The 44,216-nt window shown below is 70.6% G+C and carries 37 protein-coding genes and 1 tRNA gene (1 of these 38 running past the window's edge); 7 read left to right on the forward strand and 31 right to left on the reverse strand.

Annotated features, from left to right (window positions below; all coding sequences use genetic code 11):
• The 9 genes from rpsC to gdhA form a co-directional block, all read right to left on the reverse strand.
• Positions 1-577: the 5' portion of a 30S ribosomal protein S3 gene (gene rpsC / locus AB0L74_RS15575; RefSeq protein WP_164391222.1), read on the reverse strand. Its footprint begins 248 nt before the window's first position; only the first 577 of its 825 coding nucleotides appear in the window; it begins with the start codon at positions 575-577; its stop codon lies beyond the left edge, outside the window.
• Positions 577-924 carry a 50S ribosomal protein L22 gene (gene rplV / locus AB0L74_RS15580; protein ID WP_029380974.1) on the reverse strand — a complete coding sequence of 116 codons (348 nt, stop codon included), beginning with the start codon at positions 922-924 and terminating at the stop codon, positions 577-579. Before rplV ends, rpsC begins: the two co-directional genes overlap by 1 nt.
• Before the next feature lie 45 nt (positions 925-969).
• A complete protein-coding gene (gene rpsS, locus AB0L74_RS15585; RefSeq protein ID WP_006130777.1) occupies positions 970-1,251 on the reverse strand; it encodes a 30S ribosomal protein S19 in 282 nt (93 codons plus the stop codon).
• 12 nt (positions 1,252-1,263) lie between these two features.
• Complete coding sequence (rplB, locus tag AB0L74_RS15590; RefSeq protein WP_029380973.1) at positions 1,264-2,100, reverse strand: 50S ribosomal protein L2; 837 nt, start codon at positions 2,098-2,100, stop codon at positions 1,264-1,266.
• 51 nt (positions 2,101-2,151) lie between these two features.
• Positions 2,152-2,571, reverse strand: a complete 420-nt coding sequence (gene rplW, locus AB0L74_RS15595; protein WP_358782559.1) for a 50S ribosomal protein L23 — start codon at positions 2,569-2,571, stop codon at positions 2,152-2,154.
• Positions 2,571-3,230, reverse strand: a complete 660-nt coding sequence (rplD, locus tag AB0L74_RS15600; RefSeq protein ID WP_365651099.1) for a 50S ribosomal protein L4 — start codon at positions 3,228-3,230, stop codon at positions 2,571-2,573. Before rplD ends, rplW begins: the two co-directional genes overlap by 1 nt.
• Before the next feature lie 8 nt (positions 3,231-3,238).
• The gene (gene rplC / locus AB0L74_RS15605; protein ID WP_029380970.1) at positions 3,239-3,883 is read right to left on the reverse strand and encodes a 50S ribosomal protein L3; all 645 of its coding nucleotides are present in this window, start codon (positions 3,881-3,883) and stop codon (positions 3,239-3,241) included.
• An 18-nt stretch (positions 3,884-3,901) separates the two neighbouring features.
• Positions 3,902-4,210 carry a 30S ribosomal protein S10 gene (gene rpsJ / locus AB0L74_RS15610; RefSeq protein WP_003948644.1) on the reverse strand — a complete coding sequence of 103 codons (309 nt, stop codon included), beginning with the start codon at positions 4,208-4,210 and terminating at the stop codon, positions 3,902-3,904.
• Positions 4,211-4,701: 491 nt separating this feature from the next.
• Complete coding sequence (gene gdhA, locus AB0L74_RS15615; protein ID WP_365651103.1) at positions 4,702-6,060, reverse strand: NADP-specific glutamate dehydrogenase; 1,359 nt, start codon at positions 6,058-6,060, stop codon at positions 4,702-4,704.
• Between the two features lie 927 nt (positions 6,061-6,987).
• Here gdhA and AB0L74_RS15620 point away from each other — a divergent pair.
• From AB0L74_RS15620 to AB0L74_RS15635, 4 genes are all read left to right on the forward strand, one after another.
• The gene (locus AB0L74_RS15620) at positions 6,988-7,533 is read left to right on the forward strand and encodes a hypothetical protein (RefSeq protein WP_365651106.1); all 546 of its coding nucleotides are present in this window, start codon (positions 6,988-6,990) and stop codon (positions 7,531-7,533) included.
• 132 nt (positions 7,534-7,665) lie between these two features.
• Positions 7,666-8,490, forward strand: coding sequence for an SAM-dependent methyltransferase (locus tag AB0L74_RS15625; RefSeq protein ID WP_365651109.1), 825 nt, complete (start codon positions 7,666-7,668; stop codon positions 8,488-8,490).
• Between the two features lie 101 nt (positions 8,491-8,591).
• Positions 8,592-9,572, forward strand: a complete 981-nt coding sequence (locus tag AB0L74_RS15630; protein WP_365651112.1) for a LysR family transcriptional regulator — start codon at positions 8,592-8,594, stop codon at positions 9,570-9,572.
• Positions 9,573-9,660: 88 nt separating this feature from the next.
• A complete protein-coding gene (locus tag AB0L74_RS15635; RefSeq protein ID WP_365651115.1) occupies positions 9,661-11,055 on the forward strand; it encodes a carbohydrate-binding protein in 1,395 nt (464 codons plus the stop codon).
• 68 nt (positions 11,056-11,123) lie between these two features.
• Here the strand turns inward: AB0L74_RS15635 and AB0L74_RS15640 are convergent, their stop codons facing one another.
• The 12 genes from AB0L74_RS15640 to AB0L74_RS15695 all read right to left on the reverse strand — a co-directional run bounded on the left by AB0L74_RS15640 (position 11,124) and on the right by AB0L74_RS15695 (position 26,095).
• Positions 11,124-14,249 (reverse strand): glycosyl hydrolase 115 family protein, encoded by a 3,126-nt coding sequence (locus AB0L74_RS15640; RefSeq protein WP_365651118.1) that lies wholly within the window; start codon positions 14,247-14,249, stop codon positions 11,124-11,126.
• Positions 14,250-14,439: 190 nt separating this feature from the next.
• On the reverse strand, positions 14,440-16,302 hold the full coding sequence (locus AB0L74_RS15645; protein ID WP_365651121.1) for an ABC transporter ATP-binding protein: 1,863 nt from the start codon (positions 16,300-16,302) through the stop codon (positions 14,440-14,442).
• Positions 16,299-16,733: a lasso peptide biosynthesis B2 protein gene (locus AB0L74_RS15650; protein WP_365651124.1), complete on the reverse strand. Its 435-nt coding sequence runs from the start codon at positions 16,731-16,733 to the stop codon at positions 16,299-16,301. Before AB0L74_RS15650 ends, AB0L74_RS15645 begins: the two co-directional genes overlap by 4 nt.
• Positions 16,730-16,984 carry a lasso peptide biosynthesis PqqD family chaperone gene (locus AB0L74_RS15655; RefSeq protein WP_365651127.1) on the reverse strand — a complete coding sequence of 85 codons (255 nt, stop codon included), beginning with the start codon at positions 16,982-16,984 and terminating at the stop codon, positions 16,730-16,732. Before AB0L74_RS15655 ends, AB0L74_RS15650 begins: the two co-directional genes overlap by 4 nt.
• 27 nt (positions 16,985-17,011) lie before the next feature.
• Complete coding sequence (locus AB0L74_RS15660; protein ID WP_365651130.1) at positions 17,012-18,868, reverse strand: lasso peptide isopeptide bond-forming cyclase; 1,857 nt, start codon at positions 18,866-18,868, stop codon at positions 17,012-17,014.
• Positions 18,869-18,894: 26 nt separating this feature from the next.
• Entirely contained in the window at positions 18,895-19,005 is a 111-nt protein-coding gene (locus tag AB0L74_RS15665) for a keywimysin-related RiPP (protein WP_365651133.1), read from the reverse strand.
• Between the two features lie 660 nt (positions 19,006-19,665).
• Complete coding sequence (tuf, locus tag AB0L74_RS15670) at positions 19,666-20,859, reverse strand: elongation factor Tu (protein WP_030778468.1); 1,194 nt, start codon at positions 20,857-20,859, stop codon at positions 19,666-19,668.
• Positions 20,860-21,015: 156 nt separating this feature from the next.
• Positions 21,016-23,142, reverse strand: a complete 2,127-nt coding sequence (gene fusA, locus AB0L74_RS15675) for an elongation factor G (protein ID WP_365651138.1) — start codon at positions 23,140-23,142, stop codon at positions 21,016-21,018.
• A gap of 39 nt (positions 23,143-23,181) precedes the next feature.
• Positions 23,182-23,652 (reverse strand): 30S ribosomal protein S7, encoded by a 471-nt coding sequence (rpsG, locus tag AB0L74_RS15680; protein WP_029386961.1) that lies wholly within the window; start codon positions 23,650-23,652, stop codon positions 23,182-23,184.
• A gap of 2 nt (positions 23,653-23,654) precedes the next feature.
• Positions 23,655-24,026, reverse strand: a complete 372-nt coding sequence (rpsL, locus tag AB0L74_RS15685) for a 30S ribosomal protein S12 (RefSeq protein ID WP_003948652.1) — start codon at positions 24,024-24,026, stop codon at positions 23,655-23,657.
• Positions 24,027-24,378: 352 nt separating this feature from the next.
• Entirely contained in the window at positions 24,379-24,927 is a 549-nt protein-coding gene (locus AB0L74_RS15690) for a DUF1707 and DUF4190 domain-containing protein (protein WP_365651143.1), read from the reverse strand.
• A gap of 124 nt (positions 24,928-25,051) precedes the next feature.
• A complete protein-coding gene (locus tag AB0L74_RS15695) occupies positions 25,052-26,095 on the reverse strand; it encodes a glycosyltransferase family 2 protein (RefSeq protein WP_365651146.1) in 1,044 nt (347 codons plus the stop codon).
• A 170-nt stretch (positions 26,096-26,265) separates the two neighbouring features.
• On the opposite strand from AB0L74_RS15695, the gene AB0L74_RS15700 reads away from it, so the two are divergent.
• Complete coding sequence (locus tag AB0L74_RS15700) at positions 26,266-27,561, forward strand: glycosyltransferase family 39 protein (RefSeq protein WP_365651149.1); 1,296 nt, start codon at positions 26,266-26,268, stop codon at positions 27,559-27,561.
• 106 nt (positions 27,562-27,667) lie between these two features.
• On the opposite strand, the gene AB0L74_RS15705 is transcribed toward AB0L74_RS15700, so the two are convergent.
• From AB0L74_RS15705 to AB0L74_RS15750, 10 genes are all read right to left on the reverse strand, one after another.
• Positions 27,668-31,567, reverse strand: coding sequence for a DNA-directed RNA polymerase subunit beta' (locus AB0L74_RS15705; RefSeq protein ID WP_365651152.1), 3,900 nt, complete (start codon positions 31,565-31,567; stop codon positions 27,668-27,670).
• Positions 31,568-31,677: 110 nt separating this feature from the next.
• Positions 31,678-35,163 (reverse strand): DNA-directed RNA polymerase subunit beta, encoded by a 3,486-nt coding sequence (rpoB, locus tag AB0L74_RS15710; RefSeq protein ID WP_365651155.1) that lies wholly within the window; start codon positions 35,161-35,163, stop codon positions 31,678-31,680.
• A 537-nt stretch (positions 35,164-35,700) separates the two neighbouring features.
• On the reverse strand, positions 35,701-36,090 hold the full coding sequence (rplL, locus tag AB0L74_RS15715; RefSeq protein ID WP_365651160.1) for a 50S ribosomal protein L7/L12: 390 nt from the start codon (positions 36,088-36,090) through the stop codon (positions 35,701-35,703).
• Positions 36,091-36,205: 115 nt separating this feature from the next.
• Entirely contained in the window at positions 36,206-36,736 is a 531-nt protein-coding gene (gene rplJ, locus AB0L74_RS15720) for a 50S ribosomal protein L10 (RefSeq protein ID WP_358779919.1), read from the reverse strand.
• A gap of 297 nt (positions 36,737-37,033) precedes the next feature.
• Positions 37,034-37,882: a DUF1396 domain-containing protein gene (locus tag AB0L74_RS15725; protein WP_365651164.1), complete on the reverse strand. Its 849-nt coding sequence runs from the start codon at positions 37,880-37,882 to the stop codon at positions 37,034-37,036.
• A gap of 251 nt (positions 37,883-38,133) precedes the next feature.
• Positions 38,134-38,859, reverse strand: coding sequence for a 50S ribosomal protein L1 (gene rplA, locus AB0L74_RS15730; RefSeq protein ID WP_029386970.1), 726 nt, complete (start codon positions 38,857-38,859; stop codon positions 38,134-38,136).
• 77 nt (positions 38,860-38,936) lie between these two features.
• Positions 38,937-39,371: a 50S ribosomal protein L11 gene (gene rplK, locus AB0L74_RS15735; protein ID WP_028420794.1), complete on the reverse strand. Its 435-nt coding sequence runs from the start codon at positions 39,369-39,371 to the stop codon at positions 38,937-38,939.
• A 182-nt stretch (positions 39,372-39,553) separates the two neighbouring features.
• Complete coding sequence (nusG, locus tag AB0L74_RS15740) at positions 39,554-40,408, reverse strand: transcription termination/antitermination protein NusG (protein ID WP_365651168.1); 855 nt, start codon at positions 40,406-40,408, stop codon at positions 39,554-39,556.
• Between the two features lie 80 nt (positions 40,409-40,488).
• On the reverse strand, positions 40,489-40,773 hold the full coding sequence (gene secE, locus AB0L74_RS15745; RefSeq protein ID WP_365651171.1) for a preprotein translocase subunit SecE: 285 nt from the start codon (positions 40,771-40,773) through the stop codon (positions 40,489-40,491).
• Positions 40,774-40,881: 108 nt separating this feature from the next.
• Positions 40,882-40,954: transfer RNA gene (locus AB0L74_RS15750), tRNA-Trp, on the reverse strand.
• Positions 40,955-41,235: 281 nt separating this feature from the next.
• Between AB0L74_RS15750 and AB0L74_RS15755 the strand changes: the two genes are divergently transcribed.
• Positions 41,236-42,462, forward strand: coding sequence for a pyridoxal phosphate-dependent aminotransferase (locus tag AB0L74_RS15755; protein ID WP_365651174.1), 1,227 nt, complete (start codon positions 41,236-41,238; stop codon positions 42,460-42,462).
• Positions 42,463-42,623: 161 nt separating this feature from the next.
• Entirely contained in the window at positions 42,624-43,676 is a 1,053-nt protein-coding gene (locus tag AB0L74_RS15760) for an adenosine deaminase (RefSeq protein ID WP_365651177.1), read from the forward strand.
• The last annotated feature ends 540 nt before the right edge of the window (positions 43,677-44,216 follow it).

Below are 44,216 nucleotides of genomic sequence, written 5' to 3' on the forward strand. Positions count from 1 at the left end.
CGAAGGTCGTCTTGGCCTCGAAGAAGCCGTAGTCCACGTTCGCGCGGAGCGTGTGCAGGGGCACGCGGCCCTCGCGGTAGAACTCCGAGCGGGACATCTCGGCGCCGCCGAGACGGCCGCCGCACTGGATCTTGATGCCCTTGGCGCCCGCCTTCATCGCCGACTGCATGCTCTTGCGCATGGCGCGGCGGAAGGAGACGCGGGAGGACAGCTGCTCGGCAACGGCCTGGGCCACGAGCTGAGCGTCGGTCTCGGGGTTCTTGACCTCGAGGATGTTCAGCTGGACCTGCTTGCCGGTGAGCTTCTCGAGGTCGCCGCGGATGCGGTCGGCCTCGGCGCCACGGCGGCCGATGACGATGCCCGGACGCGCGGTGTGGATGTCCACGCGGACACGGTCACGGGTGCGCTCGATCTCGACCTTGGAGATGCCGGCGCGCTCCATGCCGGACGTCATCATCCGACGGATGGCGACGTCTTCCTTGACGTAGTCCTTGTACAGCTTGTCGGCGTACCAGCGGCTCTTGAAGTCGGTGGTGACACCGAGCCGGAACCCGTGCGGGTTTACCTTCTGGCCCATTACCGGGTTCCTTCCTTGCTGCTGACGACCACGGTGATGTGGCTGGTCCGCTTGCGGATCCGGTAGGCGCGGCCCTGGGCACGCGGGCGGAACCGCTTCAGGGTCGGGCCCTCGTCGACGTACGCCTCGGAGACGTACAGGCTGTCGACGTCGGTGTGGTCGTAGTTGTGCGCGGCGTTGGCGATGGCGCTGTCGAGCACCTTGCCCACCGGCACGCTCGCGGCCTGCGGGGCGAAACGCAGGACCGCCTGAGCCTCCGTGGCGTTCAGGCCACGGATGAGGTCCACCACACGGCGGGCCTTCATGGGCGTGACGCGGATGTACCGCGCCTGGGCCCTGGCTTCCATGGTTGTCCCTTCAGTGTTTGTCATTGGTCGTTTGCACCCCGCCGGTTAGCGGCGCTTCGACTTCCGGTCTTCCTTGACGTGGCCCCGGAAGGTGCGGGTCGGCGAGAACTCGCCGAGCTTGTGGCCGACCATCGACTCGGTGACAAACACCGGGATGTGGGTCTTGCCGTTGTGCACCGCGATCGTGTGGCCCAGCATCGCCGGGACGATCATCGAGCGACGGGACCAGGTCTTGATGACGTTCTTGGTGCCGGCTTCGTTCTGGGCGTCCACCTTCTTCATCAGGTGGTCGTCGACGAAGGGCCCCTTCTTCAAGCTACGAGGCATCTCAACCCGTCCTTAGCGCTTCTTGTTCGTCTTGCGGCGGCGGACGATGTACTTGTTCGACGCCTTCTTGGGCGAACGAGTACGGCCTTCCTTCTTGCCCCACGGCGACACGGGGTGACGACCACCGGAGGTCCGGCCCTCACCACCACCGTGCGGGTGGTCAACCGGGTTCATGACCACACCACGGACGGTCGGGCGAACGCCCAGCCACCGCTTGCGGCCCGCCTTGCCCCAGTTGATGTTGCTCTGCTCGGCGTTGCCGACCTCGCCGACGGTGGCGCGGCAGCGGACGTCGACCAGGCGGATCTCACCGGACGGCATGCGCAGGTGGGCGTAGGCGCCCTCCTTCGCGAGCAGCTGCACGGAGGCGCCGGCGGAGCGGGCGAACTTCGCGCCGCCGCCCGGACGCAGCTCGATGGCGTGCAGGGTCGTACCGACCGGGATGTTGCGCAGGGCAAGGTTGTTGCCCGGCTTGATGTCGGCCCCGGGACCGTTCTCGATGCGGTCGCCCTGCTGGAGGCCGCGCGGCGCGAGGATGTAGCGCTTCTCGCCGTCGGCGTAGTGCAGCAGCGCGATGCGCGCGGTGCGGTTGGGGTCGTACTCGATGTGCGCGACCTTCGCCGGCACGCCGTCCTTGTCGTGACGACGGAAGTCGATCACGCGGTAGGCGCGCTTGTGTCCGCCACCCTGGTGGCGCACGGTCACACGACCGGCGTTGTTACGGCCGCCCTTGCTGTGCAGCGGGCGGACCAGCGACTTCTCCGGCGTGGACCGCGTGACCTCGACGAAGTCGGCGACGCTGGCGCCACGACGGCCAGGAGTCGTCGGCTTGTACTTGCGGATACCCATTGTCTCTCAGTCCTCGGAAGTGATTTCCGAAATCTGGACGATCCCGACCGCTTACGCGGTCGGACCGCCGAAGATGTCGATACGGTCGCCCTCAGCGAGGGTCACGATCGCGCGCTTGGTGGCGGCGCGCTGGCCGAAGCCGGTGCGGGTCCGCTTGCGCTTGCCGACGCGGTTGATCGTGTTGACGCCGGTGACCTTGACCGAGAAGACCGACTGGACGGCCTCCTTGATCTGGGTCTTGTTGGCACGCGGGTCGACGATGAACGTGTACTTGTTCTCGTCGATGAGCGCGTAGCTCTTCTCCGACACGACCGGCTTGAGCAGCACGTCACGGGGGTCCGTGTACGCCTTGCTCGCCGGGGTGACAACGGTGTTCTTGCCCTCGGTGGCGTGGCGACGCGCCTTCTTGACGCGCGCCTCCTTGGCGGCCTTGGCGGCCTTCGAGGCGATGGAGGGGTGACGGGTAGCCATCAGGCCTCGCTCCCTTCGGTGTCGTTGGCCGTCTGCGGGCCGGCGACGAAGGACTCGAAAGCGGCCTTGGTGAAGACCACGTCGTCCGAGACGAGAACGTCGTACGTGTTCAGCTGGCCCGGCTCCAGGATGTGGACCTGGGGCAGGTTGCGGGCGGACAGCCACGCGGCCTCGTCGGAGCGGTCGACGACCAGGAGCAGGTTCTTGCGCTCGCTGATCTTGCCGAACAGGCTCTTGGCGGCCTTCGTGGAGGGGGTCTCGCCCTCGACCACGCCGGTGACGACGTGGATGCGGTTGTGGCGGGCCCGGTCGGTGAGGGCGTGGCGCAGGGCCGCGGCCTTCATCTTCTTCGGGGTCCGCTGCGAGTAGTCGCGCGGCACGGGACCGTGCACGACGCCACCACCGGCGAACTGCGGCGCGCGGGTCGAGCCCTGGCGGGCGCGGCCGGTGCCCTTCTGGCGGTACGGCTTCTTGCCACCACCACGGACTTCACCGCGGGTCTTGGTCTTGTGCGTGCCCTGACGGGCGGCAGCCAGCTGCGCGACGACGACCTGGTGGATCAGCGGGACGCTGACCTTCTCGACGCCGAAGATCTCCGCGGGGAGCTCGACGGACCCGGCCTTGTCGCCCGCCGGCGAAAGGATGTCAACAGTGCTCATCGGTTACCTCAGGCCCCCTTGGCCGCGGTGCGGACCAGGACGAGGCCGCCGTTCGGACCGGGAACCGCGCCCTTGATGAGCAGCAGACCCTTCTCCGCGTCAACGGCGTGGACGGTCAGGTTCTGGGTGGTGACCCGCTCGTTGCCCATGCGACCCGCCATGCGGAGGCCCTTGAACACGCGGCCCGGGGTGGCGCAGCCACCGATGGAACCGGGCGAGCGGTGCTTGCGCTGGGTGCCGTGCCCGGCGCCGAGGCCACGGAAGTTGTGGCGCTTCATGACACCGGCGAAGCCCTTGCCCTTGCTCTTGCCGGTCACGTCGACCTTGACGCCGGCCTCGAACACCTCAGCGGTGATCTCCTGGCCGAGCGTGTACTCGGAGGCATCCGACGTGCGGATCTCGACGAGGTGACGACGGGGGGTGACGTCGGCCTTGGCGAAGTGGCCCTTGAGGGGCTTGTTCACCTTGCGCGGGTCGATCTCGCCGAAGGCGATCTGGACGGACTCGTAGCCGTCGACGTCGTTGGTACGGACCTGGGTGACGACGTTCGGGCCGGCCTTGACGACGGTCACGGGGACGACACGGTTGTTCTCGTCCCAGACCTGCGTCATGCCGAGCTTCTCGCCCAGGATGCCCTTGATCTGCTTAGCCATCTCTTCAGATCACCGGCCTCAGAGCTTGATCTCGATGTCGACACCGGCCGGGAGGTCGAGTCGCATCAGAGAGTCAACGGTCTTGGGGGTCGGGTCGAGGATGTCGATCAGGCGCTTGTGCGTGCGCATCTCGAAGTGCTCGCGCGAGTCCTTGTACTTGTGCGGCGACTTGATGACGCAGTACACGTTCTTCTCAGTGGGCAGCGGCACCGGGCCCGCGACCGACGCACCAGTGCGGGTCACCGTCTCGACGATCTTCTTCGCCGAAGAGTCGATGACCTCGTGGTCGTAGGCCTTGAGCCGGATGCGGATCTTCTGTCCCGCCATGGCTACTTCGTAGTCCTGTCTCTTCTCACGCTCTGGAACCCGGAGTCCGCTGCCTCCGCTCCGACCCACGCGGTCGGGCGTGTCGCACTCCCGCTGACACAGATGTCCCTTGTCCGAACACCATCCCTGCGGGATTGACACGGCCCTGCCGGTACCGCGAGCCGGGGGCGAGAGGCCCACCGGGCGCCTGGTCGGTGCCGCGCCCACGCTTCCCGGAAGATTCCCGTACTTCCAACCCGCATGGGGTTGACGAGTACCGTGGGACTCGCTTCCGGTCCTCCCGGCGGGAGGCGCGCAGCATCAACACTCGACCGAGCAACTCGGACAGTCTGCCACACGGGGCGCGAGGGATGCCAATCGAGCGGAAGAGATTACCCCGGGGGTGACGTAGGTCAAACCGTGGCCGCCGTCCCGGGACCGCCCCGGGCCGCGCTCCCGGCCCGGGGCGGTCCCGGGGCCGGGCGCGGCGGCGCGTTCCGGGGCGCGGGCCGTCAGATGACGCCCTGGGCGAGCATGGCGTCGACCACCCGTTCGAAGCCGGCGATGTTGGCGCCGGTCACATAGTCGCCGGGGGCGCCGTAGCGCTCGGCGGTCTCGTGGCAGGTGCGGTGGATGTCGTTCATGATCCGCGCCAGCTCCTCCTCGACGCGGGCCGCGGGCCACGGCGTACGGGAGTGGTTCTGCGCCATCTCCAGCGCGCTGACCGCGACGCCGCCCGCGTTGGCGGCCTTGCCGGGCCCGAACGCCACTCCGGCCCGCTGGAACAGGTGTACGGCCTCGGGCGTGGTGGGCATGTTCGCGCCCTCGGAGACCGCCTTCACGCCGTTGCGGACCAGCGTGGCCGCGTCCTTCTCGTCCAGCTCGTTCTGGGTGGCGGAGGGCAGGGCCACGTCGGCCGGCACCTCCCACACCCGCCCGCCGGGCACGAACCGCGCCGAGCTGCCGCGCCGCTGCGCGTACGTGTCGATCCGGCCGCGCTCGACCTCCTTGACCTGCTTGAGCAGCTCCACGTCGACGCCCTTGTCGTCGACGACGTACCCGGTGGAGTCGGAGCAGGTCAGGGGGTGGGCCCCCAGGGCGAGCAGCTTCTCGACGGTGTAGATCGCGACATTGCCGGACCCGGAGACGACGGCGGTCTGCCCCGCCAGGTCCTCACCGCGCTCGCGCAGCATCGCCGCCGCGAAGAGCACGTTGCCGTAGCCGGTCGCCTCGGGCCGGATCGCCGAGCCGCCCCAGCCGGGCCCCTTGCCGGTGAGCACACCGGCCTCCCACCGGTTGGTGATCCTGCGGTACTGCCCGAACAGGTAGCCGATCTCGCGTCCGCCGACGCCGATGTCCCCGGCCGGTACGTCGGTGTGCTCGCCGATGTGCCGGTACAGCTCCGTCATGAACGACTGGCAGAACCGCATGACCTCCGCGTCGCTGCGCCCGTGCGGGTCGAAGTCGCTGCCGCCCTTGCCACCGCCTATGCCGAGCCCGGTCAGGGCGTTCTTGAAGATCTGCTCGAAGCCGAGGAACTTGATGATGCCGAGGTTGACGGAGGGGTGGAAGCGCAGGCCGCCCTTGTAGGGGCCCAGCGCGCTGTTGAACTCCACCCGGAACCCGCGGTTGACGTGCACGCGCCCCTGGTCGTCCTGCCACGGCACCCGGAAGATGATCTGCCGCTCGGGCTCGCACAGTCGCTCGACGAGCCCCGGCTCCGCGTACTCCGGCCGCGCCGCGAGCACGGGCGCGAGCGTGTCCAGTACCTCGTGCACGGCCTGGTGGAACTCCGGCTGAGCCGGGTTGCGCCGCTCGATCTCGGTCCGCAGGGCGTCGAGCCGGGCCTGGGTCTCGGGTCGGGTCGTCACGGGGCCCCTTTCGGGCAGGGCTGGGCACCGGTACGCAACCGGTGGTGAGCCGATCAACGCTCGGCGCCGTTGCCGCGCGCGGGAACGCCTCAGTGTTACCCGCATGTAAACGCCGAGGCCAGCACCTACGCGCCAACGGTCCGTGATGTGAGACGAGAACGCGGCGCCCACCGAGACGGCAAAGGCGGCAGGCGCGAGGGGCGGGGCCGCGTGACGGGGACCGGGAAGCGCCGCCTCCGGGCGGACGGGAGCACCCGGCTCACCGGATCGCGGCCCGTCCCGTCCCGGTGACCGGCGCCCCGGCTCCACGCGTGGTCAATGCTCTTCGCTACCGGGGAGAGAACCGGACCCGACCCCGCCCCGCCCCGCCGGCCTGCCCGCGTCCGCGCGTCACCCGGACGGGTGGCGTCCCTCAACTCGGCTGGATTTCCTCCGGGTTCGCGGGCATATGCTCGCCGCGACCCCACCGCAGACACGCGACGGCCCCCGGCCGGGACGGGCATCCCGATCGAGGGCCTGACCACCGAGGAAGAAGGCCCTTCCCGATGGATACCCGGCACCTTAGCGCGCCCCCGCGCCCGCGGTCCCTCAATCCGCGCGGCATCACCCACATCAACACCCGCCACACCGCCCGCTTCACGGTCGTCGGCAACCACCTCGCCCAGCACCGGCGGCTGACCCTCACGGCGATCGGCCTCGCCGTCCATCTCCAGTCGCTGCCCTCCGGCACCCGCGCCGACATCAAGACGCTCGCCGCCCGCTTCCCCGAGGGCGAGACCCGTATCGCCGCCGCGCTGCGGGAGCTGGAGGCCCACGGTTACCTGGCCCGCATCCGTGAGCGCCTCCCCAGCGGCCGGATCGTCACGTACACGGTGTCGTACAACCAGCCCGACGCCCCGTACGGCCGTTCCGCCGAAGGCCGCCTCGGTGCCCGGCGGCGGCACCCGCCCGGCACCCCGGCTCCCCGCCGACGTACCGCCCCCACCGCCCTCCCCCGCGGCCCCGGACCCGAAGCCCGCGCCCGCACCCGAAGCCGCTCCCCCGGCCCCGCCCCCGGTCTCGCTCCCGGAGCCCGGCACCCCCGACCGGGAACGTCACCGCGCCGCCACCGCCCTCCTCGCCCGCCTCCACCACCACGATCACCGCCTGCTGCTCCCCGAGCGGGACGCCCACCGCCTCGCCCCGGCCGTCGCCGCCTGGCTCGAACGCGGGGCCCACCCCGACGCCGTACGCCACGCCCTGACCGCGAACCTCCCCCGCGAGCCCCTCCGCCACCCGGCGGCCCTGCTCGCACACCGCCTCACCGAGCTGATGCCCCCCGCACCGGCCCCGCCACCACCCGCCGACGCACCCGCCGCCCCGGCGCCGTTCCACAGCTGCGAGGGCTGCGAGCGCGCCATCCGGTCTCCGCACCCGGGGGCCTCCTGCCGTGACTGCCGCCACTCGGGCCTCGACGCCCGTGCGGCGGCGTGACGGACCGGGAGACGCACCAGCGCGGGCACCGCGGCCGGGAAAGCGTCCGCCCGGCCCCCGTCCCGGCCCGTTCTGGCTATCGTGGCCGGGACGATCACAGGGCAACCGCCCTACGCGGCAAGGGGAATCACGGTGGAGCAGCGGAACACGGACACGGCCGGGCGGGCCGCGGGGATCGACACCAGCCGGCCGCATCCGGCGCGGATGTACGACTGGTTCCTCGGCGGCAAGGACAACTACCCGGTGGACGAGGAGCTGGGCCGGCGGCTGGTGGCCTTCGCGCCGGCCATCCCCGTCATGGCGCGCATGAACCGGGCCTTCATGCACCGCGCCACCCGCTGGGTGGCCGGGCAGGGGGTCCGCCAGTTCCTCGACATCGGGACCGGCATACCGACCGAGCCCAACCTGCACCAGGTGGCCCAGGAAGTCCTCCCCGACGCACGGGTCGTCTACTGCGACAACGACCCGATCGTGCTGGCCCACGCCGAGGCGCTGCTGCACGGCACCGCCGAGGGCGCCGTCGACTACGTGCAGGCCGACGCCCGCGACACCGAGGCCATCCTGGAGCGCGCCGGGAAGGTGCTGGACCTCGACCGGCCGGTCGCGCTCTCCCTGATCGCGCTGCTGCACTTCCTGGGCGACGACGACGGCGCCTACGAGCTGGTGGAACGCCTGAAGGCGGCGCTGGCCCCGGGCAGCTGGCTGATCATGTCCCACCTCACCCCCGACTTCCACCCGGAGGAGGCCGCACAGAAGGTCCGTGACATGTACCGGGCGGGCGGGCTCACCCTGGAGCTGCGCGGCCGGGAACGGTTCGCCCGCTTCTTCGAGGGCCTCGAACCCGCCGCCCCGGGCATCGTGGCGGCCGAGGAGTGGCACCCGGAGCTCGGCGAGCCGGTCCCCGGGCAGGAGGACGTCCACAGCGGGGCCTATGTGGCGGTGGCCCGCAAGGCGTGACCCGGCGTCCGCGCCGCGATCCGCCGCGATCGGCGCGCGCGACGGCACTTGGTCCGAACCAACCTCTTGCCCACGTCCTCCGCACGCCGCAAGCTCCCCTCATGGAGCTGGAGTTGCGGCATCTCAGAACGGTCCGGGCCATCGCCGACGCCGGCAGTCTCACCCGGGCGGCGACGGCTCTCGGTCTCGCCCAGCCCGCGCTGAGCGCACAGCTCAAGCGGATCGAACGGGCCCTGGGCGGCGCCCTGTTCGAGCGCGGACGGCACGGCGTACGGGCCACCGCGCTGGGTGAACTGGTACTGGAGCGCACCCGTGTCGTGCTGCCCGCGGTCACCGAGCTCCAGCAGGAGGCGGCCCGGTTCGCCCGCACCCCGCGCCGCACGGCGGACCGCTTCCGCCTGGGCGGCACCCACGGCCCGCTGCTCGGCGCGCTGGTGGACCGGCTGGCGGACGTGGCCCCCGACGCGCAGGTGACGACCTGCACCTCCTGGTCGGAGCGGGAGCTGGCCGACCTGCTCGTCGAGGGGCGGATCGACTTCGCCCTGGTGGGGGTCTGCGGCTCCGCCACCCCGCCCGGTGCCGAGCACCTCGCATGGCGGGAGATCGCCACCGACCCCGTCTTCGTCATGGTCACCGACGATCACCCGCTCACCCGGCGCGGTGAGGTGGAGCTGACCGAGCTGGCGGGCGAGGAGTGGGCCTGCGTGCCCGGCGACGGCTGTTTCGGGGACTGCTTCAGCGCGGCGTGCGCCCGGGCCGGGTTCACACCGCGCCGCATGTACGAGACGGACACCGCGTCGCTGGTGCATCTGGTGCAGGTGGGGCGGGCCGTGGGCCTGTGCCGCGCCACGTTCCCCGCCACGCCCGGCATCACCACCCGGCCGCTGAGCGGTACGCCGCTGACCTGGCGGCATCTGCTGGGCTGGCACCCGGCGACCCGGCAGCCGGACACCGCGGCCACCGTCCTGGCGCTGGCCCGCGCCGCCCACGCGAGCACGGCGGCGCGCAGCGACGGCTACGCCGGCTGGCTGGCGGCGCGCGGCCCGACGCCCTTCCATAACGCCGCGCAGAGGGTCACCTGACGTCTTACCCGGCTCCGTCGCCCCTCCCTACGGTTTCGGCACCTCCCCACCGGCATCAACCGGACCACCGAAACCGAGGAGATCCCCCATGCTCCAGCGACACGCCAGAGCCGTGGGCGCCGCCCTGGCCGCGACGGGCGCGCTGCTCCTGACCGGCCTCACCGGCTCCGCGGGCGCCGCCCCGGCGGCCCCGGTTCCGGCCGCGCCGTCGGCCGCCGAGACCCTCCGCGCCGACGCCGCCCCGCCCGCCCTGCTGCGCGCCCTCCAGCGCGACCTGGGGCTGGACGCCCGGCAGGCGGAGCGCCGCCTGGCCAACGAGGCGGAGGCCGGTGCCACGGCGGGCCGGCTGCGCGCCGCGCTCGGCGCCGACTTCGCGGGTGCCTGGGTGGGCGGCGCCGAGTCGCAGGCGCTCACCGTGGCGACCACCGACGCCGCCGACGTCCGGCGGATCGAGGCGCAGGGCGCCGAAGCGGCCGTCGTCCGCCACTCCCTCGCCGAGCTGGACGCGGCGAAGGCCGCCCTGGACCGCGCGGCGGCGGCCCACCCGGGCGCCGCCGCCGACGCCCCCGTCCGGTACGTCGACGTCCGCGGCAACACCCTGACGGTGCTGGCCGCCCGCCCGTCCGCGGCCCGCTCCCTGCTGGCCGCCGCCGGGGTCGGCGGCGATCTCGTCCGCGTCCGGGCCTCCGCCGAGTCGCCCCGCCCGCTGTACGACCTGCGCGGCGGCGACGCGTACTACATGAACGGCAGCGGGCGCTGTTCGGTCGGCTTCCCCATCACGCGCGGCACCCAGCAGGGCTTCGCCACCGCCGGTCACTGCGGCCGGGCGGGCACGAGCACCACCGGCTACAACCAGGCCGCCCAGGGGTCCTTCCAGGCGTCCAGCTTCCCCGGCCGGGACATGGCGTGGGTGGCGACGAACTCCAACTGGACCGCGACCCCGTACGTCAAGGGCGCGGGCGGACAGAACGTGCAGGTCACCGGGTCGACGCAGGCCCCGGTGGGCTCCTCGGTGTGCCGGTCGGGCTCGACCACCGGCTGGCACTGCGGCACCATCCAGCAGCTCAACACCAGCGTGACCTATCCCGAGGGCACCATCACCGGTGTCACCCGCACCTCGGTCTGCGCCGAGCCCGGCGACTCGGGCGGCTCGTACATCTCCGGCAGCCAGGCCCAGGGCGTCACCTCGGGCGGCTCGGGCAACTGCCGCACCGGCGGCACGACGTACTTCCAGCCGATCAACCCGCTGCTCCAGTCCTACGGGCTGACCCTGAAGACGAACGCGAGCGGCCCCGGAGACCCCGGGGACCCGGGTGACCCCGGCGACCCGGGCGAGCCCGGCGGCACCTGGGCGGCCGGCACCGTCTACCAGGCGGGCGCCACGGTGACCTACGGCGGCGCGACCTACCGCTGCCTCCAGACCCACCAGGCGCAGGCGGGCTGGGAGCCGCCGAACACGCCGGCGCTGTGGCAGCGGGCGTGAACCGGCCATCGGACCGCTGAGGGGGCGGCCGGGTGCGGGGAGACTTCCCCGCACCCGGCCCGGCCGTGTCAGCGCACGCGCCGGCTCTCCAGCGGCCCCAGATACGTCTCCGGCAGGCCCCCCGCGTCGATGACCAGCCGCTGGAGCACGACCGTCGGGTCCACCATCCAGAAGGTCAGCCGGTGCGCGCCCGCCCGGGTGATCCGGTGCCGGGTGGCGGTCCGGTTGACGTTGTCGGAGGTGTGGCGCTCCCAGCGCCGGTTGAGCCCGCCGTCGTCGGGGCCGGTCGCGGCGATCACGTCGACGGTCTGCGGGGTGTCGTCGTCGAAGGAGACCGCGTAGCGCAGGCCGGGGCGGGCCAGCGCGGGGTTGCGGGGCGACAGATAGGCCCACACGGTGACCTCGCCGGGCGTCAGCAGGGTCACGTCGTACTCCAGGCGCGGCCCGTCGCCGCCCGGGGTCTGCGCGGGGGCGGTGACGGGCACCGGGGTCATGCCCGCACCGGTGCGGCCGATGCGGTCGACTCGCAGCCAGCCGACGCCGCGGGCGCCGACGGCGCGGGTGTGGTGCTCGGCGTCGATGGCGACGTAGCCGCCGGCCTCCACGAAGCCCTTCAGGCCGCGCGGCGAGACGGGGGCGGCGACCGCGCGCACGGTGACGGTGCGGCCCGCGCCCTCGACCGTCAGCTCGCCCTCGGCGCGCCCGGCCGGGACCTTCGCCCAGTCGACGCCCACCGTCACCCGGGTCTGCCGCCGGACCGTGCCGCGCGGCCGGTCCACCCTGAGCCAGGGCACGGAGGAGGTGATCCGGTACGGGAACGGCCGGGTGCCCCGGTTGAAGACCTCGACGTACTGCGGCGCGCGGGTCTGGTACGGGCTGAACTCGGGCAGCACCGGATCGGCCGCCCCGGCCTGCGGCCACCACCGCTCGGAGCCGTCCACCGCCACGCCCATCTCGGCGGTGTCGGGAACCTCGATGCGCCGTACCGCCGGGAAGAGGACGTCGGGGATGGCCACGTTGTCGATCTCGGGCTGCTGCCAGGGCGCGTTGGGCCCGTACCGCTCCACGTCGCCGTAGCCGATGTGCGGCTGGAGCTGGAAGTCCTTCCACTTGCCGCCCGCGATCTCCTTGTTGAACACGTCCTGGAGCCGGAAGTCCTCCTTCAGCCCGGCCTCGGCGTGCTCGGCGCGCTCGTTGGTGGCGGCGCGGCCCTGGGCGGCGTAGAGGAGGTTGGTGAACTCGGCCTCGCGCAGGTCGTAGAGGTTGGCCGTGGCCTGGACGTTGTAGCCGACAAGCTCGAACCAGGCGTCGCGGGCGGAGTCCGGGAGCCTGCGCGCGACGCGGGCCGCCTTGCGGCCGAGCTCCCGCCACTCCTCGGTGACCCGTTCCAGCTCGCCCCAGTAGAAGGGCGTCTGCTGATCGTCGTAGACGACGGCGTCGTCGTCGGTGGCGAGGTCCTTGGCGGGGTCCAGGGTGATGCGGCGGTTGAGCAGCTCGGGCTTGCGGAGCTGCTGGAGGTGGCCGTAGCGGGCGAGGATCCCGGCGATCTCCTCGGCGTGCTCCTCGCCGAAGTGCAGGGCCGCGTACCGGCGCTCCCACTCCGGGATCGCGTCCAGTTCCCAGCGCGCCGGGTTCCAGGCGTAGTCGAGGAAGTACTGGGTGGGCAGCTCGTTGCCCTTCAGGTCGCCGACGTTGGTCACCCACAGGGTGGTGTTGCCGTAGGCGACGGCCTGGTGGAGCTGGTCCCAGAGGTTGGGCAGGGAGACGGTGTCGACCCACTTGTAGTTGCGGCCGTCGCCCACGTAGTCGAAGTGGTAGTACAGCCCGTAACCGCCCCGGCGGGGCGGCTCGGCGGGGTCGGGGTGCATGCGGATGTTGCCCCAGTTGTCGTCGCACAGGACGACGGTGACGTCGTCGGGCGCACGCAGGCCGCGGGTCCAGTAGCGCTGGACCTCCTTGTAGAGCGTCCACACCTGGGGGACGGAGGTTTCGGAGCCGGTGACCTCGGCGATGATCCGCCGCTGAGTGGCGATGATCTCCTCCATCAGCTCGATGGCGTCGCCGTCCGGCAGGCTGGTGTCGCCGTTGCCGCGCATGCCGAGGGTGACCACGCCCTCGAAGCCCTGGTCGGCCATGCGCTGGACGCCCTCCCGCCAGTACGCCTCGATCGCGGCGCGGTTGCGGCGGAAGGACCACTCGCCGGTGCCGCCGTAGGGGTCGCGGCCCGGCTTGACGATGTTCCCCCGCGCGTCGCGCTGGGCGGGGACCGCGTGCCGGTTCCACTCCTCGATGCCGCGCATCATCGGCGCCTCGTGAGATGTGCCCATGACAACGCCGTACTCGGCGGCGCGCGCGTGGTTCTCCGGGTCGTCCTCGGCGAAGGCCCGCCCCCAGACCGCCGGCCAGAGGTAGTTGCCCTTGAGGCGCAGGATCGCCTCGAAGACCTTCGCGTAGAAGTCGGCGTTGAAGCCGCCCCGGTAGCCCTCCGCCTTGCCGGGGCCGAAGTACTGGGGCGCCCAGGTGCCGAGGTTGGGGTTCTCGTCGTTGATGAACACCCCGCGGTACTTCACGGCCGGGGTGCCCTGGGTCCAGGCGCCGGGGCGGGCGTAGATCTGCGCGCGGCGCACCGGCCGCACGTCGTCCCACCAGTACCAGGGCGAGACGCCGATGCCGAGGGAGACGTCGTAGACGCCGAAGATGGCGCCGCGCTGGTCGCTGCCCGCGATGACGAAGGCGCGGTCCACTCCGGGCAGGGGGTCCTCCACCGTCACCTGGAGCGAGGTCTCCCACTTCCCCCGGATCGCGGAGACGTCGAGCTTCCCGGCTCTGACCAGGGAGTCGAGGAGCGGGCTGCGGCCCACCGTGCCGACGATCACCACCTCGCGGGCCCGCCCGCGCTCGGCGGCCGGCCGTACGCCGGTGACCCGCTCGATGTCGGCGCGCAGGTCGGCGGCGGCGCGGCGGACCCCGGGATGGTCGCGGGCGTCGGCCAGGACGGGGGCGGCACGCCCGGCCCGGACCAGGGGGAAGGCGCCGGGTTCGGGGCGGAAGGCGATGTAGGCGCCGGGGTCGGTGCGCCGGGGGGCGCCGTCCGCGGCGGCGCCGGAACCCGCGCCGAGCAGGGGCAGGCCGGCGCCCGCTCCCACGGCGGCGCCCGTTCCGAGAACCGTTCTCCTGGACACAAACCGCGCCATGGCGACACCCCTCCGGTAAAGCCCGATCCGAATTTCGTAAGTGGCATGACAAATGCTGGAGGTGGTGCCCACCGTGAACAACGGGACGGACGGCAACGAAGCGGCAACGAAAGGTTTCGCGTTCCCGGACCCGTTCGCGGCCGGTCCGCCCCCGTGGCGCGGACCGGTCGCGGGCCTGCCGGCGCCCAGGTCACCCGCCAGGGCCGCGCAGCACCTGGGCGGTGGCCAGCTCCCGGTAGACCGGGCTGGTGGTGAGCAGGTCGTCGTGCCGGCCGCAGGCGACGGTGCGGCCGCCGTCGAGGACCACGATCCGGTCGGCGTGCTGGACGGTGGAGAGGCGGTGCGCGATGACGAGGACCGCGCAGTCGGCGGTGACCTCGCTCAGCGTCCGGGCGAGCGCGGCCTCGTTGACGGCGTCGAGGTGCGAGGTCGGCTCGTCCAGCAGGAGCAGTCGTGGCCGGGCGAGCAGGGCGCGGGCCAGGGCGACGCGCTGCCGCTCTCCCGCGGAGAGGGTGCCGCCGCGGTCGCCGAGCCTGCCGTCGAGCCCGCCGGGCAGCCGCCGCACGACGGGGCCGAGCCGGGCCAGCCGTACGACGCGCAGGATGTCGTCCTCGCCGGCGCCGGGCGCGGCGTAGGTGAGGTTCTCCCTCAGCGTGCCCTCCAGCACCTGCGTGTTCTGGTCCACCAGGGCGATACCGGCCCGGCTCTCCCGGCGGCTGAGTTCCGTGGCGGGGCGGCCGTCGAACCGGAGGGTCCCGGAGTCCGGCTCGTACAGGCGCGCGACCAGCGAGAAGAGGGTGCTCTTGCCCGCTCCCGAGCGGCCCACCAGGGCCACCAGGGCGTGGCGTGGCACGGTGAGCGACACCCCGCGCAGAACCGGCCGGTCCGGGGCGTACCCGAAGCGGACGTCGGCCAGATCCAGCGCGGGGGGCGCCGCTCCCGCCGGGGACGCCGCCGGGGACGTCCGGGCGGCCGCGCGCGGGGTGGCGGCGGGCGGAGCGGCGGCGCGCGCGGACGGGACGGCAGCGGCGGGCGCGGGCCGCCGGTCCGGCTCCTCGGGCAGGGCGAGGGCCTCGTCGATCCTCCGGTACGCCCCCATGCCCCGCTGGATCAGCCCGAGCGCGCGGAACACCGACGACAACGGCAGGACCAGGTACGACGCGTACAGCAGGAAGGCGACCAAGTCCCCGAGGGACCCGGCACCGCCACCGTGGACGCGCAGGCCCCCGACGACCAGGACGAGCAGGAAGGAGCCCTGGACCGCGAGCTCGACGGCGCTGCTCATGACCGCCGCCAGCTTCGCCGCCCGTACGCCCGAGCGGTACGCCGCGTCCACCCGCTCGCCGACGCGGCGCGCCTCGCGCTCCTCGGCCCGGTACACGCGCACCACCGGCAGGGCGCCGAGCGCGCGCTCCAGCTCCGCGGCGACGGCGCCGACGGAGTCCTGCGTGTGCTCCGACGCCGCCCGGATGCCCTTCAGGAGCAGCGCGACGGCGACGGCGGCCAGGGAGACCGCCGCCACGACGAGCAGCAGCAGGAAGGGGTCCAGCCACAGCATCAGCAGCAGCGCCCCGGCCGAGACCAGGCACCCGGTCACCAGATCGACCAGCGCCTGCGACACGACGTCCCGCAGCAGGGTGGTGTCGGCGGTGACCCGGGCCACCAGATCGCCGCCGCGGCGGCGGTCCAGCTCCCGCATCTCCAGCCGCAGCAGCCGCGACACGAGGGCGTGCCGCACCACGCGCACCACGCCCTCGCCCATGCGGTCCAGCAGGAAGCGGCCGATGGCGCCCGCCGCCGCCTCGGCGGCGAAGAGCCCGCCCAGGAGCAGCAGGAACGGCCACGGCGGCTGACCGCGCGCACTGGAGTCCACGACGTGCTTGGCGACGAGGGGCTGGGCGAGCCCCAGCACCGACGCGGCCAGGGTCAGCGCGGTCGCCACGGCGACGCAGGGCCGGTGACCGGACGTCAGCCGGAACAGGGCGGCCACCGACCCGGCCAGCGACCGGCCGGCCGGCGGCGGGAGGCCGTCCGCCACCACGGTGTCGCTCACGTCCCCGCCCGCGTCACCGGCGCCACCGTCACCAGCCGCACGAAGTAGCCGTCCGGGACGCCCTCCCCCACGGGACGGCCCCGGGCCTCGATCCAGGCGTGGGCCGAGAACGGCGGCACCCTGCTCACCCCCGTGCACCACGTGGGCCAGGTGCCGCCCAGTCGGCACAGCAGCGCGGCACCCAGCGACCGCGGCAGGCAGCCCCGGGGCCCGGCGCAGCGCAGGCTCACCGCGCACAGCGCCTCCCGCGCCGCGGCCGCCTCGGCGGGTGAGGCGGGCCGGGCACCGCGGCGCACCCGTTCCAGTACGCCGCGGATGCGGCGCGGCGGCAGGAACGACAGCGCCAGGGCGGGCACCAGGACCAGGCGGGCGGCCAGCCGCCGGGCGAGGGGAACCCCGGCCGGCCGGTCCAGTGCGCTGGGCGTCGTCATGACACCAGCCCCGCGCCCCGCAGCTCCCGGACGAGGGCGTCGACGTCCCGCGCCGCCTGGGCCCGGCCGATGTCGAACCGCGCGACGAGCGCCGCGACGGCGGCTTCCTCGTCTCCGCCCTCCATCAGGGTCCTCACCACCAGCGCGCCCGTGGGGTTGAGCTCCCAGTAGTCACCGCTGCGCTGGTCCAAAAGGACGGTCCCGTAGTCGGTCTCCGCGGTGGAGACGTCGGCGCCGAATCGGAGTGTCATGGGGTCGATGCCTTTCTGCCGTTTCCGTCAGCGGACGGCGGGACCCGGGTGCGGCGCGCGCTCCCGGGCGCGCAGCCACACCTCGCATCCGATGGTCGAGTAGAGGATCGCGTCGCGCAGGCCGGGCGCGGAGGGGCGCTGCGCGAGCCGGCGCAGCGCCTCCCCGTCGACCAGGCCGAGGCGTTCCAGCCGGGAGCCGGTCCACAGCGTCATCAGGTCGCCCCGGTGGCGCCGCAGCCCGTCCGAGGCGTCCATCGAGGCCTCCGCCTTGTTCGCGCGCCGCAGGCACGGCTCCGGGACGACGCCCCGCATGGCCTCCGCGAGCAGGGGCTTGTACCGCCACGGCGTGACCCGGTCCTCCGGGCGGACCGCGAGACACGCCTCGATCACCCGGTCGTCGAGGAAGGGCGAGGCCATCGGCAGGCCCGCCCGGGCCGCCATCCGCTCCCACTGACGGATGATCCGGGTGCAGGCGCGGATGAGCTCCAGGTCCGTGTGCATCCCCCGGTCGGTGTGCAGGGGCCGGGCGTGGGCCGCCGACTCCAGCAGGGCGCGGCGGGCCAGCCGCTCCGCCTCCGGGGTCGTCCAGGGAAAGAGCCGGGGCGCCGTCCCCCAGCCGAGGCTGCCGGCGACGGAGCTCCGCGGCATCGGATCGCGCAGCCGGCGGGCGCTGCCGGCCAGCCAGGCCCGGTACGGCCGGACGTCGGCGAGCGCGCGTACGGTCGCCCCGAGCGGCCAGGTCCACAGGGCGCGGAAGCCGCGCAGCTGACGCAGGGCGAACAGCGGACGCGTGCGCAGCAGCCGGTGGTAGTACGCCTCGGAGCACCAGGCGACGTGGTCCCCGCCGATCCCGGTGAGGTGGACGCGGCTGCCGCGTCCGGCCAGCCAGGGCAGGTGCTGGAGGACGCGCGAGCGGTCCATGACCCCGATGGACGGTTCGTCGAGCAGGTCGTCGACGCCCAGCAGGTCCGCGTAGACCAGCGCGGACGCCTCCGCGTCCCAGACGACGTGGTCGACGTGCGGAAGGTGGCCCGCCGCCTGCCGGGCCCAGGCCAGGTCGGTGTCGGCGGGGTTGCGTCCCGGCCAGGTCGCCGCCACCACGGAGGCCGGGGAGCGGGCGGCCAGGAAACACACGGACGTGGAGTCCAGCCCGCCGGACAGGTCGCAGCTGACCACCCCGCCCTGCCGGGTCCGTACGTCCACCGCCTCCGCCAGCGCCTCCCGCACCCGGGGCGCGCCCCGCGCGAGCGAGCGGACCGGCTCCGGAGGCCACCACCAGCGCGTCCGCCGTACCCGGCGTCCGTCGGCGGAGACGATCAGGGCGTCTTCGGGGGAGACGGCGTCGACGCCCTGCCAGACCGAGGTCTCGTACAGGGGATGCGGCACCGGCCACAGCAGCCGCACCGCCAGCTGCCCGGTGTCCGGCTCCCTGCCCAGGGCCGCGGCGAGCAGGTCGGCGCTGGTCGCCGCCACCCGCACGCCGCCCACCTGGGCGTGGAAGACCAGCCGGAGTCCGGAGGCGGTGCCCTGGATCCTGAGCTGCCCGCCGAGCGCGGCCGCCAGGTGGAAGCTGCCGGGCAGCGACCGGGCGAGGGCGTCGAGTTCCGCGAGGTCGCGCAGCCGGGCGGCATGGCGTTCCAGTGCGTCCCGGCCGACCGGGCACCAACCGATGACGGCGAGGGCCGCGTCCCCGGCCCGGACCGTGGTGGCCTCCGTGTCGGACCAGTGGCCCACCAGCCACGGACGGCCCGAGGCGTGGGCGAGGACGCGTGTTCCGGGGCGGCGGAAGAGGCGGGCCGCGGCGGCGGCCTCTTCGCGGTCGGGGAACACCGCGAAGTGCGCGTCGCCGGGGCCCGTTCCCGCACTCTCGTGCGTGTCGGACATCAGGTCGCGTTACCCGCCGACCGCCGTCAGTTCTTGCTGAGGATCAGACGGTCGTTGCCGCTGCGCTGCAGCAGCCCGGTCCTCCGGCGGAACGACCCCAGGCGGACGAGTGTGGGGGCCTCGTATGCCTTCTTCATGGCGACTCCTCTGGTGTGAGCGGTACCGCCGTCCTTCCACGGCCGGCGGCTGTGACACCAGCTAGCTGCGCGCCGAGTGGCCCGAGCAAGACGAGCACCATAAGTCGTATCAGCAGATTTACAAGACACCCCGGAATCACACTGCCCCCTCCCGCTCTTCCGCCCCACACCGGCAGGGGGGTGGCGCGGGGAGGCGAATGACCGGCAGATACGTTTCCACCTCCGCTGGTGAAGCAGGGCCGCCGAACGGATGGGAACGTGCGGCCGAACACGGCCACGAGGGGGCTCCGCCCGGCGCACTCACTCCGGGCCACGCAACCGCGGCCTCGCCGTCCCAACGGACCGGGCGGCACACGCGAAGGCCCGCACGGCCGAGACCCTGCGAGCCCCTCGTCCCCCGCGCGCCGCCCCCGGCTCTCGGCTCCGTGTGCCCCGCCCGCAGCTCTCCTCCCGCTCCCTCCCCCGTCAGCGGCCGGCTCCGGTCGCACCGCGGGTCCAGGCCGGCGGCGTCCCACCGCTCGTCGGGAAGGGCGGGCCCCCGGCCGCGCGGGTCGTTCCCCGCAACGCGGAAGGGGCCCGCACGACCGAAGTCGTACGGGCCCCTTCAGGCCATTGGCCTCACGGCCATGTCAGGTCAGACGACCCTCAAGCAAGCGGAACTTACTTGACGATCTTGGTGACCTGGCCGGCGCCCACGGTCCGGCCACCCTCACGGATGGCGAACTTCAGGCCCTCCTCCATGGCGACGGGCTGGATGAGCTCCACCTTCATCTCGGTGTTGTCACCCGGCATGACCATCTCGGTGCCCTCGGGGAGGGTCACGACGCCGGTCACGTCCGTCGTACGGAAGTAGAACTGCGGGCGGTAGTTGTTGAAGAACGGCGTGTGGCGGCCACCCTCGTCCTTGGACAGGATGTAGGCCTGCGCCTCGAACTCGGTGTGCGGGGTGACCGAGCCCGGCTTGATGATGACCTGGCCGCGCTCGACGTCCTCGCGCTTGATGCCGCGGAGGAGCAGACCGACGTTCTCACCGGCCTGGCCCTCGTCGAGCAGCTTGCGGAACATCTCGATGCCGGTGACCGTGGTGGAGGTCTTCTCCGGCTTGATGCCGATGATGTCGACGTTCTCGTTGACCTTGAGGACACCACGCTCGATACGGCCGGTGACGACCGTACCGCGACCGGTGATGGTGAAGACGTCCTCGATCGGCATGAGGAACGGCTTGTCGACGTCGCGCTCCGGCTGCGGGATCGACTCGTCGACGGCCTTCATCAGGTTGAGGACGGAGTCCACCCACTCCTGCTCGCCCTCGAGGGCCTTGAGCGCGGAGACCTTGACGACCGGAACGTCGTCGCCGGGGAACTCGTACTCGGAGAGGAGCTCACGGACCTCGAGCTCGACGAGCTCCAGGATCTCCTCGTCGTCCACCATGTCGGCCTTGTTCAGGGCGACGACGATGTACGGAACGCCGACCTGGCGGGCCAGGAGCACGTGCTCCTTGGTCTGCGGCATCGGGCCGTCGGTGGCGGCGACCACGAGGATGGCGCCGTCCATCTGCGCCGCACCCGTGATCATGTTCTTGATGTAGTCCGCGTGACCCGGGCAGTCGACGTGGGCGTAGTGACGCGCCTCGGTCTGGTACTCGACGTGCGCGATGGAGATGGTGATACCGCGCTGGCGCTCCTCGGGCGCCTTGTCGATGTTGTCGAACGGGGTGGCCTCGTTCAGGTCCGGGTACGCGTCGTGCAGCACCTTGGTAATGGCGGCCGTGAGGGTCGTCTTACCGTGGTCGATGTGACCGATGGTGCCGATGTTGACGTGCGGCTTAGTCCGCTCGAACTTCGCCTTCGCCACTGGGGTCCTCCTGTGGAGTGGTTCTGTACGCCTTACTTCATCGGCGCCAGGTGATCTTTGCTGGATGGCCCGGATCCCGGGGGCAAACATCCGCGATTGCGGTTGTTTGCCCCACGAGGCTCCGGAGTCAAGCCTACGGCGTGGACGCGAGGTCCGTTACTCGCCCTTGGCCTTCGCGATGATCTCCTCGGCGACGTTCCGCGGAACCTCGGCGTAGGAGTCGAACTGCATCGAGTAGCTTGCGCGACCCGACGTCTTGCTGCGGAGGTCTCCGACGTAGCCGAACATCTCCGACAGGGGCACGAGGCCCTTGACGACGCGGGCACCCGCCCGCTCCTCCATGGCCTGGATCTGGCCACGGCGGGAGTTGATGTCGCCGATGACGTCACCCATGTAGTCCTCGGGCGTGGTGACCTCGACGGCCATCATCGGCTCCAGGAGCACGGGGGACGCCTTGCGCGCGGCCTCCTTGAAGGCCTGCGAACCGGCGATCTTGAACGCGAGCTCGGAGGAGTCCACCTCGTGGTAGGCACCGTCGAGCAGCGTCACGCGCACACCGGTCATCTCGTAACCGGCGAGGATGCCGAACTGCATGGCCTCCTGGCAGCCGGCGTCGACCGAGGGGATGTACTCCTTCGGGATGCGTCCACCGGTGACCTGGTTGACGAACTCGTAGGAGGCGTCGCCACCCTCGATCGGCTCGACCGAGATGATGACGCGGCCGAACTGGCCCGTACCACCGGTCTGCTTCTTGTGGGTGTACTCGACCTTCTCGACCGACTTGCGGATGGTCTCGCGGTACGCGACCTGCGGCTTGCCGACGTTGGCCTCGACCTTGAACTCGCGCTTCATGCGGTCGACGAGCACCTCGAGGTGCAGCTCGCCCATACCGCCGATGACGGTCTGGCCGGTCTCCTCGTTGGTGTGCACCTGGAAGGAGGGGTCCTCCTCCGCGAGACGCTGGATGGCGACACCCAGCTTCTCCTGGTCACCCTTGGACTTGGGCTCGATCGCGACCTCGATGACCGGCGCCGGGAAGTCCATGGACTCCAGGACCACGGGGGACTTCTCGTCGCACAGCGTCTCACCGGTCGTGGTCTGCTTCAGACCCATGACCGCGACGATGTCGCCGGCGCCCACCGACTCGATCTCCTCACGCTTGTTGGCGTGCATGCGGTAGATCTTGCCGATGCGCTCCTTGCGGCCCTTGACCGAGTTCAGCACGGCGGTGCCGGACTCCAGACGGCCGGAGTACACGCGGACGAAGGTGAGCTTGCCCAGGTGCGGGTCGCTCATGATCTTGAACGCCAGCGCCGACAGCGGCTCCTCGTCGGACGGCTTGCGCTTGATGACCGTCTCGGGGTCCTTGACGTCCTGGCCCTCGATGGCCTCGATGTCGACCGGGGACGGCAGGTAGCGCACGACCGCGTCGAGCAGGGGCTGGACACCCTTGTTCTTGAAGGCGGTGCCGCAGAAGACCGGGGTCACCGTGGTGCCCTCGCCCTTGCCGGAGGCGATGGTGATGCGGCGGATGGCCGCGTACAGCTGCTCCTCGGTGGGCTCGGTGCCCTCCAGGTACAGCTCCATCATCTCTTCGTCGTTCTCGGCGACGGCCTCCAGCAGCTTGCCGCGGTACTCCTCGGCAGCCTCGGTGTGGGTGTCCGGGATGTCGACGATGTCGTACATCTCGCCCTTGGTGGCCTCCGCGGACCAGACCAGGGCCTTCATGCGGACCAGGTCCACAACGCCCCGGAAGTCGGCCTCGGCACCGATCGGCAGCTGCATGACCAGCGGCTGCGCGCCCAGGCGGTCGGAGATCATGTCGACGCAGCGGTGGAACTCGGCACCGGTGCGGTCGAGCTTGTTGACGAAGCAGATACGCGGAACGCCGTAGCGGTCCGCCTGACGCCACACCGTCTCGGACTGCGGCTCGACGCCGGCGACGCCGTCGAACACCGTCACGGCACCGTCGAGCACGCGCAGGGAACGCTCCACCTCGACGGTGAAGTCGACGTGGCCCGGCGTGTCGATGATGTTGATGGTGTGGTCGACGTCCTCCAGCGACCAGTGGCAGGTGGTGGCAGCAGAGGTGATCGTGATGCCACGCTCCTGCTCCTGCTCCATCCAGTCCATGGTGGCAGCGCCGTCGTGGACCTCACCGATCTTGTACGAAACGCCGGTGTAGAACAGGATCCGCTCGGTGGTGGTCGTCTTGCCCGCGTCGATGTGGGCCATGATGCCGATGTTGCGCACCTTGGCCAGGTCAAGCGAAGTGGTAGCCATAAGGCTTCAGTCTTCTCTCGGTTCTCGAAGGGGTTCCGACTACCAGCGGTAGTGCGCGAAGGCCTTGTTGGACTCGGCCATCTTGTGCGTGTCCTCGCGCTTCTTCACAGCGGCACCGAGGCCGTTGCTGGCGTCGAGGAGCTCGTTGAGCAGACGCTCGGTCATGGTCTTCTCGCGACGGGCGCGGGAGTAACCGACCAGCCAGCGCAGCGCCAGGGTGTTGGCACGGCCGGGCTTGACCTCGACCGGAACCTGGTAGGTGGCGCCACCGACACGGCGGGACTTGACCTCGAGGGTCGGCTTGATGTTCTCCAGAGCGCGCTTGAGCGTGATGACCGGGTCGTTGCCGGTCTTCTCGCGCAGGCCCTCCATGGCGCCGTAGACGATGCGCTCGGCGGTGGAGCGCTTGCCGTTCAGCAGCACCTTGTTGATCAGGGAGGTCACCAGAGGAGAGCCGTAGACCGGGTCGACGATGACCGGACGCTTCGGGGCGGGGCCCTTACGAGGCATTCTTACTTCTCCTTCTTGGCGCCGTAACGGCTGCGGGCCTGCTTGCGGTTCTTGACACCCTGGGTGTCGAGCGAGCCGCGGATGATCTTGTAGCGAACACCCGGCAGGTCCTTCACACGGCCGCCGCGCACGAGCACGATGGAGTGCTCCTGCAAGTTGTGTCCCTCACCCGGAATGTAGGCCGTGACCTCGATGCCGCTGGTCAGACGCACACGCGCGACCTTACGGAGGGCCGAGTTCGGCTTCTTCGGGGTGGTCGTGAACACACGCGTGCAGACGCCCCGGCGCTGAGGGGAACCCTCGAGTGCGGGCGTCTTGTTCTTCTCGACCTTGTCCTGCCGGCCCTTCCGGACCAGCTGCTGGATCGTAGGCACTACTTCTCCGGTTTCTGTGTGCCGATGGGTACAGCTAACCTGGAACGTCGCCGACCCACGCGGTCGGGTGTGTCGAATCCGGCAGTCTCCCGCCGCAAGGGCGAAATGGGCGCAGATTACGGTGGCCGCTCTCGGACCCTGTGCGGGTGAAGGCACGCACGAGAGCCAGGGCACACCCCAGGCACAAGGTCTGAGCGTACCTATCGCATTCGCTGCGGTCAAAACAAATGGGCGTCGCCCGCGGCGCCTCGCGGGACATGTCAAGCCCCCGGGCCGCGGGTGATCTTCGAATCGGCGGCCGGTGTCCGTTTCGAACACTTTCTCATGGCGTTCTCGCGGCGGGGCCGGGGGGTCAGCCGGCCGCGGCCGACAGCAGGGCCAGCAGCACCAGGACGAGCGCCCAGCCCGCCGTGGACAGCCACCCGAGCACGAGCCCCGTCAGCGCGAGCCCGTCCCCGGCCGCCCCCGAGCGCCGGATGTCGGCCCGCGCGGCGTGCCCCAGGACGACCGCCGGGATCCCGGTGAGCCCGAAGGTCGGCAGGCACAGCAGCCCGCACACCGCGGCCCCGACCGCCATCCCGCTGGCGCGCCGCGGCGGCCGGAACGTCCCCGGCACGGCCACCACGGGCGCGGGCTGCGGCACGGGCCCCAGCGGCAGATCGGCGACCAGCACCGCCAGCTCCCCCACCGTCCGCGCCGCGCAGGCCCGCGCGACCCGCCGCTCGAACTCCTCGTGCTCCATCCGGCCCTCCGCGTACCCGGCTCTGAGCACGTCCACGGCCCGCTCGCGGTCGGCGTGCGAGGCGAGCATCGACGGGGCGGCGGGCCCCGCCCACTGCTGCGGGACACCGCCCGGCCCCTGCGGCCAGGGCTGCCACGACGGATACGGCGGCTGCGACACGGAGCACCTCCCCGGAACGGCCGGAGTCCTCTCCATCATGCGCCGCGAAACCGCGCCTGGCACCAGTGGCGCACCCGGCCCGCTCACCGGCCGCTCACCGGCGTCCCGTGCCCGCGGCCCGTGCTCACCTCCGTCGGCGCGGCAGGGTGGCGGCGTCCGGCTCGGGGGCGGGCTCCTTCGCCGGCGCGGGCTCCGCCGCCGGTGCGGGCGTGGCGGTGCCGGGGGCCGCCGAGTCGTGGCGGACGAAGTACGTGGGCCGGTTCTGCACGGCCGTGTAGATCCTCGCGACGTACTCGCCGAGCAGGCCGACGCAGACCAGCTGCACGGCGCCGATGAACAGCACCCCGGCGAAGAGCGAGGTCCAGCCGGGCACGGTGCGGCCGAGGGCGTAGGCCGCCAGCGTGTAGACCAGCAGGCCCGCGCAGATCAGGAAGGCGCCGACACCGAGCCAGGTGGCCAGGCGCAGCGGCGCCGCCGAGAAGCCGGTGACGCTGTCGACGGCGAGCCGGACCATGCGGCCCAGCGGGTACTTGGTGGTGCCCGCCGGCCGCGGAGCGCGCTCGTAGGTCACCTGCCCGCTCGGGAAGCCCAGCCACGGGACCAGCAGGCGGTAGACCCGCTGCTGGTCGGGCAGGGCCTTCAGGGCGTCCACCGCGGCGCGGCTGAGCAGCCGGAAGTCACCGGCCTGCGCGGGGACCTGGGTGCCCGCCAGGCGGCGCACCAGCCGGTAGTAGGCGGTCGCGGTCCAGCGTTTGAACCCGGTGTCGCTGCTGCGGTCGGCGCGGACGCCGTAGACGATGTCGAGGCCCTCGGCGCGCGCCAGCGCGAGCATCTCCGGGATCTTCTCGGGCGGGTCCTGGAGGTCGGCGTCCAGGGTGAGGACGTAGGCGCCGACGGCCCGGTCCAGGCCGGCGGTGAGCGCCGCCTGGTGGCCGGAGTTGCGCCGCAGGGCGACGACGCGCAGTTCGGGCCAGCCCAGCCGGAAGGCGGCCAGCAGTTCGGCCGTGCGGTCGGTGCTGCCGTCGTCCACGGCGACGAGCTCGTAGCGCACGCCCAGCTCCGCGAGGACCGGACGTACCCTGCTGACCAGCGCGGGGAGGACCTCTTCCTCGTTGTACATGGGTATGACGACCGACAGCACGGTCGTCCCGTCCGGTTCCTCGGCCATGCGGCCCTCCCCAACCCCGCAGCACATACGTGCGACTGCTGTGCGATCTTATGACAGACAAAGCACAGGCATCCGGCTCCGCGCGGTCAGGACCGGTCACCCGACCGGTCCCCCCGTGGCCACGCCGGTGAGGCGTGCGACCTGCCGAGGGGGACGAGGGGGCGAGAGCCATGGCCATGGCTGCCAAGGACGAGGGGACCGGGGCCACGGCGGGCGAGCCGCCGGGCGAGGAGCCCGAGGAGCGGGCGGGACGCGCCGGGACGATCCGGCGCCCGGCCCTGCCGGACGCCGCGCGGCCCTACCTGCCCCCGCTCGCCCTGTACGGCGTGACGAAGCTGGCCGGCCTGGCCGTCTTCGCCGTCCTGCTGGAGTGGGCCGGGGACTACCGCGGCAAGGAGCCCCGGTTCGGCGGCGGCGCCCACTGGTGGGACGTGCTGTCCACCTGGGACGGCTGGTGGTACCTCCAGATCGCCGAGCACGGCTACCGGCCGGAGCTGGTCCGGCTGAACACCGACGGCCTGTTCACGGTCCAGCAGAACTCGGTCGCCTTCTTCCCGCTGTACCCGGCCCTGATCCGGCTGGTGTCGGAGGCGACCGGGCTGGGCCTGTACGGCGCCGGGATCCTGGTCTCCGTCGTCTCCTCGTTCATCGCCGCCGCCGGGATCTACGCCGTGATCCGCCTGGTCGCCGGGGTGCGGGCGGGCACCATCGCGGCCGGGCTGTGGGCCGTGGCGCCCGGCGCGGGTGTCGAGTGGGCGGTGTACTCGGAGTCCGTCTTCGTCGCCATCGCGGCCTGGGCCTGCTACTGCGTGATGACCCGCCGCTGGGTGGCGGCCGGCCTGCTGGCCTGCCTCGCCGGTCTCAACCGGCCCACGTCCGCGGTGCTCATCGGCGCCGTGGGGCTCGCCGCGCTCGTGACCGTGCTGCGGCGCGACAGCCGGCGCGAGCACGGGGTGGCGGGACCGGTCTACGCCATGCTCGTCGCCCCGCTGGGCCTGGCGGCGTACATCGCCTGGGTGGGTTACGCCACCGGCGAGCCCACCGCCTACTTCACGCTCCAGCGCGAGGGCTGGGCGCACTTCTTCGACTACGGCGCCTACACCCTCGACGTCCTGCGCAACACGGCGGTGGGCAAGCACGACTACGTCTTCGCCTTCGCCGTGCCCGATCTGCTCGCCGTCCAGCTGGTGCTCGCGCTGCCCTTCCTGATCGCGCTCATGCTGCGCAAACGCCCGCCCCTGGTGCTGATCGCCTACACGCTGGCGACGATCGTCACCGTGCTGGGCACCCAGCAGATGTTCGGCAACACCGGCCGCTACCTGCTGCCCGCCTTCCCCCTGCTTCTCGCCCCGGCCGCGGCGCTGGCCCGCCTGAAGGCGCCCAGCCTGACGGTGTTCTTCACCACCGCGGCCCTCGCCTCCGGCTGGTACGCGCACTACGTCATCTTCGAGCTGGGCGTGCCGTAACCGCCGCCGTACCCTCCTCCCCCCTCGTGCTCCCCGCACACGCCGCACACGCCGAAGGGCGGTCACCCCCGAACCGGGGTGACCGCCCTTCGCTCAAGCGACTCGCTTACTGGTTGTACGGACCGTAGTCGTAGTCCTCCAGCGGAACGGCCTGGCCGGAGCCGGAGCCGAACGGCGAGTAGTCGATGTCGTCGTAGCCGACGGCCGAGTACATCGCGGCCTTGGCCTCCTCGGTCGGCTCGACCCGGATGTTGCGGTAGCGGGACAGACCCGTACCGGCCGGGATGAGCTTACCGATGATGACGTTCTCCTTGAGGCCGATCAGGGAGTCGGACTTGGCGTTGATCGCCGCGTCCGTCAGGACCCTGGTCGTCTCCTGGAAGGACGCCGCCGACAGCCAGGACTCGGTCGCCAGCGAGGCCTTGGTGATACCCATGAGCTGCGGACGACCGGAGGCCGGGTGACCGCCCTCCTGGACCACACGACGGTTCTCCTGCTCGAAGCGGGAGCGCTCGACCAGCTCGCCGGGCAGCAGCTCGGCGTCGCCGGACTCGATGATCGTCACGCGGCGGAGCATCTGCCGGATGATGATCTCGATGTGCTTGTCGTGGATCGACACACCCTGCGAGTTGTACACCTTCTGGACCTCGCCGACCAGGTGGACCTGGACGGCACGCTGACCCAGGATGCGCAGCACGTCGTGCGGGTTGGTGGCACCCACGGTGAGCTGCTGGCCCACCTCGACGTGGTCGCCCTCGCGGACCAGGACCTTGGCGCGCTTGGAGATCGGGTAGGCCGTCTCGTCGCTGCCGTCGTCCGGGGTGACGACGATCTTCTTGGTCTTCTCGGTCTCCTCGATCCGCACGCGGCCGGAGGCCTCGGAGATCGGGGCGACACCCTTCGGGGTACGGGCCTCGAAGAGCTCGACGACACGCGGCAGACCCTGGGTGATGTCGTCACCGGCCACACCACCGGTGTGGAAGGTACGCATCGTCAGCTGGGTACCGGGCTCACCGATGGACTGGGCGGCGATGATGCCGACCGCCTCGCCGATGTCGACCAGCTTGCCGGTGGCCAGCGAACGGCCGTAGCACATCGCGCAGGTGCCGACGGCGGACTCGCAGGTCAGGACCGAACGGGTCTTGACCTCCTCGACGCCGTGCCGGATCAGCTCGTCGATGAGCACGTCGCCCAGGTCGGTGCCGGCCGGGGCCAGCACCTTGCCGTCCACGACGATGTCCTCGGCGAGGCAGCGCGCGTACACGGACGTCTCGACGTCCTCCGCCTTGAGCAGCACGCCCTCGGCGTTCCGCTCGGCGATCCGCAGCCGCAGACCGCGCTCGGTGCCGCAGTCCTCCTCGCGGATGATGACGTCCTGGGAGACGTCCACGAGACGACGGGTGAGGTAACCCGAGTCGGCGGTACGCAGAGCGGTGTCCGCCAGACCCTTACGGGCACCGTGCGTGGAGATGAAGTACTCCAGCACGGACAGACCCTCACGGAACGAGGCCTTGATGGGCCGCGGGATCGTCTCGTTCTTCGCGTTCGACACCAGACCACGCATACCGGCGATCTGACGCATCTGCATCATGTTGCCTCGTGCGCCCGAGCTCACCATCATGAAGATCGGGTTGGTCTTCGGGAAGTTGTCGTTCATCGCCTCGGCGACCTCGTTGGTCGCCTTGGTCCAGATCGCGATGAGCTCCTGCGTGCGCTCGTCCTTGGTGATCAGACCGCGCTCGTACTGCTTCTGGACCTTCTCGTCCTGCGCCTCGTAGCCGCGGACGATCTCCTTCTTCGCCTCGGGGACGACGACGTCGGAGATGGCCACGGTGACACCGGAACGGGTGGCCCAGTAGAAGCCGGCCGCCTTCAGGTTGTCGAGCGTCGCCGCCACGATGACCTTCGGGTAGCGCTCGGCCAGGTCGTTGACGATCTGGGAGAGCTGCTTCTTGCCGACCTCGTAGTCGACGAACGGGTAGTCCTCGGGCAGCAGCTCGTTGAAGAGCGCGCGGCCCAGCGTGGTCCGCAGGGTGAAGCTGTCACCCTGCTGCCACTCCGGCTCGCCCTCCTCGCGGACCGGCGGCTCCCAGCCCCGCGGCGGGATGGTGCCCACCGGGAAGCGGACGTCGACCGGCGCCTGGAGCGACAGCTCGCCGGCGTCGAACGCCATGATCGCCTCGGCGACGGAGGCGAAGGCGCGGCCCTCGCCCTTGATGTCGCGGCCCTCGGCGTCGGTGGTGAGGAAGTACAGGCCCAGCACCATGTCCTGGGTCGGCATCGTCACCGGACGGCCGTCGGCGGGCTTGAGGATGTTGTTCGAGGACAACATCAGGATGCGGGCCTCGGCCTGCGCCTCCGCGGACAGCGGCAGGTGCACGGCCATCTGGTCACCGTCGAAGTCCGCGTTGAACGCGGTGCAGACGAGCGGGTGGATCTGGATGGCCTTGCCCTCGACCAGCTGCGGCTCGAAGGCCTGGATGCCGAGGCGGTGCAGCGTGGGCGCACGGTTCAGCAGAACCGGGTGCTCCGCGATGACCTCTTCCAGCACGTCGTACACGACCGTGCGGCCGCGCTCGACCATCCGCTTGGCGCTCTTGATGTTCTGCGCGTGGTTCAGGTCGACCAGGCGCTTCATCACGAACGGCTTGAACAGCTCCAGCGCCATCGCCTTCGGCAGACCGCACTGGTGCAGCTTGAGCTGCGGACCGACGACGATCACGGAACGCGCGGAGTAGTCCACACGCTTGCCGAGCAGGTTCTGACGGAAGCGGCCCTGCTTGCCCTTGAGCATGTCGCTGAGGGACTTCAGCGGCCGGTTGCCCGGGCCGGTGACCGGACGGCCGCGGCGGCCGTTGTCGAACAGCGCGTCCACGGCCTCCTGGAGCATGCGCTTCTCGTTGTTCACGATGATCTCGGGGGCACCGAGGTCGAGAAGGCGCTTCAGGCGGTTGTTGCGGTTGATGACACGGCGGTACAGGTCGTTCAGGTCGGAGGTCGCGAAGCGGCCACCGTCCAGCTGCACCATCGGACGCAGGTCCGGCGGGATGACCGGCACGCAGTCCAGCACCATGCCCTTGGGGCTGTTGCTGGTCTGGAGGAACGCGGAGACGACCTTGAGGCGCTTGAGCGCACGGGTCTTCTTCTGGCCCTTGCCGGTGCGGATGATCTCGCGGAGCTTCTCCGCCTCCTCCTCCAGGTCGAAGGACTCCAGGCGCTTCTGCAGCGCCGCGGCGCCCATCGAGCCGTCGAAGTACGTGCCGAAGCGGTCACGCAGCTCGCGGTAGAGGAGCTCGTCGCCCTCCAGGTCCTGGACCTTGAGGTTCTTGAAGCGGTTCCACACCTCGTCGAGGCGGTCGATCTCGCGCTGCGCGCGGTCGCGCAGCTGCTTCATCTCGCGCTCGGCACCCTCGCGCACCTTGCGGCGCACGTCGGCCTTGGCGCCCTCGGCCTCCAGCTCGGCCAGGTCGGTCTCGAGCTTCTTGGCGCGGGCCTCCAGGTCGGCGTCGCGGCGCTGCTCGATCTGCTGGCGCTCGACGGAGACGTGGGCCTCCAGCGAGGGCAGGTCGCGCTGACGGCGCTCCTCGTCCACGTACGTGATCATGTACGCGGCGAAGTAGATGACCTTCTCCAGGTCCTTCGGCGCCAGGTCGAGCAGGTAGCCCAGACGCGACGGGACGCCCTTGAAGTACCAGATGTGCGTGACGGGCGCGGCGAGCTCGATGTGGCCCATCCGCTCACGGCGCACCTTGGCGCGCGTGACCTCGACGCCACAGCGCTCACAGATGATGCCCTTGAAGCGGACGCGCTTGTACTTGCCGCAGTAGCACTCCCAGTCCCGGGTCGGACCGAAGATCTTCTCGCAGAAGAGTCCGTCCTTTTCGGGCTTGAGGGTGCGGTAGTTGATGGTCTCGGGCTTCTTGACCTCGCCGTGGCTCCACTGACGGATGTCGTCAGCGGTGGCCAGGCCGATCCGGAGCTCGTCGAAGAAGTTGACGTCGAGCACTATGCGTCAATCCCTCTCAGGGTCGTAAGTCTTGGGGTCTGATACGGGGGTCCTGGGGCCGGCCGGAGGCTCAGGGATCTTCATCGCTGAACCTCCGGACCGGACTCCCGTCAGACCTCTTCGACGCTGCTCGGCTCGCGCCGGGACAGGTCGATACCGAGCTCCTCCGCCGCGCGGAAGACGTCCTCGTCGGTGTCGCGCATCTCGATGGACATACCGTCGCTGGACAGCACCTCCACGTTCAGGCAGAGCGACTGCATCTCCTTGATGAGCACCTTGAAGGACTCGGGGATGCCGGGTTCGGGGATGTTCTCGCCCTTGACGATGGCCTCGTAGACCTTCACGCGGCCGGTCACGTCGTCGGACTTGATGGTCAGCAGCTCCTGGAGCGCGTAGGCGGCGCCGTACGCCTCGAGTGCCCACACCTCCATCTCGCCGAACCGCTGGCCACCGAACTGGGCCTTACCACCCAGCGGCTGCTGGGTGATCATCGAGTACGGACCGGTCGAGCGGGCGTGCAGCTTGTCGTCGACCAGGTGGTGCAGCTTCAGGATGTACATGTAGCCGACCGAGATCGGGTCGGGGAACGGCTCACCGCTACGGCCGTCGAACAGCCGCGCCTTGCCGGTCGGGAGCACCATGCGCTCGCCGTCGCGGTTCGGGATGGTGTGCTGGAGCAGACCCGCGAGCTCGTCCTCACGCGCACCGTCGAAGACCGGGGTGGCGACGTTGGTGCCGGGCTCGACCTTGTCGGCGCCGATGGCCTGGAGGCGCTGCGCCCACTCGTCGGCGAGGCCGGAGACGTCCCAGCCGCGGCTGGCGAGCCAGCCGAGGTGGATCTCCAGAACCTGTCCCGGGTTCATTCGGGACGGCACACCGAGCGGGTTGAGGATGATGTCGACCGGGGTGCCGTCCTCCAGGAACGGCATGTCCTCGATCGGCAGGATCTTGGAGATGACACCCTTGTTGCCGTGCCGGCCGGCGAGCTTGTCACCGTCGGTGATCTTGCGCTTCTGCGCCACGTAGACGCGGACCAGCTGGTTCACGCCCGGCGGCAGCTCGTCGCCCTCCTCGCGGTCGAAGACGCGCACGCCGATGACCTTGCCGGTCTCGCCGTGCGGCACCTTCAGCGAGGTGTCGCGGACCTCACGGGCCTTCTCACCGAAGATCGCGCGCAGCAGGCGCTCCTCCGGCGTCAGCTCGGTCTCACCCTTGGGCGTGACCTTGCCGACGAGGATGTCACCGGCGATGACCTCGGCGCCGATGCGGATGATGCCGCGCTCGTCGAGGTCGGCGAGGACCTCCTCGGAGACGTTCGGGATGTCCCGGGTGATCTCCTCGGGGCCGAGCTTGGTGTCACGGGCGTCGACCTCGTGCTCCTCGATGTGGATCGAGGAGAGGACGTCGTCCTGTACGAGGCGCTGCGACAGGATGATCGCGTCCTCGTAGTTGTGACCCTCCCACGGCATGAACGCGACCAGCAGATTCTTGCCGAGGGCCATCTCGCCGTTCTCGGTGGCCGGTCCGTCGGCGAGGACCTGGCCCTCGATGACGCGGTCGCCCTCGTTGACGATGACCTTCTGGTTGACCGAGGTGCCCTGGTTGGATCGGGCGAACTTGGCCAGGCGGTACGTGATGTACGTGCCGTCGTCGTTGGCGGTGGTGATGTAGTCCGCGGAGACCTCCTGGACCACACCGGCCTTCTCGGCCTTGACCACGTCGCCGGCGTCGACCGCGGAGCGGTACTCCATGCCGGTGCCGACGAGCGGCGCCTCGGACTTAATCAGCGGCACGGCCTGGCGCATCATGTTCGCGCCCATGAGGGCGCGGTTGGCGTCGTCGTGCTCCAGGAAGGGGATCATGGCGGTCGCGACCGACACCATCTGGCGCGGCGAGACGTCCATGTAGTCCACGTCCTCGGGGCCGACGTAGTCGACCTCGCCGCCCTTGCGGCGGACCAGCACGCGGGCCTCGGCGAACCGGAGCTCGTCGGTCAGCGGCGCGTTGGCCTGCGCGATGACGAAGCGGTCTTCCTCGTCGGCGGTCAGGTAGTCCACCTCGTCGGTGACCTGGCCGTCGACGACCTTGCGGTACGGCGTCTCGATGAAACCGAACGCGTTGACCCGGCCGTAGGAGGCCAGCGAGCCGATCAGACCGATGTTCGGGCCTTCCGGCGTCTCGATCGGGCACATACGGCCGTAGTGCGACGGGTGCACGTCGCGGACCTCGAAGCCGGCCCGCTCACGGGAGAGACCACCCGGGCCGAGGGCGTTCAGACGACGCTTGTGCGTCAGCCCCGACAGCGGGTTGTTCTGGTCCATGAACTGGGACAGCTGGCTGGTGCCGAAGAACTCCTTGATGGAGGCGACGACCGGCCGGATGTTGATCAGGGTCTGCGGCGTGATCGCCTCGACGTCCTGGGTGGTCATGCGCTCGCGCACGACCCGCTCCATACGGGCGAGACCCGTACGGACCTGGTTCTGGATCAGCTCGCCGACGCTGCGGATGCGGCGGTTGCCGAAGTGGTCGATGTCGTCGGTCTCGACCATGATCGAGCGACCGGAGTCGCCGACCGTCTCGGTCTCGCCGGCGTGCAGCTTCACCAGGTACTTGATCGTCGCGATGATGTCCTCGACGGTCAGGATGCCCGCGTCCAGCGGGGTGTCCGTACCCAGCTTCTTGTTGACCTTGTAGCGGCCGACCTTGGCGAGGTCGTAGCGCTTGGGGTTGAAGTAGAGGTTCTCCAGCAGCGTCTGCGCGGCCTCACGCGTGGGGGGCTCGCCCGGGCGCAGCTTGCGGTAGATGTCGAGCAGCGCGTCGTCCTGGCCCTGGGTGTGGTCCTTCTCCAGGGTGGCGCGCATGGACTCGTACTCGCCGAACTCCTCGAGGATCTGCTCGGTGGTCCAGCCGAGCGCCTTGAGCAGAACGGTCACGGACTGCTTGCGCTTGCGGTCGACGCGGACGCCGACCATGTCGCGCTTGTCGATCTCGAACTCCAGCCAGGCACCCCGGGACGGGATGATCTTGGCGGAGAAGATGTCCTTGTCGGACGTCTTGTCGATGGAGGAGTCGAAGTAGACGCCCGGCGAACGGACCAGCTGCGACACCACGACACGCTCGGTGCCGTTGATGACGAAGGTGCCCTTGTTCGTCATGAGCGGGAAGTCGCCCATGAAGACGGTCTGGGACTTGATCTCGCCGGTCTCGTTGTTGGTGAACTCGGCGGTGACGAAGAGCGGGGCCGCGTACGTGAAGTCGCGCTCCTTGCACTCGTCGATCGAGTTCTTCGGCGGCTCGAAGCGGTGGTCGCGGAAGGTCAGCGACATCGACCCGGAGAAGTCCTCGATCGGGGAGATCTCCTCGAAGATCTCCTCCAGACCGGACTTGGTGGGGACGTCCTGACCGTTCTCGAGAGCCTCCTCGACGCGAGCCTTCCACGCGTCATTGCCGAGCAGCCAGTCGAAGCTCTCGGTCTGAAGCGCGAGAAGGTTCGGAACCTCGAGGGGCTCCTTGATCTTTGCAAAGGAGATGCGCAGCGGGGCGGTGCTGGCGCCATTGTTCGTATTCGCGGTCGAGGCAGTGCGCGAGGCGGCCAAGAGGGGGTCCTTCCGAGGGCTCGGACTCACTACGCGCGTACCGGCCCCTCCCCCTACACAGAGACAGAAATCCCAGGTCGGAGATCTTCTGGTCGTCCGTGCTCGGGTGAGGGTAGACCCCTGGTGACGGGCAGGGGGCAGCTAACAGGCAGCGCAAAGGGTCAGTGTAGCCACACGGCACACTGATGTCCAGTCCCCATTTTCTGAGACTCTCACTGTTCTCAACGCCTGCGGCATGCCTGCCCTCAACGCACGTTGATACTGCCCTCTTCGTCGTCGATCCATGCCTCGGATTCGGATCGTTGTGACGACGCGTCCTGAGAATTGCGCGCTGCGTGCGGTTCGTCAAGGCCCCCTTGGCCGAACCGGGGTCCCCCGAGTCACGACGAAGATCACCTTACCCCCCACGAACACAGGTGCAAGGCAGCCGCCGCCGCGACCCCGGGTACGCCGAAGGGCGACCACCCGGATGGATGATCGCCCTTCGGTGCGTTCGCGTTACAGCCCTAGCGAGCCGTTTCGCTCTTCGCGAAGGTCTTACTTGACCTCGACGGAGGCGCCGGCGCCCTCGAGGGCCTCCTTGGCCTTGTCGGCGGCCTCCTTGTTGACCTTCTCCAGAACCGGCTTCGGGGTGCCGTCGACCAGGTCCTTGGCCTCCTTCAGGCCGAGGGAGGTCAGCTCGCGCACGACCTTGATGACCTGGATCTTCTTGTCGCCGGCGCCGGTGAGGATGACGTCGAACTCGTCCTTCTCCTCGACGGCCTCGGCGGCGGCGCCACCGGCGGCACCACCGGCGACGACGACCGGGGCGGCCGCGGCGGCGGTGACGTCGAACTTCTCCTCGAAGGCCTTCACGAACTCGGAGAGCTCGATGAGGGTCATCTCCTCGAACTGGGCCAGCAGCTCGTCCTGGGTGAGCTTCGCCATGATGGCGGTCCTTCCACTAAATCGGCAGGTGCCGGATGTACTGGGTAAGGCGGGCGTACGTCGGGCCCGCAACGACCCTCACCTCAAGCGGGAGAGGATCGGAAAGCGAGCCGAATTACTCGGCACCGCCCTGCTCGTCCTGCTTGGCACGGAGCGCGTCCACGGTGCGGACGAGCTTCGACGGCAGCGCCTGGAAGACGGAGGCAGCCTGGGACTGCTTCGCCTTGAAGGCACCGGCCAGCTTGGAGAGCAGAACCTCGCGGGACTCGAGGTCCGCAAGCTTCTTGATCTCGTCGGCGGACAGCGCCTTGCCGTCAAGGACACCGCCCTTGATGACGAGATTCGGGTTGTCCTTGGCGAAGTCACGGAGACCCTTCGCCGACTCCACCGGGTCACCGGTGATGAAGGCGACAGCCGTCGGACCATTGAACTGGTCGTCCAGCGTCGTGATCCCGGCCTCGTTGGCCGCAATCTTGGTCAGCGTGTTCTTCACCACGGCGTACTGGGCGTTCTCACCGAGCGACCGGCGCAGCTGCTTGAGCTGCGCCACGGTGAGACCGCGGTACTCGGTCAGCACGGCGGCGTTGGAGCTGCGGAACTTGTCCGTCAGCTCGGCAACCGCGGCAGCCTTGTCGGGCCTCGCCATAGAGCCTCGGCCTCCTTCCGGGTGATTCGGACCGCGCGGACCCGAAGGAGGACTGGGGAAAACGAAACGCCCCGGCGCAGGCGCACGGGGCGTAGCTACCACCGGAACATTCGCATGCACACGGCACGCGGCTTCCGGGAGCTTCTCCACTGTCACCTGCGCGGGTCGTCCGCAGTTCAGCGGATCCTTCGGCCACCGCGCCCTCATGCGAGCGCACGGCAACGACCAGCGGTCTTTGGCTTCTGTAGGAGAATACGGGAAGGGATCGCCGCAGGGCAAATCCGCCCGTACGGCGGCTCAGCCGGCCGCCGCTCCGGTCATCAGGTCCTCCAACGAGGCGACGTCCTTGGCGGGCGGGGCGGTGACCTCGACCGGCTTGTTGACGTCGCGGAAGGTGATCGTCACATCGAGCGGACCCTTCTCGGCGTCACCGCGCATGCGGAACCGCTTGGTGTGGTCCTCGCCGTCCACCCACACGTCCATGGTGAACTTGTCGACACCCAGCTTCTCGTACTGCTCGATGCTCTTCTCCTTGCGCTCGCGGGTCTCCTTGTCCTCGTCCTTCAGGGAGGCCCGCAGCTGGTCCACGGTGAGCGTGCCCGAGTAGCGGGTGGTCTCGACGCCGTCGACCTTCTCGGTGCCGACCTTCTTCACGTCCTTGGCGCCGGTGAGGAAGGTGGACTCGGCGGCGGGGTTCTTGTCGGCCTGAGAGGCCGCCCCGAGCTGCTTGGACTCCGTACCGGCGTCCAGGTCGGACAGGTCGAACTTGAGCCAGCTCTTGCCGCCCTGCCCCTGGGAGGCCGAGGAGCCGCCGATGTACATGGCCTTGTCGACGAGCCGGATCTCGGCGCTCGCGTCGTCGCCCTGGTCGGCGGCGGTCATCTTCATGCTCATGGCCATCTCAGGCTCCAGCCGCATCGCCGCCTCGGCCTCGACCCGGCCCTGCTCGGGGACCTTGCCGGTCATCTCGTAGCGGAAGGAGGTGATCTCCTCCGCCTTCTCGGCCGCCTTGGCGACGGCCGCCGCCGGCGTCATCTCCGGCGATTCCTCGCCCGTGCCGCATGCGGCGGTGCCCGCGGCGAGCAGCAGCGCGGCCAGGCCCGCGCCGGCCGTACGGCGCGAGGGACGGTGTACGGAACGCTTCATCTGGTTTCCCCCCACGGGATACACGGCTGATGCACAGCAAGGCGGTGATCGTATCCGACCCGTTCCGAACAGACCGCCGATTATCCGCCCCGCCCGCCCGGTTCCCGCCTGCGGTGAATCCGAGAAGGCCCTGGGAGATCCGGGAAGACCCGGGGCGGCCGGGACAGCGGGAAACCGCCGGGAAAAGGGGAACGGGCCCCGCACCCTGGAAGGGGTGCGGGGCCCGTGAACCGGTTGGGTGAGCCTCAGGCTCAGACCGCCGCCGGGTCCTCCTCGACGAGGAGGTTGCGGGTGCGGTTCGGGTCGACCGGGATGCCGGGGCCCATCGTGGTGGTGATGGCGGCCTTCTTGATGTAACGACCCTTGGCGGCGGACGGCTTCAGTCGGAGGATCTCCTCCAGCGCCGCGCCGTAGTTCTCCACCAGCTTGGTGTCGTCGAAGGACACCTTGCCGATGATGAAGTGCAGGTTCGCGTGCTTGTCGACACGGAACTCGATCTTGCCGCCCTTGATGTCGGTGACGGCCTTGGCGACGTCCGGGGTGACGGTGCCGGTCTTCGGGTTCGGCATCAGACCACGGGGACCGAGCACGCGGCCGAGGCGGCCGACCTTGCCCATGAGGTCCGGGGTGGCGACGACGGCGTCGAAGTCCAGACGGCCCTTCGCCACCTCGTCGATCAGCTCGTCGGCGCCGACGATGTCGGCGCCCGCGGCACGCGCGGCCTCGGCACGGTCGCCGGTCGCGAAGACCAGGACCCGGGCGGTCTTACCGGTGCCGTGCGGGAGGTTCACGGTGCCACGGACCATCTGGTCGGCCTTGCGCGGGTCGACACCCAGACGGAAGGCGACCTCGACGGTGCCGTCGAACTTGGTCGTGGAGGTCTCCTTGGCGAGACGGACGGCCTCGAGGGGAGCGTAGAGCTTCTCCCGGTCGATCTTGGCGTCCGCAGCGCGGAGAGACTTGCTGCGCTTGCTCACTACTGCTCCTGTGGCTTCTTAGGAGTCGTGGTCCGGGCCGAGCAGGCCCTGCCACTTCTGCTGCTGGAGGTTGGGGTTCAGCCCTCGACCGTGACGCCCATGGAACGGGCGGTGCCGGCGATGATCTTCTCGGCGGCGTCCAGGTCGTTGGCGTTGAGGTCGGGCATCTTGGTCTGGGCGATCTCGCGGACCTGGTCGCGGGTGATCTTCGCGACCTTGGTCTTGTGCGGCTCGCCGGAGCCCTTCTCCACGCCCGCGGCCTTGAGGATCATCTTGGCGGCCGGCGGCGTCTTGGTGATGAAGGTGAAGGAGCGGTCCTCGTAGACCGTGATCTCCACCGGGATGACCCAACCGCGCTGCGACTCGGTCGCGGCGTTGTAGGCCTTGCAGAACTCCATGATGTTCACGCCGTGCTGACCCAGCGCGGGGCCGACCGGCGGGGCCGGGTTAGCGGCACCGGCCTGGATCTGGAGCTTGATGAGCCCCGTGACCTTCTTCTTCTTGGGAGGCATGGCTCTCCGGGTCCTTTCATTCGGGTCCTGCCTGCGTACGGGGGACAGCCCGGACGCAGGCATACCGCACAACGATAACGGGTATGGATGCGCGGCTGAAAACCGAGCAGGTCAGGCGGCTCCGGGCAGGAGCCGCCCGACCTGGTCGGACGCTGAGGGTCCAGAGACGAACCGGGTGGGTCCTAGTTCTTCTGGATCTGGTCGAAGGACAGCTCGACCGGCGTCTCGCGGCCGAAGATCTCGACGAGGCCCTTGACCTTCTTCGAGTCGGCGTTGATCTCGTTGATGGTGGCCTGCAGCGTGGCGAACGGACCGTCGGTGACGGTGACCGAGTCGCCGACCTCGAAGTCCAGCACCTGGACCTCGACCTTGCGCTGCGGAGCCGGCTTGCCCTCGGCCTCGGCGGCCTCGCGGGCGGCCTTCTCCTCGGCCTCGGGGGCGAGCATCTTCACGATCTCGTCCAGCGTCAGCGGGTACGGGTCGTAGGCGTTGCCCACGAAGCCGGTCACACCGGGCGTGTTGCGGACGACGCCCCAGGACTCGTTCGTCAGGTCCATGCGGACCAGGACGTAGCCCGGGAGCTTGTTCTGCTTGATGTTCTTCCGCTCGCCGTTCTTGATCTGGACGATCTCTTCCTCGGGCACCTCGGCCTGGTAGATGAAGTCCTCGACGTTCAGCGAGACGGCGCGCTGCTCCAGGTTGGCCTTCACGCGCTTCTCGTAGCCGGCGTAGGTGTGGATGACGTACCACTCGCCGGGCAGACCGCGCAGCTCCTGACGGAGCTTCTCGACCGGGTCGAGCTCGGGCTCGGCCTCGGCCTCGGGCTCCGCCGCCCCGGCCTCGCCCTCCTGGTCGGCCTCTTCCTCGTCGGCCTCGTCCTCGGCCTCCGCCCCGGCGGCCTCGTCCGTGTCGACGTCGGCAGCCTCGACCTCGGCGGAGGTCTCGGTGTCCTCGTTGTCCGCGCCCTCGACGATGCCGAGCTCGTCCTCGACGGACTCGACCGGCTCGATGGCGTCGTTCACGTTCGGGTCAGACACGGTGGCTGCTTCTTCCTGGATACATAGGGGTGGAACACGCGAAACGGGCGCCGGGTATCACGGCGCCCTTCGCAGGCGGCTCAGCCGAAGACGTACTTGGCGGCGTTGCTGAGCCCATAGTCAATCACGGTCACCAGGCCGATCATGATGGCGACGAAAATGATCACCACGGTGGTGTAAGACGTCAGCTGGTTGCGCGAAGGCCAGACGACCTTGCGAAGCTCCGCGACGATCTGGCGGTAGAAGAGCGCGAGGCGCTTCAGCGGGCCCTTCTTGGCCCGCTTGCCGCCCTTGCGGGTCTTCTTGGAGTCCGGCGCCTCGTCCTGGGCATCAGGCATGTCGATGGAGCCCACGGCGTCCGTCACTCGTCCTCACCTGATTCCGGGTCGTGGCCGTGCCGCGCCCGGTCTGAGCCGCACGGCGTTGCATTGCTGTACGTACATGCGCACACATCCTGGCGAAGGTGTGTGTAGCAGGGCCGGAGGGACTTGAACCCCCAACCGCTGGTTTTGGAGACCAGTGCTCTACCAATTGAGCTACGACCCTTTGTGTGTCCCCCAACGTACCGCATCCCCCCGGATGCGTGGTGTGCACCGGCCGGGCGCGGTTGCTGAAGGCCAACGAGGTGAGAGTGTACGTGTTCTGCGGCCGGTCGTCGAACAGAAAGGGCGGGTGGACCGTCCCGCCGGGCCTAGTCGACCCAAGATCGTCCTGGCCACGGGCCGGTTCCGGACTGTTGTCCAGGGCTTTGCCCGGTGCCGCGCCGAGGTTGTTCAGTGGGTGAAACCCGTGTGCCGGGGCGGTTTCCGGTCTGGAACGATGGCCTCATGAGCGCTGCAACCCCTCCCTCCGAGCGCCGGGTCTCCGCCCGAGTCGGCGCGATCTCCGAGTCCGCCACCCTGGCCGTGGACGCCAAGGCCAAGGCCCTCAAGGCCGCCGGGCGTCCGGTGATCGGCTTCGGCGCCGGTGAACCCGACTTCCCGACGCCGGACTACATCGTCGAGGCCGCCGTCGAGGCCTGCAAGAACCCGAAGTACCACCGCTACACCCCGGCCGGCGGCCTGCCCGAGCTGAAGGCCGCGATCGCCGCGAAGACGCTGCGCGACTCCGGCTACGAGGTCGACGCCTCCCAGGTCCTCGTGACCAACGGCGGCAAGCAGGCCATCTACGAGGCGTTCGCCGCGATCCTCGACCCGGGCGACGAGGTCATCGTCCCGGCGCCGTACTGGACGACGTACCCGGAGTCGATCCGGCTGGCCGGCGGTGTGCCGGTCTTCGTGACGGCCGACGAGACGACGGGATACCGGGTCTCCGTGGAGCAGCTGGAGGCGGCGCGCACGGAGCGGACGAAGGTCGTGCTCTTCGTCTCGCCGTCGAACCCGACGGGCGCGGTCTACGGCGGGGCCGAGGCCGAGGCGATCGGCCGCTGGGCCGTCGAGCACGGCCTGTGGGTGCTGACCGACGAGATCTACGAGCACCTCGTCTACGGCGACGCGAAGTTCACCTCCCTGCCGGCGATCCTGCCGGAGCTGCGGGACAAGTGCATCGTGGTCAACGGTGTGGCCAAGACGTACGCGATGACCGGCTGGCGGGTCGGGTGGGTCATCGGCCCGAAGGACGTGGTGAAGGCCGCGACCAACCTCCAGTCGCACGCGACCTCCAACGTGTCGAACGTGGCGCAGGCGGCGGCGCTGGCGGCGGTCTCCGGCGGTCTGGAGGCGGTCGCGGCCATGCGGGAGGCGTTCGACCGGCGGCGCAAGACCATCGTGCGGATGCTCAACGAGATCGACGGCGTGGTGTGCCCGGAACCGGAGGGCGCCTTCTACGCGTACCCGTCGGTGAAGGGGCTGCTCGGCAAGGAGATCCGCGGCAGGCGGCCGCAGGACACGGTCGAGCTGGCCGCGCTGATCCTGGAGGAGGCCGAGGTCGCGGTGGTGCCCGGTGAGGCGTTCGGTACGCCGGGCTACCTGCGGCTGTCGTACGCGCTCGGGGACGAGGACCTCGTCGAGGGCGTGAGCCGGATCCAGAAGCTGCTGGCGGAGGCCAGGGACTGAGCGTCCGTTCCGTTCGGTACCAGGGCGGAGCATCCCTCGGTGACGGGGGGTGCTCCGCCTTTTCGCACAATGAAACGGGTTCTCCTGTTTCTTTGTGCGAGCAAGAGCACGTACGGGGAAAGCCCTACCGGGGCGGGCGGGACGTACGGCAGGATCCTGGGATGGAGCGCGTACGTGATGTCTCTGAGCTGCCGAAAGCCCATCTGCACCTGCACTTCACCGGATCGATGCGGCCGAGCACCCTCCTGGAGCTGGCCGACAAATACGGGGTGCGTCTGCCCGAGGCGCTGACCGAGGCGCTGACCGGCGGGGAGCCGCCGCGACTGCGGGCGACGGACGAACGGGGCTGGTTCCGCTTCCAACGGCTGTACGACGCGGCGCGCTCGTGCCTGCGGGAGCCGGAGGACATCCAGCGGCTGGTCAGGGAGGCCGCGGAGGAGGATGTGCGGGACGGGTCGGGGTGGCTGGAGATCCAGGTCGACCCGACGTCGTACGCGCCGCGGCTGGGCGGGCTGATTCCGGCGCTGGAGATCATCCTGGACGCGGTGGAGTCGGCGATGCGGGAGACCGGGCTCGGGATGCGGGTGCTGGTGGCCGCGAACCGGATGAAGCACCCGCTGGACGCGCGGACGCTGGCGCGGCTGGCGGTGCGGTACGCGGACCGGGGGGTGATCGGGTTCGGGCTGTCGAACGACGAGCGGCGGGGCATGGCGCGGGACTTCGACCGGGCATTCGCGATCGCCCGGGACGGAGGGCTGCTGTCGGCGCCGCACGGGGGTGAGCTGGCCGGGGTCGCCTCGGTGCGGGACTGCCTGGACGACCTGGGGGCCGACCGGATCGGGCACGGGGTGCGGGCGGCGGAGGATCCGCGGCTGCTGAAGCGGCTGGCGGACCGGGGGGTGACGTGCGAGGTGTGTCCGGCCTCGAACGTGGCGCTGGGGGTGTACGAGAAGTTCGAGGACGTGCCGTTGCGGACGCTGTTCGAGGCGGGGGTGCCGATGGCGCTCGGCGCGGACGATCCGTTGCTGTTCGGGTCGCGGCTGGCCGCCCAGTACGAGATCGCGCGGCGGCACCACGGGTTCAGCGATGCGGAGCTTGCCGAGCTGGCCCGGCAGTCGGTGCGGGGGTCGGCGGCGCCGAAGGACGTGAAGGAGGAGCTGCTGGCGGGGATCGATGGGTGGCTGGTGGGCGCGGGGAGGGCTGGTTGCGGGTAGGGCGGGGCTGGTGCGGGGTGCCTGCGGCGCCTGTGCGGGCCGGTGGGGGCGGGGTGGTGCCTGCGGCGCCTGTGCGGGCCGATGGGGGTGCGGCGTCATGCCTGCGGCGCCTGTGCCGGCCGGCGGGGGTACGGCGTCATGCCTGCGGCGCCTGCGGCGCCTGCGCCGGCCGGCGGGGGTACGGCGTCATGCCTGCGGCGCCTGCGGCGCCTGCGCCGGCCGGCGGGGGTACGGCGTCATGCCTGCGGCGCCTGCGCCGGCCGGTGCGGGTACGGCGTCATGCCTGCGGCGCCTGCGCCGGCCGGTGCGGGTACGGCGTCATGCCTGCGGCGCCTGCGCCGGCCGGCGGGGGTACGGCGTCATGCCTGCGGCGCCTGTGCGGCTTCGGTGGGGGTGCGCGTAGCGCCTTCGCGCGGGGGGTGGGTCGGGTCGCGTCGGGGGGTGCCCGTCCTCGGAACGGCGCGGAATCGGTCGGCCAAGAACGTTCCGGTGTTGACGCGCCAACCGCTGCGGGCGGCCACCCCCCGACACGCCCCTCCC

This window comes from Streptomyces sp. NPDC052020 (assembly GCF_040680575.1).
In the GTDB taxonomy this organism is placed as follows: Bacteria; Actinomycetota; Actinomycetes; order Streptomycetales; family Streptomycetaceae; genus Streptomyces.

Bases quoted from the DNA above. Each gene is read 5' to 3' on its own strand.
- rplV (WP_029380974.1), bottom strand. From the start codon at position 924: ATGGAAGCCAGGGCCCAGGCGCGGTACATCCGCGTCACGCCCATGAAG.
- rpsS (WP_006130777.1), bottom strand. From the start codon at position 1,251: ATGCCTCGTAGCTTGAAGAAGGGGCCCTTCGTCGACGACCACCTGATG.
- rplB (WP_029380973.1), bottom strand. From the start codon at position 2,100: ATGGGTATCCGCAAGTACAAGCCGACGACTCCTGGCCGTCGTGGCGCC.
- rplW (WP_358782559.1), bottom strand. From the start codon at position 2,571: ATGGCTACCCGTCACCCCTCCATCGCCTCGAAGGCCGCCAAGGCCGCC.
- rplD (WP_365651099.1), bottom strand. From the start codon at position 3,230: ATGAGCACTGTTGACATCCTTTCGCCGGCGGGCGACAAGGCCGGGTCC.
- rplC (WP_029380970.1), bottom strand. From the start codon at position 3,883: ATGGCTAAGCAGATCAAGGGCATCCTGGGCGAGAAGCTCGGCATGACG.
- rpsJ (WP_003948644.1), bottom strand. From the start codon at position 4,210: ATGGCGGGACAGAAGATCCGCATCCGGCTCAAGGCCTACGACCACGAG.
- AB0L74_RS15630 (WP_365651112.1), top strand. From the start codon at position 8,592: ATGGAGCTGGAGTTGCGGCATCTCAGAACGGTCCGGGCCATCGCCGAC.
- AB0L74_RS15635 (WP_365651115.1), top strand. From the start codon at position 9,661: ATGCTCCAGCGACACGCCAGAGCCGTGGGCGCCGCCCTGGCCGCGACG.
- AB0L74_RS15640 (WP_365651118.1), bottom strand. From the start codon at position 14,249: ATGGCGCGGTTTGTGTCCAGGAGAACGGTTCTCGGAACGGGCGCCGCC.
- AB0L74_RS15650 (WP_365651124.1), bottom strand. From the start codon at position 16,733: ATGACGACGCCCAGCGCACTGGACCGGCCGGCCGGGGTTCCCCTCGCC.
- AB0L74_RS15655 (WP_365651127.1), bottom strand. From the start codon at position 16,984: ATGACACTCCGATTCGGCGCCGACGTCTCCACCGCGGAGACCGACTAC.
- AB0L74_RS15660 (WP_365651130.1), bottom strand. From the start codon at position 18,868: ATGTCCGACACGCACGAGAGTGCGGGAACGGGCCCCGGCGACGCGCAC.
- AB0L74_RS15665 (WP_365651133.1), bottom strand. From the start codon at position 19,005: ATGAAGAAGGCATACGAGGCCCCCACACTCGTCCGCCTGGGGTCGTTC.
- fusA (WP_365651138.1), bottom strand. From the start codon at position 23,142: ATGGCTACCACTTCGCTTGACCTGGCCAAGGTGCGCAACATCGGCATC.
- rpsG (WP_029386961.1), bottom strand. From the start codon at position 23,652: ATGCCTCGTAAGGGCCCCGCCCCGAAGCGTCCGGTCATCGTCGACCCG.
- AB0L74_RS15695 (WP_365651146.1), bottom strand. From the start codon at position 26,095: ATGGCCGAGGAACCGGACGGGACGACCGTGCTGTCGGTCGTCATACCC.
- AB0L74_RS15700 (WP_365651149.1), top strand. From the start codon at position 26,266: ATGGCCATGGCTGCCAAGGACGAGGGGACCGGGGCCACGGCGGGCGAG.
- rplL (WP_365651160.1), bottom strand. From the start codon at position 36,090: ATGGCGAAGCTCACCCAGGACGAGCTGCTGGCCCAGTTCGAGGAGATG.
- rplJ (WP_358779919.1), bottom strand. From the start codon at position 36,736: ATGGCGAGGCCCGACAAGGCTGCCGCGGTTGCCGAGCTGACGGACAAG.
- AB0L74_RS15725 (WP_365651164.1), bottom strand. From the start codon at position 37,882: ATGAAGCGTTCCGTACACCGTCCCTCGCGCCGTACGGCCGGCGCGGGC.
- rplK (WP_028420794.1), bottom strand. From the start codon at position 39,371: ATGCCTCCCAAGAAGAAGAAGGTCACGGGGCTCATCAAGCTCCAGATC.
- AB0L74_RS15755 (WP_365651174.1), top strand. From the start codon at position 41,236: ATGAGCGCTGCAACCCCTCCCTCCGAGCGCCGGGTCTCCGCCCGAGTC.
- AB0L74_RS15760 (WP_365651177.1), top strand. From the start codon at position 42,624: ATGGAGCGCGTACGTGATGTCTCTGAGCTGCCGAAAGCCCATCTGCAC.